Raw genomic sequence first — 57,336 nt, 5'->3', positions numbered from 1 at the left:
GTATCATCGCGCTCGAAACCGCGATCGCGCGCGCGCACGTCCCGCGTGAACAGAGCGAGGATTTCACGCGTTCCGCCACGCTGTGGTCGCGGGCCGATTTCGCCGAATACGCGCCCGGGATCGATTGGGATGCGTTCTTCGGCGCGGCATCGCTCGGCGAACAGGACCGCTTTGCCGCCTATCACGCCGACGGGATCGCCGGGCTTTCCGCGCTCGTCGCGGGGGAGCCGCTCGACGTATGGAAGGACTGGCTGCGCTTTCACCGGCTGAGCCAGTATGCCGACGTGCTGCCATCGCCGGTGGGCCGGGCGCATTTCGATTTCTACGGGCGAGTTCTTGGCGGGCTCGACACGCGGCCGGATCGCGAAACGCTCGCGATCGAGGCGCTGGGCGAAAATTTCGGCGATGCGCTGGGCCGCCTTTACGTGGACCGCAATTTCTCCGCCAATCAGCGCCGCGATATCGAGATCATGGTCGAACGGGTCAAACGCGCCTTTGCGCAAAGGGTCGGTGCGCTCGACTGGCTCGACCCCGCGACCCGGCGCGAGGCGTTGAAGAAGGTCGCCGGAATCGAGGTCGAGATCGGCTACCCTGATCGTTACGACCGGTATGACGGGCTGCAACTGGCGGGCAAATCCGCCTACGGCATGACCGTCGCGGCGGAGCGGGCGGCCTATCGCCGCGCCCTGGCGAAGATCGGCAAGCCGCTCGACCGCAGCGAATGGTGGCTGTCGCCGCACGTGGTCAACGCGCTCAATCTGCCGGTTCAGAATGCGCTGAACTTTCCGGCGGGCATATTGCAGCGTCCGTTCTACGATCCGGAGGCCGACCCCGCCGCCAATTATGGCGCGATCGGTGCGATCATCGGCCATGAAATCAGCCATAGTTTCGACAATAACGGCGCGGCCTTCGATGCCGATGGCCGCATGCGCAACTGGTGGGGGGCGGCGGATGCGGAGGAGTTTCGCCGCAGGGGGCAGGACCTCGCCGAGCAATATTCGCGCTATCGCCCGTTCGCGGATGCGGCGGTCGACGGGCAGCTTACGCTGGGCGAGAATATAGCGGACCTTGCCGGGCTCGCGGCGGCATATGATGCGTATCGCGCGTCCTTGCGGGGTAAGGAACCCCCGGTGATCGAGGGCTTTACCGGGGATCAGCGGTTCTTCATCGCCTATGCGCAGGCCTGGGCGACGAAAACCCGCGATGCCAGATTGCGAGCGCAGCTTGCCACCGATGGCCATGCGCCGGGCCGGTATCGCGCGGCGACCGTGCGCAATCTCGATGCGTGGTATCGCGCGTTCGACGTGGAGGAGGGCGACGCGCTCTATCTCGCCCCCGAGGACCGCATCACGATCTGGTAACGCGGCAGGGCCTCAGGCGTCGCCGTTCTCGACGTCTTCGTGCGCTTTTTTCTCAAGCGCTTCGGCGCGCTCGATCTCGCGCTTCTTCTTCGGGTTGAGCAGGTACTGCCACACGCCCCAGCCATTGACGAAAAACATCGCGACATTCTGCAACGCGATCGGCGTGTTGTTGCCGAGCATTCCGGCCGCGATCCACGCCACCGATACGATCGTGAACAGGACGAAGGCCCATCCGGTCACCCGTCGGCCCAGATCGGACGCGATAAGCGCGGCGGCCGCAATCGTGCCGAGCGCGCCGAACCATTCCAGTATCGTGGTGATCAAGGCGTCTTGTCCGTCATGGGGTCAATGACGCCTCGTTCGTCGTGCGGTTCCGATTATCCGGTGAAACGGGTGCGAAGATCGTATAGCGCGATGGCGGCGCGGGCGGCCTCCCCGCCCTTATTCTTTTGTGCAGGGTCGGCGCGGACGAGCGCCTGTTCATCGTTTTCCACGGTCAGTATGCCATTACCCACCGCGATCCCGTCGATGGTCAACGCCATGATCGCACGTGCGCTTTCGCCCGCGACGATCTCGAAATGATAGGTTTCGCCGCGAATCACGACGCCGATCGCGACAAAGCCATCGTAGCCGCCGCCCTCGACCGCGAGCGCGATCGCGCCGGGTATCTCCAGCGCGCCCGGAACGGTGAGTACCTCGACCTCGTGCCCCGCCTGTTCGAGAACCTGACGCGCACCGCTGATCAGCATGTCGTTATATTCGTCGTAGAATCGCGCTTCGACGATGAGGAATCGTGCCATTGTCTGTGTCCAGTCTTGTTCAGGCGTCGGGGATCGGGCGTTCGCCGACCACGGTCAGGCCGTACCCTTCGAGCGCGACGAGCGAATGGTGCGAATTCGTGAGCAGGATCATCTCGTGCACGCCCAACTCGGTCAGAATTTGTGCGCCGACGCCATAATCACGCAATTCGTCCATATCGTCCGCCTTGGGCGCATCGCGCAAAGCGATCCGGCGGGACAGCATATCGGGCGATTTGCGATTGATGACGACGATCACGCCCGCGCCTTCCTCGGCAATGGCCTGCATCGCGCGTTGCAAGAGGCCGGCGCGCGGCGTGTCGTCCGCAAAAAGATCGGGAAACAGGTCGAGCGCATGCATCCGGACGAGCGTCGGGCTGTCCTTGGCCAGATGCCCGAAACTTAGCGCCAGCGTTTCCTCGCCCGTCGCCTTGTTGAAGAACGCCATCACCGTCCAGTCTCCGCCCCACTTGCTGCGGAATCGGGACTCGGCGCGCTTCTCCACCAAATGATCGTTTTCGCGGCGATAGGCGATAAGGTCGCGGATCGTGCCGATCTTGAGATTGTGGGTGCGGGCGAATTCGACGAGGTCGTCCATCCGCGCCATCGTGCCGTCGTCCTTCATGATTTCGCAGATGACGCCCGACGGGTTCAGCCCCGCGAGCCGCGCGATATCGACCGCGGCCTCGGTATGGCCCGCGCGCACGAGCACGCCGCCGTCCCGCGCGATGAGGGGGAAGACATGCCCGGGGGTCACGATGTCATCCGCCGTTTTCGCGGAATCGATCGCCACGCTGATCGTGCGGGCGCGGTCGGCGGCGCTGATCCCGGTGGTGACGCCTTCGCGTGCTTCGATGGAGGTGGTGAACGCCGTTTCGTGGCGCGTGCGATTGTTCCGGCTCATCAGTTCAAGGCCGAGCTGTTCGACGCGATTCTTCGCCAGCGCGAGGCAGATCAGGCCGCGCCCGTGCGACGCCATGAAATTGATCGCCTGCGGAGTGGCCATTTGCGCGGGGATGACCAGATCGCCCTCGTTCTCGCGATCTTCGTCGTCTACGAGTACGAACATCCTACCGTTGCGGGCTTCGTCGATAATTTCTTCCGGGCTGGCGAGGACGGGACGATCGTCGTTGGAATCGAGGAAGCTTTCGAGCTTTGCCAGCGTGTCCGATGTGGGGTTCCAGTTCGCCTCGTTGCAATCGCGCAGCGAATTGGCGTGCAATCCGGCCGCTCTTGCAAGGGCGGCACGTGACATGCTGCCGGTGGAAACGATCTGGCGAACGCGGTCCTTGACCGAAGGATGGGCTGTATTTTGCATGGCCGGCGCAATATCACAGCGAAATGTGATTGCAAGCCACAAAGCATCATTGGAATGTTACAAAAACGGGGCCTTGCCTGTGACAAGACCCCGTTCAACGATCGAAGATGGCGTCAGAACCAATATTCGCCGAAAAACCATTCCCAGATGCCACCGCCACGTTCTTCCTGATAATCCATAAAAACCTCCATTGCTTGGACAATCATATTAACCGCACATGGACGAAAAAAAAAGCGATTTTATCCTACCAGCCGGATATTTTTGCGGGCAATCTCGATCAGTTCGTGTGATGGCAGGGGATATCCATACAAATATCCCTGTCCGACTTTACAATCATGGGATGCCATGATCGCCTGATCCTCCACCGTTTCGATTCCCTCCGCCACGAAGGACATGTTCGAAAGTCGGGTCGTCTGCGCGAGGGCAATGATGATCATTCGCGCGCGCTCGTTCGTTTTGGCCAGCCGCACGAAGGTCTGATCCAGCTTCACCTCGTCGCAGGGAAGATGGACGAGCAGGCTCAGATTGGCTTCGCCCGTACCGAAATCGTCGAGGGAAACTTTGAAACCGGCCTCGCGCAGTTCGGTAAGATGGCGCGCAGCGAGTTCGAGATTTTCGATACGCGCGGTTTCCGTGATCTCAAGCATGATGCGGGATGCGGAGCCGCCGCCAGCCATCACGTTGTCCTGAACGAACTGCACGAAATTATCGTCGCAAACGAGCGTTGCGGACACGTTGACCGATATGCGGAGATCCCGTTCGGGAAGCAGGCTCGCCGTTCGCGCAGCCATCCGGAACGTATGCGCGGTAAGCGGTTTCAGACGACCCGCCTTTTCAATCTGCGGAATAAATTCGAAAGGGCTGATCTCGCCGCGTTCGGGATGCTTCCACCGAACCAGCGCCTCCGCACCGACGATCTGCCCGTTTTCGATCATCACCTGCGGCTGATATACGAGATAGATGTGTCCGTTCACGATCGCATGATCGAGCGAGGTGTGAAGCGAGAGCCGCCAGTTGGCGTCCGTACTTTCCCTCTCGCTCACCAGGGCGATATGCGACATGCGGGTCGACGCGAGTTCCGCCGCGACCAGCGTGGCACTGATCGCCTGTTGTGCGCTGTCGATCGGGACGTCCTGTATCCCGAAGGAGCAGGTAAAGTCGAAAGTGCGATTTTCGACGAGGATCGGCGCCCCCGTCAGCCCGATGAGATCCGCCATCCGCCCACGGGCATCCCGCGTGCCGTCCAGCCAGGCGAAATTGCCCGCGCCGTCGGAAAAGATTTCGCGGAAACGGTCCGCCGCGAGCCGTTCGGCGATCTGTTGCATGAATTCGCCGTGAAATTCCGGCTCGAGACTGCTCAGCACTTCCTCGAACCGGTTGACCCGGGCTACGATCACCATGCCATCCTCACGTTCGAGCTTTTCTGCGAGCGCACTGAAATTTCGAAGCCCGGAAAGATGATCGGTCTTGGCCGCCTGCGCCTTGAGCAGGCTGGTGATGCGCAGGATGGCAAACAGCACCAGGAACACGACAGTCGCGCCCGATTCCACAATCCGGTCGAGAAGAAGCCCGAAAAATGGAATGGCGAGACAGGCCGCAACCGCAACGGCATAAAGCGTGCGGCGGATCGCTGGCGGGTAATATACCGCCGCAAATACGATGGCGACGATGATGGCGAGCGCGAAGAGCCAGCCCACAGCGACCGGCACACCCTGCAAAAGGCTTTCAGCCGCGAAAAACGCGAGCTGTATACGCGGGACCATGTCGCCCGGAATCGGGACCACGCCCTGATCGAGAAGCGAACCCGACGATGCCGAGCCGACGAGTACGCGCTTTCCGGTCAGCGGCAGATTGCTCCTGCTCAAGACGCGGGCCGGAAAAATAGTGATTTCCGAATTGGCGTAGCGGTAATCGATGAAATAATAGTCGTTCAGATCGACGAAGCCGGCCACCGCGGCGGGGAAGCCCGGCATTTCGCGATTGCCGACATCGAACGAGGTCAGCGATTCCCAGGCAAAGCCGAGCGCCGTGGCGTGATAGCGATCGACGGTGGCAACCGCGCCATCAAGCTGCGAGGAGCGCGACAGGCTCGGCAGGCCGCGGGTACTTCCGACTCCTTCGACCCAGCCGATCGCCACAGGAACGTCCGTCGCATCGATCGCCGCGCCCAGTTCGGCAATACCGCGATCGTCCGCCGAATAGTTACCCTGCAGATAGATGCCTCTCGGCCTGTGCCGCGACAATTGGCGGACGACCTCCGCCTGCCGTTGTGCGACGCTGAGCGTGGGATCCGCCGACTGGTCGACATCGACGATGACGATCTGGCCGGAAACCGGCTTGTCTTCCAAGCGGTAGAGGGCGATCCAGATCATCTCCTCGATCGGATCGGCCGCGCCGACCAGCGCAAGCAAACCGGCCGCAACAGCGGCCGCGGCCAGCTGATACAGGCGGGACAGCGATGCTGTCATGGGTCAGATCTCGCTCGCAGGGCTATGCATCTGGAAAACGGGTATCACAACTTTGTTTAACAACAGTGCAACCCGCTCTACGGCATGCGCCGGCGGGCGCAGGATATGCCATCTCGATCAGTCGGTCGAATTCGAACTTCCGGACGATCCGGCGCGGTCCTCGCCCGGTTCGTCCGCGTTCGCTTCTTCGTCATCGTCGGTTTCCGGAATCGCGATGTGAATGTCCACGCGCCGGTTCCGCGCGCGATTGGCCTCGTTCGCCGTACCGTCGAGATTGGCATTGGGGGCAACCGGACGCATCTCGCCAAGCGCGATGATCTCGATCCGGTCTGCGTCGATGCCATTGTCCTCCAGCATGGCAGCGACGGCCTCGGCCCGTTGGCGGGAGGCGCGCAGATTGGCCTCGTCATAACCGGCCGAATCGGTATGCCCGCGCAGGGTGATGGCACCGCCCGCCTTCATCTGCGCCGTGCCGAGCAGCTCCTCGATTTCCGCGCGCGCCGCATCGGACAGCCGCGTGCCGCCTTCGCCGAACGATATCGTCGCCTCCAGCGGTTCGAGCGCGGGCTCCTCGATCACGTCTTCGGACAGGTCGCTGCGCAGGATGGACGCAGGGCTGGAATTGGGATCGGGAAGGCCGTTGTCCATCGTCGCGGACGGGGCAGGCGACGGCGTCTCGCTATCCGGCTCGTTGCATGCCCCGACCAGGACGAGCGCACCCAGCGCGAGGACGGTTGCGATCGGCTTGGATGTCATTCGCGTTTTCATGTCGCTTCCCCCAACGGGCCTTCCTGCGGCCCGGCCTGTTTTGCCCCGGTTTCGGCATCGGCCTTGGCCTGTATCTTCGCCCGCTTTTCCTTTTTGGCTTGCACCTTCTCGGTCACCGGGTCCTCGGGCGGGGAATAGGATATCACGGTGTCGCCGGCGGCAGGAGTGGGGCGGGTGGCATGGGTAAAGAACCGAATCCCGCCGCCCTTGCGCACGAGCAGGAGGAAGTCGGCATCGGCCGGAAGCGCGGCCTGCGCCTCCTCGAACCCGAAACGTTCGGACAGGCGCGTCTTGCGAAATTCCCAGCCCTGCTGCTGCCGGCGGTAGATTTCGTCCATGTCGACGCCGGATTCGAACAGGCTGCGGCCCCGGATCGACGGGGGCAGGGCGCGCGGGTCGTCATGCCCTCCCGCCTCGCCAAGCTGATACACCGCGTCGCGCCCGATTTCCGGCGCGAACTCGTTGCAGACAAGCGCGTTATACGCCTCGTTTTCCGTCGCGGCGACCAGCACGCCGAATTGCGAAAGGTCGAGCGAATGTTCCGTCGATTCGGCCAGAATTTCGCCGTGATAGGTCTGTACCCCCTGCTGCCGCGCCTTTGACAGACGCCACCAGCTGGTATCGGCGATGAGCACAGGAACCTCGATGTCCGACATTTCCTTTGCGAGCGCGATGGACCACGGCGTTGCGCCGACCATCAATATGCCCGGTGTGGTCGAGCCGGTGACCTTGAGCCAGCGCGACACGATACCGACGGTAAAGCCATGCGCCACGATCGTCGCCACCACGACGGCGAACGACAGGCTGATGAGGATGGACCCGTCGCCATAGCCCAGATCCGAAAGACGCAGGGCGAACAGGCCTGAAATCGCGACGGCCACGATGCCGCGCGGCGCGATCCACGCCAGGAACAGGCGCTCGTTCCACGGCACCTTGGAGAAGGCGAGGCTGATCAGGATCGTCGCCGGACGGACGAGGAACAATATCGCCAGCAGGAACAATACGAACCGCCATTCCAGCAAGGCCAGCGATTCCCGTTCGAGCGAGGCGGACAAGAGGACGAAGATGCCCGACACCATGATGACCGCGATGTTCTGCTTGAACGGGTGAATGTCGCGCAGCGAATCCACCTTCATATTGGCAAGCGCGATGCCCATGATCGTGACGGCAACGAGGCCGGTCTCCTGCTGTATCGTGTTGGAGGCAACGAACAGGGCGACCACCACCACGAGCAGGACCGGCGCCTTCAGATATTCGGGCACCATGCCGCGCGGGAAGCTCCACGCGATGACCCACGCCGCGGCATAGCCGAGGACGGCGGCGGCGATCGCGGCGAATACCAGTTGTGGCACCACGTCGAAAATGGTCGCGCCATTGGCCGATGCGCGGAAATATTCGTATGCGATCACCGCGCACATCGCGCCGAAGGGATCGTTGACGATCGCCTCCCATTTGAGGATCGCCGCCGGCCTTTGCGCCACGCTCGATTGTCGAAGGAGGGGCAGGACGACCGTCGGCCCGGTCACCACCAGAATGCCGGCGAACAGGATCGATACCGGCCAGACCAGCCCGGCGATGTAATAGCAGGCGAGCGAGCCTGCGAACCATGCGATCGGCACGCCCAGAACGACGAGCCGCCAGACCGCGCCGCCCGTTTTCTTCAGTTCCTTGAAATTGAGGCTCAGCCCGCCTTCGAACAGGATGAGCGCGACGCCGATGGCAACGGCCGGTTCCAGCAATTCGCCAAAGGCGTGATGCGGGTCCATGATGCCGAAAACGGGGCCGACGGCGAACCCGGCCACCATCATCAGCACGATGGCCGGCCACCCGGTTCGCCACGCAACCCATTGCGCCCCGATACCCAGGACGCCGACGAGGGCGATTACGAGAGCTTGTTCTTCCATGTAGGCCCGTTGCTGCCACAGCGGCCGGGCAGGGGCAAATGAAAGCTGTGCAATGCCCCCGGATTTCGCGGGGGATACAGGGCGCATGGAACCGCGGGCCCGGCGCGGGGGTTAGGCTGTTGACGACGGGCGCGGTGGCGATTGCCGCCCGATGATGCATGGTGCAGCATCGGATGATCGCGCGATACCGAATATGTACGAGACAGGGGACGGCCATGCCGACAGCATCTTCACCATATGATTTGCCAAGCGGCGGGTGGATCGCCTCCGCGAAACAGGCCTGGGCCCGGGGCGGTGACGATAATATCAGCCTGATCGCGGCGGGCGTGGCGTTTTATGGATTTCTCGCGATGGTTCCCCTCATGGCGGCGACGGTCCTCACCTACGGGCTGATCGCCGATCCGCAGACGGTCGCGGTGCAGATGCAGTCGCTCGCACAGGATCTGCCCGGAAGCGCGGCCGAACTCGTGCAGGATCAGCTTTCCGCCGTGGTCGAAAGCTCGTCCTCGAAGAAGGGGCTGGGGCTGATCCTCGCCCTGCTGGTGGCATTGTTCAGTGCGCGCAAGGGCGCAGGGGCGCTCATCATCGCGCTCAACATCGCGTATGAGTGCAAGGAAAGCCGCAGCTTCATCGGAAAGAACCTGACCGCCATCGGCGTGACCGTGGGCGGGGCGCTGATCGCGCTGTTGTCGGTGGGTGCGATCGCGGCGCTCGGCTTTCTCGATGGAATGCTCGATGCGGCGCCCGCGGTCTTTGCGCCGCTGGGCAAGATCCTGGTCTATGTCGTGCTGGCGGCTGCGATCACCGGCGGGGCGGCGCTCCTGTTCCGCTATGGCCCGGCTTGCGAGACGGCGGCGTTCAAATGGCTGACGCCCGGCTCGTTGCTGGCCGCGGTGGGGATCGTCGTCGCGACCTTGCTGTTCGGCTATTACGTGTCGAACTTCGGTAATTACAATGCGACCTATGGATCGCTCGGCGCGGTGATCGTATTGCTGACATGGATGTGGGCGTCGGCCTATATCCTCCTGCTCGGCGCGGAAATGAACGCCGCCCTGATCGCGAGCAATGCCACTGCGCCCGAATTGTGAGCAAAACGCCCGCAGCTGATTGCCGGGGGCGCGCAATCCTTATAGCAGTCACCGCACCGTGATGGCCCGAACCTCGCTCCTCTCCTGTCGATGACAACGCTTGTCGGACATGAAACGCCATGGCGCCAATGGCGCGCCGCGGTGGCAGACGAACGGTTGCACCATGCGTGGTTGCTGACCGGCATGGCGGGGATCGGCAAGGCGCAGTTCGCGATTCATGCCGCTGCTGCTCTGGTGGAGGTCGACGGCACGCCGCAGCCCCCTGCGACATCGCATCCCGATATCCTCATCCTGACCCGTCCGCCGGCCAGCAAGGAGGATGAAAAAAAGATGGAGGAGGGCAAGCCCTTCGCCACGAAGCGCAGCATCAATGTCGAGCAGGTGCGCGCGATGCAGCGGCGGTTGAACACGCGGCCAACACTCGGGCCGAGGCGTGCGATCATCATCGATTCGATTGACGACCTGGAAAAGTCGGCGGTGAACGCGCTGCTCAAAAGCCTAGAGGAGCCGCCGGCCGGGACGATATTCCTGCTCGTCTCACATCGGCCGGGTGGGCTTTTGCCCACGGTGCGTTCGCGCTGTCGGATCCTGCGGTTTGCCGCGCTCGACGATGCGCAGATGCACCGGGTTGTGGCCGACGCGGCGCCCGACGTCTCGCCCGACATTCGCGAGGCTGCGATTGCCGCGGCGCACGGGTCGCCCGGCGCAGCGCTTGGCTTCATCGCAAAGGACATGGCGCCGATCCGCCACGAGCTGATCGGGATTGCCGCGCATGGGGATGCCGATTTCGCGCGGCGCGGCGCACTTGCCAAGGCGATCGGAACGCGGCCCGACCGCGACCGGCTGGTGGCGAGTGTCGATCTTGCCCGCACGATCTGCGCCGCGAGACTTCCCGATGCGGGGAAGGGGGAACAGGCCCGGCTCATCACCGCGCATGCGGCGCTGACCCGGTTGGGCGCGGAGATCCCCTATGCGAATTTCGACCCCGGACTGACCGTGGTGGAAATCGGCGGGTTGCTGGCGGATATTGCGATGCCTAAAGGGGAGGGCAACTGATCGCCGCATCTCGCGGCCCTTCGCACGTTCAATGAAAGAGACGCGCCACCCATGGCCGAGCCGTATTACATCACCACCGCCATCCATTATCCCAATGGCAAGCCGCATATCGGTCACGCTTACGAAACCATCGCCGCCGATGTCGCGGCCCGTTTTCAACGGCTGCGCGGGCGGGACGTGCGGTTTCAGACCGGCACGGACGAACATGGCCTGAAAATGATGCAGAAGGCGCGCGATCTCGACGTGACGCCGCGCGCGTTGAGTGATGAAATGTCCTCTCATTTCAAGCATCTGTTCGACGTGCTTGATATCAGCTATGATCGTTTCATCCGCACCACGGAGGATGCGCACCATGCCGCCAGCCAGGCGCTCTGGTCCGCCATGGCCGAGCGCGGCGACCTCTATCGCGATCGCTACGAAGGCTGGTATTCGATCCGCGACGAGGCGTATTACGATGAAAGCGAGCTGACCGAAGGGGAGGGCGGCGAAAAACTCTCGCCTCAGGGCACCCCCGTCGAATGGACGGTGGAGGAAAGCTGGTTCTTCCGCCTTTCGAAGTATCAGCAGCCTTTGCTCGACCTGTACCGCGAAAACCCTGATTTCATCCGCCCCGAAAGCCGCCGCAACGAGGTCATGCGCTTTGTCGAGGGCGGGCTGCGCGACCTGTCCGTTTCCCGGAGCAGCTTCGACTGGGGCGTGAAGGTGCCGGGAAGCGAAGACCACGTGATGTATGTCTGGGTCGATGCGCTGACCAACTATCTGACGGGGCTGGGCTATCCCGATACGGGCGGCGATTTTGCGCGTTTCTGGCCTGCCGACGTGCATCTCATCGGCAAGGATATCGTGCGTTTTCATGCCGTTTACTGGCCGGCTTTCCTGTTGAGTGCGAATCTGCCCGTGCCGCGGCAGGTGTTCGGCCATGGGTTCCTCCTGAACCGTGGGCAGAAGGAATCGAAATCGCTCGGCAATGTGACCGATCCGGTCGGCCTTGTTGAAACATATGGCGCGGATGTGCTGCGCTACTTCCTGATGCGGGAAATCGCGTTCGGCCAGGACGGAAGCTACTCGGCAGAGGCGATCGTCACGCGCGCGAATGCCGAACTCGCCAACAGCTTCGGCAATCTGGCGCAGCGTGTCTCCTCCTTCATTGCGAAGAATTGCGAGGGCGGCTTCGACGTCGATGGCGAGGCGCAGGACGCCGACCGTGCGCTCGCCGGGAAAGTCCGCGAGGCGTGCCTGCGCGAATTGCCCGCCCATTTCGAGGCGCTGGCCTTTTCGCAAGGGATCGAAGCGTGGATGCAGGCGGTTTTCGCCTGTAACCAATATGTCGACGAGCAGGCGCCGTGGACCTTGCGGAAGACCGATCCGGTGCGGATGCGCCGCGTGCTCGCCACGCTTGTCGGGTGTATCCGCGACCTTGCCATCGCGATACAGCCGGTCGTGCCGGGGTCGGCCGCGCGCATTCTCGACATCGTGGCAGCGCCGGATGACGCGCGCGATTTCGCCGCGATGGAACGCGCGCCGCTGCTGTGCGAGACGGTCAAGATCGTCGATCCGCAGCCGATCTTCCCCCGCCTGCAACTGGGGGAAGGGGACGCGTAATGCTGATCGATTCGCATTGTCACCTCAATTACGAAGGCTTGATCGAGCGACAGGGCGAAATCTTGTCGGCGGCGCGGGCGCGGGGCGTTCGCGGGTTCCTGAATATCTCGACCCGGCAGTCGGAATGGGATGCGGTGGTCGCCACGGCACAGCGCGAGGACGATGTGTGGGCGAGTGTGGGCATACACCCGCACGAAGCGGACAAGCATCGCGACCTTGGCCGCACGGCTCTCATGGAGGCGAGCGCGCATCCCCGCGTCATCGGCATCGGCGAAACCGGCCTCGATTATTATTACGACAAGTCCGACCGCGAGGCGCAACGCGAATTGTTCGTCATGCATATTGGCGTCGCGCGCGATACCGGCCTGCCGATTATCATTCATACCCGCGATGCGGAGGCCGACACGCTCTCCATCCTGTGCGAGGAAATGGAGAAGGGCGCCTTTCCCGCGCTCATCCATTGCTTTACCGCGTCGCGCGAATTTGGCGATGCGGTGCTGAACCTCGGGCTCACGATCTCCATTTCCGGGATCGTGACGTTCAAGAATGCAAAGGACCTGCAGGCAGTCGCGCGTGATATTCCGGACGGCCGGCTGCTGGTCGAAACGGATTCGCCGTTTCTCGCGCCGGTGCCCCATCGCGGAAAGACATGTGAGCCGGCCTTCGTCGGCGATACGCTGGCGTTTCTCGCCGCGCTGCGCGGCGTGTCTGTGGATACTCTTGCGGCGCAAACCGGACGCAATTTCTTCGCACTGTTTCAAAAGGCGCAGGCATGAAACTGATCATTCTCGGTTCCGGCACATCGACCGGCGTGCCGCGCATCGGGAACGATTGGGGCGTGTGCGATCCCGACAATCCGCGCAACCGGCGATCCCGCGTGTCGATCGTGATCGAATCCGACGATGGTGCGCGCGTGCTCATCGATACCTCGCCGGATCTACGCAATCAGCTTCTGGCCAATGACATCGATGGGATCGACGCGGTGTTCTGGACGCACGATCATGCCGACCATTGTCATGGGATCGATGATCTTCGCGTGCTGCGCTACGGTCGGGCGGGGCCGATACCGGCCTATGCGGCGGAGGAAACGGTACGGCGCCTTCGCCAGCGGTTCGGATATGTCTTTGCCGGGCAGCATGGCTACCCCACCATATGCCAGATCGAGACTCTGGACCGTTTGCGCCTCGTTCACGGCATGCGGCTGGGCTGGACCGTGATGCCGCACGGGCCTGCCAGAAGCACGGCGTATCGTTTTGATAATGGCGATAAATCAATCGGTTATGCGACAGATTTCAGTGAAATTCGAACCGAAATGGTGACGCTTTTCCGCGATGTCGAATTGCTGGTCGTGGATTGTCTGCGGCGTGATCCGCATCCGACCCATGCGCATCTTGGTATGGCGCTCGAACTTGCGGAACGATGTGGGGCACGCCGTGTCATCCTGACGCATCTGGACAAAAGCATGGATTACGATGCCTTGGCCGCGGAAACGCCGGATCATGTCGAGCCTGCGTTCGACGGGTTGACGGTGACGCTGTGACTGCGCTTGCGATCGTGTCGGTGGTGAGCCTGCTGGGCTGGCTCGTTCTGGCGTTGAGTGCGCTGAAATCGCACGAGGTGCCGAAGACCAAGCTGCTGCAAATGGCGTTGCTTTGGGTCGGGCTGTTCGCCTTGGCCGCGTTCGCGTTCGGTGGCATGCGCTAGCAGAACTCTCTTTATTTAACATAATATGTATTATCGGTTTGGAGGAAAGGGTTTGGAAAACGCCGCCTCGGCACTTCTCGATCTGTTGACGGTGATGGCCAAGCTGCGCGATCCGGAGAGTGGCTGCGCCTGGGATCTCGCACAGGATTTCGAAAGCATCGCCCCCTACACGATCGAGGAAGCTTACGAGGTCGCCGATGCCATCGCGCGGCGCGACATGGGCGATCTGTCCGACGAACTCGGTGATTTGCTTCTTCAAGTCATATTCCACGCACGCATGGCAGAGGAAGAAAATCTGTTCGACTTCGCGCAGGTCGCGAGTGGCATCGCGGCCAAGATGCGGCGGCGCCATCCCCACATCTTCGCCGACGACAGCACACAGGTCAGCGCCAACCGAAACTGGGAAACGGTCAAGGCCGAGGAACGTGCGGCCAAGGCCCAATCGGGGGCTCTCGATGGTGTGGCGCTGGGCCTGCCGGCGTTGATGCGGGCCGAAAAATTGCAGAAACGCGCCGCGCGCGTCGGGTTCGACTGGCCCGACGATCGCGGCGCCGCGGCAAAACTAGCCGAGGAAATTCAGGAATTCGACGCCGCGCAAACCGATGCGGAGCGCGTGGAGGAGGCGGGCGACCTGCTGTTTTCGGCCGTCAACCTCTTGCGCAAACGCGGCATAGACCCCGAAGAGGCCTTGCGCGCCGCCAACCGCAAGTTCGAGCGGCGCTTCACCAACATGGAGCAACGCGCTGCCCATGAAGGCCGCGCATTCGACACGCTCGACCTCCACGCGCAGGAGCAGCTTTGGCAAGCAGCGAAGCGCGATGAAAAGAATGAGGCCGAGCGTTAAGTCATTCTTCTAAAGACTTGAAAAACGGCCATATTCGATCGGTCCCAAGCGCACCGTCATCGCGGTTTGCGGGCCATCGTCGCCCTCACCCGCCGCGGCTTCGGACAGAACCTCGCCATGTGCATGGAGCCAGGCGATCCGCTGCCCGTCCTTGGTCGGCAACAGAAACTCGTACACGCGCGCATCCTGCGTAAGTCGTTCCGCGATCGCCCGCTCGAGCCTGTCGACACCCTCACCGGTCAGCGCCGAAATCGGGATGATCGGCGTGTCGTCTTCACGGCCGGCAATCTCGCTCAGCTGCTCCTGCCGATCGGGGGAAAGCCTGTCCCACTTGTTCCAAGCCTCGATCACCGGAATCTGCAGGCCATCCCCCTCCTCCGCGTTGATGTCGAGGTCGTGCAGAATCTGTTCGACCTGCTGCTTCTGTTCCTCGGCGGCGTCGCTCGACATGTCGCGCACGTGGACGATGACATCGGCGCCCGTCACCTCCTCCAGCGTGGCGCGGAAGGCGGCGACAAGCTGTGTCGGCAGGTCGGAGATGAAACCGACCGTGTCCGAAAGGATGATCTTCTCCACCGCAGGCAGCGACACCGCCCGCATCGTCGGGTCGAGCGTTGCGAAAAGCAGGTCCTCGGCCATGACCGAAGCGCCGGTCATGCGATTGAAAAGCGTCGATTTTCCGGCATTCGTATAGCCGACCAGCGCCACCACGGGCCAGGGCGCCCTTCCCCGCCGCGCCCGGTGCAAGGCGCGGGTCCGGCGTACCTGCTCCAGATCGCGGCGCAGGCGGGCCATGCGATCGCGGATCATCCGGCGATCCGCCTCGATCTGCGTTTCGCCCGGCCCGCCGAGGAAGCCATAGCCGCCGCGCTGCCGTTCGAGGTGGGTCCAGCTGCGCACGAGCCGCCCCGCCTGATAATCGAGATGGGCAAGCTCCACCTGAAGACGGCCTTCGGCCGTCGCCGCGCGCTCGCCAAAAATCTCGAGGATGAGCCCGGTGCGGTCGATGACCTTGCGCTTGAGTTTCTCTTCGAGATTGCGCTGCTGTATCGCGGACAGGGCGCCGTCGACGATGACGAGCTCGGCCTCCTCCATCGTGCAGGCGGTATCGATCCGCTCGATCTGACCGGCGCCGAAAAGGGTCGCGGGGCGCACCTCGCGGATGGGGATGACGAAACTGTCGACCACCTCGATCCCGATGGCAAGCGCCAGCCCCCGCCCCTCCTCGAGGCGGGCCTCCGGGTCGGCGATATGGGCGGTGCGGATGTCGGGCATGACCACGACGGCGCGCGCGCCGCGGGTCACTTCGCCGGTAATGTCGTCGCTCAAGATGTCGGCCTAAGCATCGTCGCCATCTTCGTCCCAGTCGCCGCTCAGATCCACGTGGCTGACCGGCTGCACTGTCGACACCGCGTGTTTGTAGGCAAGCTGCACATAGCCTTCGCGTTCGAGCAGCATGCAGAACAGGTCATAGGCCGCGATGCGCCCCTGCAACATGACGCCATTGATGAGGAACATGGTCACATGGACCCCCGCCTCGCGCACGGAGGTCAGGAAAACGTCCTGCAACTGGCGCTTGCCGCGGACGGCGTCGTCCATTTCGAACTGTTCGGCGTCCATCGGCACGGTGGGCATGATGGTGGAAATGGCGTGCTTGTAGACAAGCTGCGACTGTCCGTCGCGGCGCAGCAGGATCGAGAAATTGTCGAACCAGGTGACGATCCCCTGAAGCTTCACGCCCTTGACCAGGAACATGGTCACCGGGGTCTTGCTGCGACGGAGCTGGTTCAGGAAAAGATCCTGAAGATTCTGGCTGCCCTTGGCGGCGCTTTTCTTCGCGGGCTTGGGCGGCGCGGGGGGCGCAGGCGGTGCGGGGGGCGGTGTCTTGATGCTCAATGTCTTGCCGGCCATGATCTTTTCCTTTTTCTTGGCGTGCGGGATTGCCCCCGCCGCAGTCTGGCCGGATGGAACCGGCCGAATCATTGCGTGTTGCGCAGGTGCGAATCTCTTTCACGCTGCGCCGCACCAATTCTATTTGGCCAAAGCCCCGAAGCGCAAGTGGTTCCCCGAAACGCTATTCCTGATCGTCGCGTCGTTCATTGATGCCGAGCGTCTTGAGCTTGCGGTGGAGAGCGGAGCGTTCCATCCCGATAAAGCTCGCCGTGCGGGAGATATTGCCCGAAAAGCGCCGGATTTGGATTCGCAGATATTCGCGCTCGAACTGTTCGCGGGCCTCGCGCAGGGGGATGCCCATCATCGCGGTCAGCCCGGCGCTGTCCTCGCCATTGTCGCTGGTGAGCTCGGCGGGGAGCATGTCGGCCTCCACCCGCGTGAATTTCTCGCGCGGGGTCAGGATGACCGTCCGCTCGATCACATTGCGCAGCTGCCGGACATTTCCGGGCCAGTCGTAGCTTTGCAGCACCGCCATCGCGTCGTCGCTCACCTCCGGCGGGGTCAGACCCTGCTGATTGGCGTAGCGGGTGAAGAAATGCGTGACGAGCACGGGAATGTCCCGCCGCCGCTCGCTCAGCCCCGGCACCGCGACCGGCACGACGTTGAGCCGGTAGTAGAGATCCTCCCGAAATCGGCGTTCGGCGATCGCCTGCTCAAGATCGGTCGAGGTCGAGGATGCGACCCGCACGTCGACGCGCAATTGCCGGTTGCCACCCACGCGCGCGAAGGATTGATCGGTCAGCACGCGCAGGATCCGCGCCTGCGAGGATTCGGGCATGTCCGCCACCTCGTCGAGGTAGAGCGTGCCCCCGTCCGCCGTCTCCAGCAGTCCCGTGCGCACGAGGCGCCCGTTCGATTCCTCGCCGAAAAGCTCCTGCTCGAACCGTTCGGGGGTGATGCGGGCGGAATTGACGGTGACGAAGGGCTTGTCCGCGCGATTGCTCCATTGATGCAGCAGGCGGGCGGCAACTTCCTTGCCCGCACCCGCGGGGCCGGTGATGAGCACGCGGCTGCCGGTATTGGCGACGCGTTTCAACGTGGCGCGCACGTTGTTGATCGCGCTGCTGTTGCCGTTGAACTCGGCAAAGCCCGCCTCGTCATCCTGTTTCAGGCGCATGTTTTCGCGGCGGAGGCTCTCTGTCTCGGTCGCGCGGGCGACCATGAGCAGGAGCCGCTCGGATTCGAAGGGTTTCTCGATGAAATCGACCGCGCCGCGCGACACCGCGGCCACGGCGGTCTCGATATTGCCATGACCGGAAAAGATGATGACCGGAAGGTCGGGTTCGCGCGCCTTGATCGCGTCGAGCACCTCCAGCCCGTCCATCGGCGAGCCGTGCAGCCACACGTCGAGCAGCACCAGCGAGGGGCGGCGTTCGTCGATCGCGGCGAGCGCGGCGCGGCTGTCGCCGGCGGTGCGGCATTCGTAACCTTCGTCCGAAAGCACGCCCGCGACCAGTTCGCGAATATCGCGTTCGTCGTCGACGATGAGAATATCGAGAGCCATTCAGCGTCCTTGCATGTCTTCAGTTGCGGCTTGCACCGTTCGCCCCAATGTCGTTCGGACCCATATCATTCGGTATTGTCCCGTTCGTCCGCTGCCGCAGCCCCGGCAAGCGGTTCGCGCGCAAAGCGAAGCCGGACCCGCGTGCCCCCCTCCGACCCGGCTTCGAAAGCGATGTTTCCCCCGTGTTCGCCCACGATCTTCTGCACGATGGCGAGACCAAGGCCCGTGCCCTTTTCCCGCGTCGTCATGTAGGGCTCGACGATATTGCCGCTGTCCTGCGGCAGGCCGACGCCATTGTCGGCGACGATCACCGTCACCCCCGCACTGTCGGCGGCGATCGACACCTCTATCAAACCTCGATAGCCGGAGCCATCTTCCTGACGTGTTTCAACGGCTTCTGCCGCGTTTTTAAGAACATTCGTCATGGCCTGGCCGACCTGGTGCCGGTCGCATTCGATGACCGTGTCGCCATCGCTCGCGATATAGCGATAGGCGATTTCCGGGTGCGCCACTTCCTGAAGGAAGAGCGACTGCCGGATCAGCTCGCTGATGTCCTCGTTCCGGAAATTCGGCTTGGGCATGCGGGCGAAGGAGGAAAACTCGTCCACCATCTTGCGCAAATCGCCGACCTGCCGGATGATCGTCGCCATCAACTCGTCGAACAATTCTGTGTCCTGCTCGACCTGCCTGCGGAAACGCCGGCCAAGACGTTCCGTCGCCAGCTGTATCGGCGTGAGCGGGTTCTTGATTTCATGCGCGATGCGGCGGGCCACGTCCGACCAAGCCGCGCGCCTCTGGTCGAGCAATTGCCGCGTGATATCCTCGAAGGTGAGTACGTGGCCATGCTGCGTCTCGGCCAGCTTGACCGCGAAGGTGCGCGTGTCGCCGCCGCGCGGATACTGAACGATGCCCCCGCCCCGCCCCTGCGCGACCAGCGCATGCAATTGCGGCGCGATGTCGAGGAGCGACTGCCCGATGGCGGAGGTTTCGTCCTGGCTGCCGAGCATGGTCTGCGCCGACCCGTTGATGAGCAGGATGCGCCCGTCGCGATCGACCGACACGATACCGGCGGTCGCCGAATCGAGCACGGCTTCTGTAAACGCGCGCCGCTCGTCGAGCTGCGCATTGGCGCCGATCAACGCATGGGTCTGCTGCTCGATCTGCTCCGTCATGCGGTTGAAGGCGCGGTTGAGCTGTCCGATCTCGTCGCTCCCCGTGCGACCGGCGACGCGCATCGCGAAATTGCCGGCACCCACCGTACGCGTCGCGGCGAGAAGTTCGGCAAGCGGCGCGACCTGCCGATCCGCAAAGCGCAGCGCGAACCACACCGCGAGCCCGACCAGCATCAGCGATACGATGAGCAGGGCCATATTGAACTGCAATTGGAGCAGGCGTGCGCGGCCCGTAATCTGATCGTAGTTTTCCAGCACGCTTTGCGCCCGCTGCCACTGCATGAGCGACCGGGCATCGGAATCGCGGGCGGTGTAAAGATAGATCCCCGCACTGAGATCGAGGGGCGTCACCGCCTCGAGCCGCTCCGCCGTGGAGCTGACCACGACGGTTTCGCCCGCGATCAGGCGTTCGAACACCTCTGGATCGATCGCGCCGGGGTCGGTCGATTCGTCGGGATCGACGATGGCCGCGGTGCGCACCACGCCGTCCTCCCCCCGTTCCAGAATGGCGGATTTGTCGAGTTCACGCAGGATGACCTGCCGCGTGAATGCCTCCGCGAATTCAGGATTGGTGAGCGAAACCTGCGACAGGTAGAACCGGATATCGTCGGCCATCGCGACGCTCTTGTCGCCGACATCGCGGAAATTTTCCTCGTAATATCCGCGCGCCAGCTGGTTCGCATCCTCCAGCATGCCGCGCGACCGTTCCGAAAACCAGAATTCGACCCCCGATTGAAACAGCACCGAGGCGAACACCACGACGAGCAAAGTCGGAACCGCAGCGAGGAGCGAGAAGAAGAACACGAGCCGCACGTGCAGCTGTCCGGTGCTGCCCATCTGTCGCAACGCCCGGCGCAGGGCGAGCCGCCGCCCCATGAGCACGAGCAGCCCCATCCCCGGCACCAGCGTCGCGACGAGCAGCGTCGTCGTCGTCACCGTCGGCAGCAATTCGCCGGGCGTGTCGCTCCCGTCGAGCGTGGACCACCCGCTCACCACCACGGCGATCAACGCCACCGACGCCGCGATTTCGAGCAGCGCGAACCCGTTCGCCCGGTGCCAGAAAAGTGCGACCTGCCGCCGCCCGCGCGCCCAGAAGGACGCACCATGCGGCGCCGCCTTTCCGACGTCGGACTGCGTATTGTCGAGAGTCATGTCGGGCGTGGCATCCATCGTGGCCGGGATACAACACTGCTGTGGCTGAATGGCAAGTGACTTATGGTTGCAAAATTTGCCGCGAAGACGTGCCGGGCGCACCCCGCCCTGACAGCCCATCGACATCGATGCCCAGCTCGTTCACCCGCTTGCGCAGGGTGTTGCGATTGATGCCGAGCATTTCCGCCGCGCGGAGCTGATTTCCACCGGTCGTGCGCAAGGCGTGTTCGAACAAGGGCTTCTCGAATGCGGCCAGCGCCGAGGCGTAGATGTCGCCATTGGCCGGCTCGTGCGCCGCCATCCAGCGGCCCAGCGCCGCCTCGAAACCGTGATCGCCGTGTTCGCCCGCGTCGATCGCGCCCTGCGGCGGTGGTACGGGTGCAGGACCGCCCGTTTCGTCGAGCAGCGCGCGAACCGCACCGACATCGATCGTTTCCTCGCGCGAAAACAGGACCAGGCGATAGATGAAATTCTTCAATTCGCGAACGTTGCCGCGCCAGTATTGCTGCGAAAGGAGCGTCGCGGCCGCATCGGAAAGCCGGTGCCGCGGAAGCCCGTCCTGCGCCGCGCCATTGAGGAAATGCGTGGCGAGCGCCGCCACGTCCGCGCCCCGCTCGCGCAGGGGGGGCAACTTCATCGGCACCACGTTCAGGCGATAGAACAGATCCTCACGAAACTTCCCCGCCTGGATCAGCGGGCCGAGATCGCGATTGGTGGCCGCGATGATCCGCGCGTCGATCGCTACCTCCTCGCGCCCGCCGACGCGCAGGATCGTCCCTGATTGCAGCGCGCGCAGCAGTCGTGTCTGCGCCTGCATCGGCATGTCGCCGATCTCGTCGAGGAAAAGCGTGCCGCCGCGCGCCTGCTCGAACTTGCCGGCATGACGGGCCACCGCCCCGGTAAAGGCGCCCTTTTCATGGCCGAACAGCTCGGATTCGATGAGTTCAGCCGGAATGGCGGCCGTGTTCACCGCGACAAACGGGTTGCCGCGCCGCGAGCCGAGCTGATGGATGGTTTCGGCCACGACTTCCTTTCCCGTGCCCGATTCGCCGAGGATCAGGACAGTGAGGTCGTTGCGCAAGACGCGGGTGATCATGCGGAACACGGCCTGCATCGGGGGCGACCGGCCGATGAGCGGCAATTGCGTCGTTTCGCCATCGGTGCCGGCATCGTGCGCCGCCTGGGCTTGCGCCCCGGCCCGCTCGCTGATCGCCTGAAGCGCGGCGCGCACCAGATCGTCGAGGTCGAAGGGTTTTGGGAAATATTCGAACGCACCCGTATCGGTCGCCCGCACCGCGGTATCGAGCGTATTCTGCGCCGAGAGGATGATGACCGGCATGTCGGGATGGCAGGCGCGAACCTCGCCGAGCGTCGCAATCCCGTCGCCATCTTTCAGGATCACATCGGTCAGCAGGATTGCGAAACGCCCGTCGCGCAGCGCCTCGTCGCGTGCGGCAATCGTCTCGCATCGCACGACGCGCAGGCCCTCGGCCTCCAGCGCCGCGGAAATGACGATAGCAATGGAATTGTCATCCTCGACCAGAAGAACCGGATCGGTCATGGCGTCGTTCTTTCGGGCTGTTCCGACAGGGTGTGCGAAAGCGTGCCGGCAACGGGCAGGTGGATCCGGAAATGGGTCAGGCCCCGTGCCTCGTCCCGGTCGTGCGTGATGCGCCCGTGCATGTCCCGGACCATCTTGCGGACCAGCGCCAGGCCGAGCCCCTGCCCATGTTGTTTCGCGCTGACGAAAGGTTCGAAGATATGCGCGCGCAGGGCCGGATCGATCCGGGGGCCGTTGTTGCTGACCCGGATTTCGATGGGCAGGCGGATCGGCGCATCGCCGCCCCTGGGGTGAAGCTTGATCCCGCTGGCGAACTTGGTGCGCAGCATGATGACCGGATCCTTTTCCCCGCGCGAGGCGTCGGCCGCATTGCTCATCAGGTTGAGCAGGATCTGCACGAGCGCATTGACGCTGGCCATCACTTCGGGAAGCGAGGGGTCGTAATCCTCGACGATGCGAATATGGGGCTCCGACATTTCGAGCACCGCGCGCGCCCGGCGCACCGCCAGATGCAGGTTGATCGGTTCGGACGGGTCTGAACTCTTGCGACTAAGCGATTGCATCTGATCGATAAGTGCGGCGATGCGGTCGACCTCGCTCGCGATGAGGCCGGTCAGCTCGCGTCCCTCCTCGCCGAGCCTTCGCGCGATGAGCTGCGCCGCGCCGCGGATGCCGGCAAGCGGGTTCTTGATTTCATGGGCGAGGATTTCGGGCGCACGCAGCATGCTGTCGTCGCCGTCCGGTCCCGCCGCCCCTTCGAGCGCCTCGACCTCCACCGGGCGGATCAGCGTGAGAACGCGCCACCCTGTCCACCCGAACACCGGGGCGAGCGAGACGTGTACCGGCCCGGCGACGTGTCCGCCGACCGTCGCGCTCACATCGCGCGCATTTACGCGCACTTCGCTGTCGGCCATCATTTCGATGAGGCGCGGTTCGACAAAGGTGATCGCATCGGACAATGCCCGCCCGACGAGCCGCCCTTCCCCCTGCCCCAGCAGGATTTCGCCCGCCGTATTGACCCTGTGAATGGTCAGGTCGGATCGCAGGAGAATGACGGCGTGCGGAAGGCTGGCGAGGATCCGGTCCGCGCCGGGATCGGGCGCGTGGTTCACGCCGCTTCTTGGGCAAGTTCGTCGTCGAACTTCGTTTCGTAGAAGGCGCGCAGGGCGGCCATGACCGCATCGGGATCGTCGATGAAATTGACGCGATTGCGAAATTCGGCAGAGCCTTGGAGACCCTTTGTATACCAGCCCAGATGCTTGCGCGCCATCTTGACCCCGGTATCGCTCCCATAATGGTCGAGCATGCTTTGATAATGCTCTGAAATCAGGGCGAATTGTTCGGGTAGGGTCGGATCGGGCCGCACGTCGCGCCCGGCGAGCCAGTCCATGATCTGACCGAGCAGCCATGGCTTGCCATAGGCGCCGCGCCCGACCATCACGCCATCGGCGCCGCTTTGCGAGAGGGCCATCGCGGCCTCCTCGATGCCGTTGATGTCGCCATTGGCAATCACAGGGATCGTGACCGCGTCCTTCACCTTGCGGATGAAGGCCCAGTCCGCGCTGCCCTTGTACATCTGGTTGCGGGTGCGGCCGTGCACGGTGATCATTTTCGCGCCGAGATCCTGCGCGATGCGGGCCAGTTCGGGTGCGTTGAGCGCGTTGTGATCCCAGCCCATCCGCATCTTCACAGTCACCGGAACGTCCACCGCCTTCACCGTCGCCTCGATCAGCGAAGCGGCCAGCGGCACGTCCCGCATCAGCGCGGAGCCCGCATCGCCGTTCACGACCTTCTTCACCGGGCAACCCATGTTGATGTCGATGATGGCGGCGCCGCGATCCGCATTCAGCTTCGCCGCCTCCGCCATTTCCGCAGGATTGCAGCCGGCAAGCTGAAGCGAGACCGGCTCCTCGACCGGGGCCCATGCGGACTTTTGCAGGGATTGCCGCGTTTCGCGAATCATCGCGGGGCTCGCGATCATTTCCGTCACGTTCAGCCCCGAACCAAAGCGCCGCACGAGCGTGCGAAACGGACGATCGGTCACGCCGGTCATCGGCGCCAGGATCACCGGTTCCGCAATCGTGACGGGGCCGATGGCAATGGGGGCGAGCTTGGGGGGCTGTGGATGGGTCATGAAAAGTGCCTATTATTTAAGCACGGCGCATAGTCGATTGCCGCCAGCGCGGCAAGGTTGTAGCGCGCCTGCCATGCGCAGCGAAGAACAGCGAACATTTGCCGCCGTCATCGTCGCGGGCGGGAGCGGGACGCGCGCGGGCCTTCCGGTGGCGAAGCAATATGCGGCCATCGGCGGGACCACGATGCTCGGTCTCGCCGTCTCGCGGATGCGGGAGGCGGGCGCCGATCCCATCGTGGTCGTCGTCCCGGCGGGCGAGGAAACCACCGCGCGCGCCGCGATCGGTGCGTGTGACGGCCTGCTCTTCGCCGCCGGTGGTCGCACGCGGCAGGAATCGGTGCACGCCGGCCTCGAACGGCTGTACGAGCTGGCGCCGTCGCGCGTGCTCATCCACGATGCCGCCCGGCCCGATCTGCCGTGCGAAGTCGTGACGCGCCTTCTGCGTGCGCTCGACGATGCGGCGGGGGCCATTCCGGTGTTGCCCGTCGCGGACAGCATGATCAGCGCCGAGGGCGACATGCGCGGTGCCATGCTCGACCGCGCAACGCTGCGCCGGGTGCAGACGCCGCAGGCCTTTCACTTCGCGGAAATCATCGCCGCGCACCGCAGCTGGTCGGGGGACGCGGTTGCCGGCGACGATGCGGAGGTGCTGGCCAGGACCGGGTGCGCCGTCGCGCTCGTCGATGGGGACACCCGGCTGCGCAAGCTGACCTGGCGCGACGATTTTCCGGAGGCGAACATGGACCGAACCGCCGAAACCATCCCCACCTTCCGCATGGGGAACGGTTATGACGTGCACAGGCTGGTTCCCGGCGACGGGCTCTGGCTGTGCGGTGTGCATGTGCGCCACGATCGGGCGTTGTCGGGGCACAGCGATGCCGACGTGGCGCTGCACGCGCTCACCGATGCGATTCTGGGCGCGGTGGCGGCGGGCGACATTGGACAGCATTTCCCCCCTTCCGACCCGCAATGGCGCGGTGCTGCCTCGCACCTGTTCCTGACCCACGCGGTCGGGCTGGCGCGGGAATGCGGCTATCGCCTTGCGAATGCGGATCTGACCCTTATCTGCGAACGACCGAAGATCGGCCCGCACCGCGATGCGATGCGCGCCCGGCTCGCCGAACTTGTGGGCGCGGAGATCGGCGCCATATCGGTAAAGGCCACGACGACCGAACGGCTGGGCTTCACCGGGCGCGGCGAAGGGATCGCGGCGCAGGCCAGCGTTCTTGTGACGCGCTGCTGAAAGGACGATACGATGGATAGCATGCTTTCCCCCGACATTACCGAGCTTGCCCGCCGGGTGGTGGAGGAAAATATCCGCATCGGCCGGACCGTCGCGCTTGCGGAAAGTTGCACCGGCGGGCTCGTCGGGGCCGCGCTTACCGAAATTGCGGGGTCGAGCAAGGTGCTCGAACGCGGCTTCATCACCTATTCGAACGATTCGAAGATGGAACAGCTACAGGTGCCGAGCGATCTTATCGAAACCTTCGGCGCGGTCTCGGTGGCCGTCGCCTGGTCCATGGCGCAGGGTGCGCTGGCGGCCTCCCGTGCCGACGTCGCGGTGTCGATAACGGGCATCGCCGGGCCGGAAGGCGGGAGCGAGATGAAGCCGGTTGGTACGGTCGTATTCGCCCGCGCGATCCGCGGACAGGCGGATGATGAACCCACGGCGGAGCTGAAACGTTTCGACTGCCGGACCCGCGCCGACGTCCGGCATCAGGCCACGCTGTGCGCGCTCGAGCTGCTGTTGCCGTAAAGTTCTTCGGCGCGTTTTTCGAACGCGCCCACCATCTTGCGAAATGCGCGGTCGAGATATGTGCCGGCGAGCGCCTCGAAAATCGGGTTCTTGAACGCGAAATCCACGCTGAAATCGATGCGGCAGCTGTCGGGGCCGGTCGGCTCGAAATGCCACAGGTTTTCAAGGTGGCTGAGCGGCCCCTCGATATATTCGACCTTGATGTCGTGCGGCGCATTGCGTGTCACGCGCGAGGTGAACTTTTCGCGCAGCGCCTTGAACCCCACCATCATGTCCGCGATCATCACCGTGCCGTCGTCGGACCGCACCCGCGTCGCCACGACCCATGGCAGGAATTGCGGATAGCTTTTCACATCCGCCACCAGCGCAAACATGCGGTCGGCGCTGTAGGGCAGCTCTTTGGATTCTCGAATACTGGGCATCGGTCGTTCAGCGTGCCTTGCGACCCGGGATTTTCGCCGGCGTCGTCGCGGCCTTGGCGAGCTTCGCCTCGCGCGCGGCGCGCATCTCGGCAAAATCGTCGCCGGCGTGATAGCTCGACCGCGTCAACGGGCTCGACGCGACCTGCAGGAAGCCCTTCGCCCGCGCGATTGCGCCCAGTGCGTCGAACTGCTGCGGCTTGACGAAATCGACGACCTTCGCATGTTTCGGCGTCGGTTGCAGATATTGCCCCATGGTGAGGAAATCGATGTCGGCGCTGCGCATGTCGTCCATGACCTGATGCACCTCGAGCCGTTCCTCGCCCAGTCCCAGCATGATGCCCGACTTGGTGAAGATCGACGGGTTGCGGTCCTTCACCTCCTCGAGCAGGCGGAGCGAATTGTAATAGCGCGCACCGGGCCGGATCGTGGGATAGAGCCGCGGCACGGTTTCCAGATTGTGGTTGAACACGTCCGGGCCGGCCTCGACGATGGCGGCGATCGCGGCCTTCATCTTGCCGCGGAAATCGGGGGTCAGGATTTCGATCGTGGTGTCGGGCGCGGTGCGGCGCAGCGCCTCGATCACTTTCACGAACTGCCCCGCGCCGCCGTCGGGCAGGTCATCCCGGTCGACCGAGGTGATAACGATATGTTCAAGGCCGAGCGCGGCGGCGGCATCGGCGGTATGCTGCGGCTCGCTCGCATCGACCATGCGCGGCATGCCGGTCTTTACGTTACAGAACGCGCACGCCCGCGTGCACACATCGCCGAGGATCATCACGGTGGCGTGTTTTTTCGTCCAGCATTCGCCGATATTGGGACAGGCCGCTTCCTCGCACACGGTGTTGAGCTTGAGATCGCGCATGAGCTTGCGCGTTTCGGCATAGCCCTTGCTCGTGGGCGCCTTCACCCGGATCCAGTCGGGCTTGCGCCGGCGTTCGAGCTGCTGCGGCGAGAGGTCGGAATTTGCTGCGATGTCGTCCATGTCCGCCCACATAGTCGTCCCGCTTGCCACGCGCAATGCTACACGGCAAAGCTATTGCCATGACCGAATCGACCCATCACTCCGACGCCCTGGCCCACCTCAACGAAGGCTATCGCCGCTTCCGTGAAAAGAACTGGCACCCGCAGCATGAACGCTGGCGCACGTTGAGCGAGGGTCAGTCGCCCAAGGTGATGATCATCGCCTGCTCCGACAGCCGGGTCGATCCGGCGCAGGTGTTCGACGTCGATCCCGGCGAAATCTTCGTGGTGCGCAATGTCGCCGCGATGGTCCCTCCGTTCGAGACCACGCCCGGACAGCATGGCGTGTCCGCCGCACTGGAATTCGCGGTGCAGGTTTTGGAAGTCGAGGAAGTCGTGGTGATGGGCCACGGCATGTGCGGCGGTTGCAAGGCCGCGCTGAGCCAGTCGATGCAGGGGGCCGAACCCGGCAAGGGCGGTTTCGTCGCCGACTGGATCCGGCTTCTCGACGAAGCGCGCGACGAGGTCGCCGCACGTTGCGGCACCGAAGGCCGCATGGCGGAACGCGAAATGGAACTGGCCGGTGTGCGGGTCAGCCTCGCCAATCTGCGCACCTTCCCCTTTGTGCAGGAACGTGAGGGCGAGATCCGCGACGGCAAGCCGCGCCTGCGCCTGCGCGGTGCATTCTTTGCCATCTCGGACGGCATCCTGCACTGGCTCGACGAAGAGAGCGACGAGTTCAAACCCAGCTTCTGATGCAAGACGAAGCATCGGGTGACGCGACGGCGCCGGCGCCGCGTCACCCTTATCAGATCCGCGATTACCGGCTTTTCTGGATCTGCCGGTTTTCCGGCGTGATCGCCACGCTGTCGATGGTGGTCGTCCTCGGCTGGCAGGTGTACGACATCGCCCGGTCCGATTACGGGATGAGCCGGTCCGTCGCGGCGTTTCAACTCGGCATTCTGGGCCTGGTGCAGTTCGTGCCGCTCTTCGTGCTCACGCCCGTCGCGGGGCTTGCCGCGGATCGGTTCGACCGGCGCCGGGTCGCGGCCCTGTCGATGGGAATCGACATGCTGGTCGCGGCCGGACTGGGGCTGGCGACGTGGTTGGAGGTTCTCTCGCTGCCGCTGCTGTTCGCGCTCGCCGCGCTGCACGGGGTGGCGCGCATATTCCTGGGGCCGGCGCTCAATTCTCTGGCGCCGAATATCGTGCCGGCGGCCATGATCCCGCGCGCGATCGCGATGAATTCGATCGCCTGGCAATTCGCATCGGTGCTGGGCCCCGCGGCGGGCGGGCTGCTCTATGCCATATTTCCCTCCCTCCCCTATATCGTGTCGGTGGGGCTTCTGGCGCTTGGCGCGGCGCTCGTGTTGATGATCAAACCGTTGCGGAAGCCGGATGTCGACCGGACGGTCCACCCCTGGCGGCAGGTGCGCGACGGGTTGCGTTTCGTCTGGCATGACAGGTTTCTGCTGGGCGCGATATCGCTCGACCTGTTTGCGGTGCTGCTGGGCGGGGTGACGGCGCTTCTGCCCGTGTTCGCGCGCGATATCCTTCGCGTCGGGCCGGAGGGGCTGGGCTGGATGCGGGCGGCGCCTGCGCTCGGGGCGGGCGTGGTTGCGCTCTGGCTATCGGTTCGGCCGATGGAGCGGAACGTTGGCGTGAAGATGCTCTGGGCCGTGGGCGCGTACGGCCTTGCCACCGCGATCTTCGGGTTCAGCCGCTCTCTGGCTTTTAGCCTCGTCCTGCTTGTCGCGCTGGGCGCGGCGGACATGATCTCGGTTTTCGTGCGCAACTCGCTCGTGCAGCTCAACACACCCGATGCCATGCGCGGGCGGGTCTCGTCGATTTCCGGACTGGCCATATCGGCCTCGAACGAGCTGGGCGAATTGCAGTCCGGCGTCGCCGCGGCGTTCCTCGGCGCGACGGGGGCGGTGATCTTCGGCGGGGCGGGCGCGGTGCTGGTCACGCTGATCTGGGCGATGGCTTTCCCGGAACTAAAGAACGCGCGGACCTTTGCTCCTGCATATCGCGAATAAAAAGCATACCATCCTGAAAGGAGCCGCCATGAAGGCCAACAGCGTCCTCGAAACCATCGGCAATACCCCGCATATCCGCCTGTCGCGGCTTTTCCCCGATCACGAGGTCTGGGTGAAATCCGAACGCGCCAACCCCGGCGGATCGATCAAGGATCGCATCGCGCTCGCCATGGTCGAGGCGGCGGAGGCCGAGGGCACGTTGAAGCCGGGGGGCACCATCATCGAACCCACGTCGGGCAACACCGGCGTCGGCCTTGCCATGGTCGCGGCGGTCAAGGGCTACAAGTTGGTGCTCGTCATGCCGGAATCGATGTCGATCGAGCGGCGCCGTCTGATGCTGGCCTATGGGGCGAGCTTCGACCTCACCGCGAAGGAGGGCGGCATGAAAGGTGCCATCGAACGCGCCCGCGAGCTGGTGGAGGAAACCGAAGGCGCATGGATGCCGCAGCAGTTCGACAATCCCGCCAATGTCGATGTGCACGTTCGCACCACGTCGCAGGAAATCCTGACCGATTTTGCCGACACGCCGATCGATGCGATGATCACGGGCGTGGGAACGGGCGGCCATATCACCGGCTGTGCCGAGGAGTTGAAGAAGCATTGGCCCAATATGAAGACCTATGCCGTCGAGCCTGCGCTTTCCCCCGTGATTTCGGGCGGACAGCCCGGCCCCCACCCGTTGCAGGGGATCGGTGCCGGCTTCATTCCGAACAATCTGCACACCCGCGCGATCGACGGCGCGATCCAGGTGGACGCGGACACGGCAAAGGACATGGCGCGCCAGTGCGCCAGCGTAGAAGGGTTGCTCGTCGGTCTGAGTTCGGGCGCCACGCTCGCCGCCATTGCCAAGAAGCTGCCCGAAATGGATGCGGGCACGCGCGTTCTCGGTTTCAATTACGACACGGGCGAGCGTTATCTGTCCGTCCCCGACTTTCTGCCGACCGAGGCATAAGCCTGGCGGCCCGGTTCACACCGCGACGGGTTCCAGCCCGTCGTCGGTCACCCGGCGATAGAAACAGCTCCGCGCGTTGGTGTGGCATGCCGGCCCCGCCGCATCGACGCGCAGCACCAGGCAATCCTGATCGCAATCGACGAGCATGTCGACAAGGCGAAGCGTATGGCCGGACGTCTCGCCCTTCTTCCACAGCGATTTGCGCGAACGCGACCAGAAATGCGCAAAGCCCGTCTCCCGCGTGAGCCGCAGCGCCTCTGCATTCATATGCGCCACCATCAGCACCGCGTTATCGCTCGCATCGACACACACCGCGGTAATCAGGCCATCGGCATTGAAACGCGGTTCAAATCGCGGGGTCGTCTCGATCGAGGGCATGGATGGCTCCGTATTCTGCGTCATGGGCGGTGAAGTCGCACTGTTGCGTAGTGGCCACAGTGAAGACTCATATTCCTGTGCCTGTGCGCCTGCCCCCTTTTCAAATGTGTTGCAACCACACAAGATGACCATGGCTTGAGGGAGCCAGTCCGCTTCGGCGGGTTCAGGGAAAATGGCAGGTTCGGGGGGATCTGCCAGGGTGAAGATCTTGTGACAGGCTCGGGATAAAATCCCTCGAAGCCGGAATGAGATCATCGTCACGTAAACGCCCGGAGCCGTTTCGGTTCCGGGCGTTTTTCGTGGGTTCACCCCTCGCCCGATCGTGTCCGCGCATAACAGGCCACATGGACCGCCCCGGCCCCCGCGGCTTTCAAGACCCTGACGCATTCACCGGTCGTCGCGCCGGTGGTGTACACGTCGTCGACCAGGATCACCGCGCGATTCGCAAGCGATGCGGCGTGGCGCGGGCTCGCCCGGATCGAGCCTGCGACCATGGCGCGGCGCTGTGCCGCGTCCATCCCGCCGAGCGGCGTCGTGCGCCGCACCCGTTCCAGCGCATCGGGCACGAGCGAGAGCGTTTTGCCCCGCGCGATCGCACGACCGAGGAGCGCAGCCTGATTATAACCGCGTTTCCACAGGCGCCAGCGATGCAGCGGCACCGGCACGATGATCGTATCGCGCGAAAAATCGGGCAGACGCGCCGCGATCTGACGCCCCAGCATATCGGCAAGCGCCATCCGCCCCCCATATTTGAGCGAAAGGATGAGATCCTTCGAAACGGGACCGTAAAACGTCGCCGCGGTCATCCCGTCATGTTCGGGCGGGTCGTGCAGGCATGCGGCGCATTGGGCCTCATTGCCGAGGGTGTTTTCCGAAAATGGGTATTGGCACGTCGCGCAGGCTGGCGAACCGGGCCGTTCCACCATCCCGAAACAGTCCGGGCAAAGCGCATCGACCGTCCCAAACCCGCCGCCATCGACCGGATCGCCGCATGCCGGGCAGCGTGGAGGATACGCAAAATCAATGATCGGGGCGATGATCTGGTGCAGCGACATGCGCCCCATCCTGCCCGCCGCGACGCCATTGGGCAAGCTTGTCAGAACCGCGCCAAGCGGGCAGGACGCACCCATGACCGACAACGCCCCTCCCCGCATCTTCGCGCCATCACGCCGCATCGCTGCCCGCCAACGCATGGCCCGGCTTGGCCAGAATGGCCCCGTCGCACAGGCGATCGCGCGCGAGATGGCGGCAGACGCGATCGACAGGATCGGTTTCGTCCGCGGCGATTTCGGCAAGGCTCTCGTCATCGGCGACACGACGGGCAACCTCTCCGATGATCTTGCCGCGCGGGGCACACAGATCACGCGCGCCGACCCGGCGCCGGGCCTCGCCGATATGCACCTCGACGAGGAACGCCCCCTTCCCGGCGGGCCCTATGATCTTATCGTGTCGCTTGGGCTGCTCGATACGGTGAATGATCTGCCCGGCGCGCTGATCCTGATGCGGCGGGCGTTGCATGCGGGCGGGTTGATGATCGGGAGTTTTCTTGGCGCGGGGAGCCTGCCGGTCTTGCGCGAGGCGATGGTCGCGGCCGACGCCGACCGCCCGGCCCCGCGCATCCATCCGCAGGTGGACGTACGCGCCGCGGGGCAATTGATGAACCGCTTGGGCTTCGAAAGCCCGGTTGTCGATGGCTGGCACTTCGAGGTTGCGTTCGATTCGCTCGATCAGCTGGTTGGCGATCTCCGGGCGCAGGCCGCGGGCAATGTCCTGCGCAATGCGGGGCCGCCGCTGGGGAAGGCAGCGTTGCTACGGGCCCGGGATGCGTTCGCCGAACATGCCGACGACAGCGGCAAGATCCGCGAACGGTTCGAGATCGTGACGCTAAGCGGATGGAGCGCGGCACCGCAGGCCGGGGCGCGCTCCCCCACGCCGCAATAGGTCAGCTCAGCGCCGCCTGCGCCGCCGCAAGCCGCGCGATCGGCACGCGATAGGGCGAGGCCGACACGTAATCGAGCCGCTGCTTCTCGCAAAACGCGATGGAGGCAGGGTCGCCGCCGTGTTCGCCGCAAATGCCGAGCTTGATACCGGCACGCTGCGCCCGCCCGCGTTCGGCGGCGAGTTCGACAAGCTGCCCCACCCCTTCGATATCGAGGCTGACGAAAGGATCGCGCGGGTAGATGCCCCGGTCGACATAGGGGCCAAGGAAGCGCGAGGCATCGTCCCGCGACACGCCCAGCGTCGTCTGCGTCAGATCGTTGGTGCCGAAGGAGAAGAATTCACCCTCCTTCGCGATTTCGCCCGCCATCAGGGCGGCCCGCGGCAATTCGATCATCGTGCCGACGAGGTAGTCGATGGTCTGGCCTTTTTCCTCGAACACGGTTTTGGCCACGCGGTCGGTCAGCGTTTTGAGGATCTGCAATTCGCGCCGCGTCGCGACCAGCGGGATCATGATTTCGGGCAATGGCGCCTCGCCGCTATCCTCCGCAACGGCAAGCGCCGCCTCGAATATGGCGCGGACCTGCATCTCGTAGATTTCGGGAAACGTAATGCCGAGCCTGCAACCGCGGTGGCCCAGCATCGGGTTCGCCTCGTGCAATTCGCCCGCACGCCGCTTGAGGTGATCGGCGCCATATCCGGTCGCATTCGCCAGATCGTCGAATTCCTCGTCCCGCGTGGGCAGAAATTCGTGCAGCGGCGGATCGAGCAGGCGGATCGTCACGGGTAGCCCCGCCATCTCGGTAAAGATGGAGACGAAATCGCTGCGCTGTTCGGGGAGCAGCTGGTCGAGCGCCTTGCGCCGTCCGGCCTCGTCCTCGGCCAGGATCATCTGCCGCACGAGGCTGATCCTCGCGGCGTCGAAGAACATGTGCTCGGTCCGGCAAAGGCCGATGCCCTCGGCGCCGAACTGCCGCGCCATGCGGCAGTCCTCCGGCGTTTCGGCATTCGCGCGCACCTTCATGCGGCGCATCGTGTCGGCCCACTCCATCAAGGTGGCGAAATCGCCGACCAGCTCCGGCTCGATCGTCGGGACCGCGCCCTTCATCACCTGCCCGTTCGCCCCGTCGAGCGTGATGATATCGCCTTCCTTCAATTCCTCGCCATTGATGCGGGCGACCTTCGTCTGACGGTCGATGGACAGCGCCGACGCGCCCGATACGCACGGGCGGCCCATGCCGCGCGCCACGACGGCCGCGTGGCTGGTCATGCCGCCGCGCGCGGTCAGGATGCCCTTGGCCGCGTGCATCCCGTGAATATCCTCCGGGCTGGTTTCCACGCGGACGAGCACGACATCCTCGCCGCGGCTCGCCATGGTTTCCGCCGTATCGGCATCGAACACCACCTTGCCCGATGCCGCGCCCGGCGACGCGGGCAACCCGGTGGTCAGCACGTCGCGCGGCGCGTCGGGGTCGAGCGTGGGGTGCAGAAGCTGATCGAGCGCCATCGGATCGATGCGGCGCACGGCATCGGACTGATCGATCAGCCCCTCGTTCACCATGTCGACCGCCATCTTCAACGCGGCGCGCGCGGTCCGCTTGCCGGTGCGGGTCTGCAACATCCACAGCTTGCCCTGCTGCACCGTGAATTCGATGTCCTGCATGTCGCGATAATGGTTTTCGAGCAGCGCGAACACGCGTTCCAGCTCGCCATAGGCATCGGGCATCGCCTCCTCCATCGAGGGGAGCGTGGCGCCCGCGCTCTCGCGCGCCGATTTCGTCAGATATTGCGGCGTGCGAATGCCGGCGACGACATCCTCCCCCTGCGCATTGACGAGCCATTCGCCGTAATAATTGCGTTCGCCGGTGGCGGGGTCGCGGGTGAAGGCAACGCCGGTGGCGCTGGTGTCGCCCATGTTGCCGAACACCATGGCCTGCACGTTGACGGCGGTGCCCCATTCGGACGATATGCCATTGATCCGGCGATAGATTTTGGCGCGCTCCGCATCCCAGCTTCCGAACACGGCGGCAATGGCGCCCCACAATTGTTCGTGCACATCCATCGGGAACGGCCGGCCCAGCTCGCGCTCGGCAATCGCCTTGTATTGCGAGACGAGCGCTTTCCAGTCTTCGGCTGCCATCTCGATATCGTTGAGAAAGCCCTTGTCTTCCTTCGCGATTTCGAGCGCTTCCTCGAACAGGCCATGGTCGAGGCCGAGCACGACGTCGGAATACATCTGGATGAAGCGGCGGTAGCTGTCCCAGGCGAATCGCTCGTCACCCGAAATCGCGGCCAGCCCGACGACCGTTTCGTCGTTGAGTCCGAGATTGAGGACCGTGTCCATCATCCCCGGCATCGAAACGCGCGCGCCCGACCGCACCGAAACGAGCAGCGGATCCTGCGCATCGCCGAAGGATTTTTCGACCGTCCGCTCGATATGATTCAGCGCGTCTGCGACATTGGCCCGCAATTCGTCGGAAAAATTCGCACCCTCGGCCAGGTATTTGATGCACATCTCGGTCGTGATGGTGAAACCGGGCGGAACCGGCAGGCCGATGGATGCCATCTCCGCGAGATTCGCGCCCTTGCCGCCGGTGATCGTCTTGTCCCGCGCGCGCGGATCATCGGAAACGGCGCCCCCACCAAAGGTGTAGACATATTGCGTCATATAGCCTGTGCCCCCAAAATTATCGTTCCGCGACCGCGAACATTTTCGCATCTCGCGTTCAATCGTTGTCCGATTGTGACCCTTGCACCTTACTATCCCTCAATCCGCGAAAAGTCTGCAACCTTGTGCACCGCAGCACGAAACCTGTCCAGAAGGGTCAATCGTGCCTGCCGCTTTGCCGGATCGTCGTCATTCACCGTCACGCTGTCGAAGAACGCGTCGATCGGCGCCCGCAGCGAGGCCAGCGCATCCATCGCGCTTTCGAAATCTTCGTGCGCGATGGCGGTCTCGGCCTTCGGTTCGGCGGTGTCGAGCGCATCGGCAAGCGCCTGCTCCGCCGGCTCACGCTCGTAGGACGGCTCCTGCTTTTCGCGGGCGCGTTCGGCGACGATCGGGCCGAGATCGGGATCGTCGACCAGCGCCAGCGGATCTTCCTCCCCCGTTCGCGCGGTGCGGTTTTCGGGAGCCTCGAACCCTTCCTTCTTCAGGATGTTCGCGGCGCGCTTGTAGGCGGCGAGCAGGTTTTGCCCATCCTCGCTACCCATATATGTTTGCAATGCGTTCACGCGAGATAGAAGTCGTACAAGGTCGTCTTCGTTCCCGAGCGAGAAGACGGCGTCGATCAGATCGTGGCGAACGCCGGCCTCGCGCTGCTGCACCTTCAATCGGTCGGCGAAGAAATCGAGCAGCTCGCCCGACGCAATGCCGAGCCGAAGCCCGTTTTCCGTCACGATCCTGACCACGCCGAGTGCGGCCCGCCGCAAGGCGAAGGGATCCTTCGAACCGGTCGGCTTCTCGTCAATCTCGAAAAAGCTGCGCAGATTATCGAGCTTATCCGCCAGCGCGACCGCCACCGTCACCGGCGCCGTGGGCACCTCGTCCCCCTGCCCCGCCGGCTTGTAATGATCGCGGATGGCATCGGCGACGCGGTCGTTCAAACCTTCGGCGCGGGCGTAATATCCGCCCATAAGACCCTGTAATTCCGGGAATTCGCCGACCATTTCGGTAACCAGGTCGGCCTTGGCCAGCCGCGCGGCCTGCTCCGCCTCGTCCGGGTCGGCATCCTTCACGATACCCTCGGTCACGAGCCAGCGGGCGAGCGTCGCCACCCGCTCCACCTTGTCCGCGACGGTGCCGAGTTTTTCGTGGAAGGTGATGCGCCCCAGCCCCTCGGCATGTTCGGCGAGCGTCTTTTTCCGATCCTGATCCCAGAAGAAACGTGCGTCCGACAGCCGCGCGGCCAGAACCTTGCGATTGCCGTCGGTGATCGCGGCGCCATTGTCGGCCGCCTCGATATTCGCGGTGCACACGAATGCATTGGCGAGCGTGCCGCCCTCCTCGCACACGAAATATTTCTGATTCGTGCGGGCGGTGAGCTGAATGACCTCGGGCGGCACCGCGAGGAATTCCGCGTCGAACCGGCCGAGCAACGGCACCGGCCATTCGGTCAGTCCAGCATTCTCGACGACCAGCCCCTCATCCTCGACCAGCGTGAGGCCCGCGTCCGATGCGGCCTGCTGCGCGCGTTGGCGGATGATTGCCTCGCGTTCCTCGTGGTCGACGATGACGTGGCATGCGCGAAGCTTGCCCGCATAATCGTCCGCGCCGCCGATGGTGATGGGGCCGTCGTGATGGAAACGATGACCCTTGGTGGCAAAACCGCTGGCGATGCCCTCGACGTCACACGGCACCAGATCCTCGCCCAGAATGGCGACGATTCCCGACAACGGCCGGACACAGCGCAGGCTTTCGGTGGAAAGCGACGCCGCGCCCCAGCGCATGGATTTGGGCCAGGGAAACGCGCGGATGATCGCCGGAATCGCCTCGGCCAGCACGTCGGCGACGGCCCGGCCCGGAATGTCGCGCACCGCGAACCAGGTCTTGCGGCCTTTCACCTCACGCAGTTCGAGATCGTCGCGGCTCACGCCATTCTTGCGGCAGAACCCGTCGATGGCGGCATCGGGCGCGCCCTCGGGCGGACCTTTCGCCTCTTCGGAGACGGCCTGCGTTTCGACCGGCAAGTCCCGCGCGATCAGCGCGAGACGCCGCGGCGTGGACCACACGGTCACCGCGCCATGGGAGACACCGGCGCCGTCCATTTCGGCGCGAAACAAACGTTCGAGGTCGCGGCGGGCGCCGGCCTGCATCCGGGCGGGAATTTCCTCGCACCTGAGTTCGAGCAGAAAATCACTCATGCGCTCCACTCCGGATAGGCTTCGGCCCAGCGGTCGGCGTTCTTCTCCATATGCGCCTCGCACGAGCCGCGGGCGAGATCGCGGACCTGCGCCATGTAGCTGGCGCGTTCCTGTACGCTGATCACGCCGCGGGCCTGCAACAGGTTGAAGATATGGCTCGCCTCGATCGCCTGTTCATAGGCGGGAATGGGGAGTTTCGCGTCGAGGCAATTGCGGCATTCGGCCACCGCCTTGCGGAACAGGTCGAACAGCGCATCGGTGTCGGCAACCTCGAAGTTCCAGGTCGACATCTGCCGTTCATTGTCGAGGAACACGTCGCCATAGGTCGTGCCGCGCCCGTCAAAACCGAGGTCGTAGACGTTATCGACCCCCTGAATATACATGGCCAGCCGTTCGAGCCCATAGGTCAGCTCACCCGCGACGGGTTTGCAGTCATAGCCACCCATCTGCTGAAAATAGGTGAACTGCGTGACTTCCATCCCGTCGCACCACACTTCCCAGCCCAGACCCCAGGCGCCCAGTGTCGGGCTTTCCCAGTCATCCTCGACAAAGCGGATATCGTGCTTGAGCGGGTCGATGCCGATCGCGCGCAGGCTTTCCAGATAGAGCTCCTGCAGATTGGCGGGGCTGGGTTTCAGGATCACCTGATACTGGTAATAATGCTGCAATCGGTTCGGGTTCTCGCCGTAACGTCCGTCCGTCGGGCGGCGGCACGGCTGCACGAAAGCGGCGTTCCACGGCTCCGGCCCCAGCGCGCGCAGCGTGGTGGCGGTGTGGAACGTGCCCGCCCCCATCCGCATGTCGTAGGGTTGCAGGATCAGGCAGCCATTCGCGCTCCAGTAATCGTGGAGCGTGAGGATCATGTCCTGAAAGCTGGTCTTGGGGTCTCGTTCGGGCGTCTTCATGGTGCCGCCGCAATGGCGAAGCGGTCCCGCAGCGTCAACAATTTCGGACCGGTCCGCCTCTTGAATTTAATGCCCGCACCGGCAATCTGACACGACGAAGGCGGGGTCGAGGGGGCGCTGCTTTTCAAACCGGGATGATATTTCATGCGAATGCCACGTTTCCTCCGCCCGCTTGTCGCCATTCTGCCGCCGCTGCTCGCCGGCTGTGCGACCGCGTCCGCCGAACCGGCCGGCATCGCCCCGGCGCAAGGCGTGGAGGCCGCAGAGGCCGCCCCGCTCGACCGGCAGAACGCCACCCCGGCCCTTTGGAAACTGTCGGACGAGGATACGACGATCTACCTGTTCGGCACGATGCATGTCCTGAAGCCGGACCTCGCATGGTTCGACGGGCCGGTCGCCGACGCTTTTGCCAATAGCGACGAGGTGATGCTGGAGATCGTGCAGCCGAGCGAGGCCGAAGCCGCCGAGGCCGTCGGCGGCGCTGCCATGTTGCCCGAGGGTCAGACACTGTCCGCGATGCTGACCCCGCCGCAGCGCGAGAAGCTTGCCGCCGCCGCGCAAGGCATCGGCATGCCGATGGCCGCGATCGACCGGATGCAGCCGTGGTTCGCCGCCACGATGATGACGATGGCCTATGGTCAGAAGCTGGGCTATTCGCCCGCCTCGGGCGGCGAGCAGGTGTTGAGCCAGGCGGCCGCGGAGAATGGCAAGCCGGTATCGGGTCTCGAAACCTTCCGCCAGCAGATCGGCTTTTTCGATAGCATGTCATCCGACGCGCAGATCGCGTTCCTGATGGCGACGATCGACGCGCCCGACACGATGGCCGCGGATCTTGAACGGATGGAGCGCGCATGGGCGATGGGCGACATCGTCGATACCGCCGCGCTGCTCAACGAAGGGTTCGAGGATAACCCGCAAGTGAAGACGCTCCTCCTCGACCGCCGCAATGCCGACTGGGCACGGCAGATCGACGCGCGCATGGACCGGCCCGGCACCGTGTTCATCGCGGTGGGCGCCGGTCACCTCGCGGGTGAGAACAGCGTGCAGGACGCACTGGCGAAGCGCGGGCTCACCGTCGAGCGGATCGCGTATTGACGATTCCCGCGACGGGGCGGTGGCGGGCGTGGCTATGCGCGCTGCTGCTGTGCACTCTGTCATCGACGCTCGCGGCGTGCGGGGGGCCTCGGGTCGAGGCGGACCCCGCGCTCTGGCGGATCGAGGATGAGGCCGGGCGGACGGCGGGGTGGCTGTTCGGGACCGTGCATGCCCTGCCCTCCGGTGTCGACTGGCGCCGCGAAGGGCTGAATCGTGTCATCGCGGATGCTGGCATGCTGGTGGTGGAGGTGCGCGCGCTCGACGATACGGCGGCCATCGCGGGCGCCATGGCGGCGCTCGGCAGGACCGAGGGCCTGCCCCCGCTGTCCCGCCGGATCCCTGCGCAAGACCGCCCTGCCCTCGCCGCGCTTTACGATCGGGCGGATATCGAACCGGGCGCCTTTCGCGATGTCGAGACCTGGGCCGCGGCCCTGTCCGTGTCGTCCGCATTGTCGCGGGAGGCCGGCAACGATAGCGGCGCGGGCACCGATCGCGCGCTGCTCGAGGCGTTCGACGGGCGGCCGGTCGCCGGGCTCGAAACCGCGGGCGAGCAACTCGCCATCTTCGACCGGCTCGACGAGGATGCACAGCTCGCCCTGCTGCGGAGCATGTGGGAGGCGCCCGAGGATGACGGCGCGATGCTCGATGCATGGATGCGCGGCGACGCGGCGATGCTCACCCGCATATTGGAGCAGGGCCTTGCCGCGAATCCGGACCTGCGCGCGGCCTTGCTGGTCAATCGGAACCGGCGCTGGATCGCGCAGATCGAACCGTTGCTGTCGGATGGGCGCAGGCCGCTGATCGCGGTGGGCGCGGGGCATATGGGCGGGGCCGACGGGTTGATCGCGATGCTCCGCGCGCGCGGATGGCGGGTCGTGCGCGCGGATTGACAGGGGCGGCCGATCCCGCGCGGCGCTTGCATTTGGCGCGCAGAGCCGCTACGCGCCCGCCTTCGCATCGGCACATGGTCATCCCTGGAGGCGCGTGCCGCGCGAGTTGAACCAACAAGCTTTATACAAAGGTCTAGGATTATGAGCGATCAGCTTACCCTGGCGGCCGAAAAGCGCGAACGGGCAGGCAAGGGAGCCTCCCGTGCCCTGCGCCGCGAAGGTCGCGTTCCCGCCGTCGTCTACGGTGGCAAGGAAGAACCGCAGCCCATCCACGTCGAGGAACGTGCGCTGGTGAAACTGCTGGACACCGGCCACTTCATGAACTCGATCGTGATGGTCGAAATCGACGGCAAGAAGCTGCGCACCCTGCCCAAGGACGTCGCCCTTCACCCGGTTCGCGATACGCCGACCCACGTCGATTTCTTCCGCCTTGCGAAGGATGCGAAGGTCGACGTGAACGTGCCCGTCGTCTTCGTGAACGAGGAAGCGGCCCCCGGTCTCAAGCGTGGCGGCGTGCTCAACGTCGTGCGGCACGAGCTGGAGCTGGTCTGCGACGCCGACCACATCCCCGATCAGATCGAGATCGACGTGACCGGCCTCGAAATCGGCGATTCGATCCACATCAGCCACGTGAAGCTGCCCAAGGGTTCGGAAAGCGCGATCACCGACCGCGACTTCACCATCGCGACCGTGGTGGCGCCTTCAGCTCTCAAGAAGGCCGACGGCGAAGAAGGTTCGGATCAGACCGGCGCCGGCATGGAAGCGGGCGAAACCGCCGCGACCGAGCAGGGCCCGGACGACGATGCCGCCAAGGAACAGGAAGAAAAGAGCGCCTGAACGCGTTCTCGCTTTCTGGCGATACGAAACGCCGGCCGTGCCACGGGCAAGGCCGGCGTTTTGCTTTCGGCCCCGGCTGGGATAGGGAAACGCCATGCAATTATGGACAGGCCTTGGCAATCCGGGCGCCAAATACGCGCTCAACCGGCACAATGTCGGCTTCATGGCGCTCGACACCATTGCCGACATGCATGACTTCGGCCCGGTGCAGAAGAAATTCTCCGGCTGGTTGCAGGAAGGCCGCATCGGCGCGCAGCGTGTCCTCCTCCTGAAACCCGCGACCTACATGAACGAAAGCGGGCGTTCGGTCGCCGAGGCGATGCGGTTCTACAAGCTGGAGTTGGACGCGCTCACCGTCTTTCACGACGAGCTCGATCTCGACCCAATGCGCGTGAAGGTGAAGCAGGGCGGCGGCACGGCGGGCCATAACGGGCTGCGCAGTATCGACAGCCATCTCGGCCGCGAATTTGCCCGGGTGCGGCTCGGCATCGGTCATCCGGGGTCGAAAGACCGCGTTACCGGCCATGTCCTCGGCAATTATGCCAAGGCGGAGATGGACGATCTTGCCGCTATGCTCGGCGCCGTCGCGGCGGAGGCCGAATGGCTGGCGAAGGGCGATGGCGAGCGGTTCATGAACGACGTCGCCATGCGGCTGAACGGCTGAGGCATCACGAACGCGGTATCGGCCGCAATATCTGTTTTCTGGCCATGCCCCGCCGATCCGGCTATGGGCGCGGCTCAATCTATGACCGGAGTTTTCGATGGGTTTTCGTTGCGGCATCGTCGGCCTTCCCAATGTGGGCAAATCGACCCTTTTCAACGCGCTGACCGAAACGCAGGCGGCGCAGGCGGCGAACTATCCGTTCTGCACCATCGAACCCAATGTCGGCCAGGTCGGCGTGCCCGATGAACGGCTCGACAAGATTGCGGGGATCGCGGGGTCCGCGAAGACCATCCCGACGCAGCTTGCCTTCGTGGACATCGCCGGGCTGGTGAAGGGCGCGTCCAAGGGCGAAGGTCTGGGTAACCAGTTCCTCGGCAACATCCGGGAGGTGGACGCGATCGTGCACGTCCTGCGCTGTTTCGAAGATGACGATATTCAGCATGTCGCCAACAAGGTCGACCCGCTCGCCGATGCCGAGGTGGTCGAGACCGAATTGCTGATGGCCGACCTCGAAAGCCTGGAAAAGCGCGTGCCCGCCGCCGAAAAACGCGCAAAGACCGGCGACAAGGAGATGAAGATCGCGGCCAGCGTGCTGGGTCAGGCGCTCGAACTCCTGCGCGAAGGCAAGCCCGCCCGCCTGACCGAACCGAAGGACGAGGAAGAGGCCCGCGTGTTCGCGCAGGCGCAATTGCTGACCGCCAAACCCGTGCTTTACGTCTGCAACGTGGCCGAGGACGAGGCCGCGACCGGCAATGCGATGGCGGAAAAAGTGTTCGCCAAGGCCGAGGCCGAGGGCGCGCAGGCCGTCGTCGTCTCCGCCGCGATCGAGGCCGAGCTGGTCGGTATGGAAGGCGAGGAACGCGCCGAATATCTGGCTGAGCTGGGGCTGGAGGAAACCGGGCTCGCCCGCGTGATCCGCGCAGGGTACCAGCTGCTCGGCCTGCAGACGTTCTTTACCGCGGGGCCGAAGGAAACGCGGGCGTGGACCGTGGCCAAGGGCGCAAAGGCACCGCAGGCCGCCGGCGAGATCCACACCGATTTCGAGCGCGGCTTCATCCGGGCCGAAACCATCGCCTACGACGATTACGTGACGCTGGGCGGTGAAAGCGCGGCGCGCGAGGCGGGCAAGCTGCGTCAGGAGGGCAAGGAATATGTCGTCAACGATGGCGACGTGATGCTGTTCAAGTTCAACGTGTGAACCACCCGGAAAATCAATTGCTTCCACAACATAATTAACATTGGATTGGCCAGCGGGCACCATTTCGGGCCACCACCGTTGTCACACCATCAGAAGGGGAACTGACAATGGTAGACAAGTCCGAAAAATTTCGCTGGCTCGTGCGTCTCGGCTTCGCCGCGCGCGGCGTGGTCTATATTCTCATCGGCTATCTGTTCCTGTCCACCACCGGACAGAGCCAGGCCGATGATGGCGCGAGAGGCGCGTTCGATTATCTGCAGGACATTCCGTTCGGCACGCCGATCCTGTACCTGTGCGCGCTCGGCCTTCTGGGCTATGCGCTGTACCGGCTGAGCAGCCCGCTGTTCGACATCGAACATTACGGCAGCGACAAGAAGGGCATCGCCCACCGTGTCGGCCATGGCGCGAGCGGCATCGCGCATCTCGTGCTCGCCTATACCGCGTTTCAGTTCGCGCAGGGCAACAAGCAGTCGTCGGGCGGCACCAGCGGCGCCGAGGAGGCGACCGGCACCGTCCTGTCGATGGGGTTCGGCCCCGCGATCATCGGCATCGTGGGCCTCGGCTTTCTGATTGCCGGCCTCATGCAGGGCAAGAAGGCGATCACCGGCGATTTCATGAACCGCATTGCGGGCCGGGCGCCCGATTTCACCAAATATCTCGGCCATGCGGGCTATGCCGCGCGTGCCGTGGTGTTCGTGGTCATCGGCTGGTCGCTGATGCAGTCTGCCTGGTTCGACAGCTCTTCGCAGGTGAAGTCGCTGGGCGCTGCGGTTGCGTCGCTTCGCGATGACGGCGTCTGGTTTACGCTGGTCGCGATCGGCCTGCTGCTGTTCGGCGTGTTCAGCCTCGTGATGGCGCGCTATCGCACCGTGCCCGACCTCGGCCCCGATGGGCTGAAGCCGGCCTACCGCCTCTGATCCGTCGCGATCCTTTGACGCATCGCCCCGTGCCCGCCGATCGGCAGGCATGGGGCGGCGCGGCAAAGCGATCACCGGGCGCGGGCGTTGCGAAACAAAGCGAAACACGATGCTCTATTTCGAAGATATGCATGTTGGTGAGGAGGAGCGCTTCGGCTCCTATCGCGTGCAAAGGGACGAGGCCGTCGCCTTTGCCTCGCAATTCGACCCGCAACCGTTTCACCTTTCGGAGGAAGCGGCGCGCGATTCCATGTTCGGGCGCATCGCGGCGAGTGGCTGGCACACCGCGGCGATCAGCATGCGCATGATCGTCGATCATTATCGCGAAACCGGGCGCGCCATGATCGCGGGAATGGGTGTGGACGACCTTCGCTGGACCCGCCCTGTCTATCCCGGCGATACGCTGCGTTGTGAAACGAAAATCGTCGATACGCGTGACAGCAAGTCGATGCGCGATGCCGGCTTGGTCACCATCGCGGTGCAGCTATTCAATCAGGACGACATTCTGGTATGCCGCTATCGTTCCGCGGCGCTGTTCAGACGCAGACCACGGGACGCGGGCCCCGGTTCCTCAGCTCCCGCATTGTAAGGTGCCGGTTTCTTCGTAAACCGGCCGGTTTTTTCCGTCGAGGACCGCGATCGAACCGCTCCAGCTCACCCTCGCTATACCGTCCTGCGGCCCCTCTCCTTCGGGCTGCGCGATGCGGATGGCATATTCGCGGCCATCATATTGCGCCCATGTGCCAAGCGGCATGCTGGCCGACCCCTTGTCCGCGGCGAAGCTGACGATTTCGCCGTCCAGCTTCATATAGGCGCGGTCCGGCATCGCCATCATCATCACCGCCATGCCGTTGCCCTGTGCAAAGGCGCAGGATACGCCGAACAGGTTGTTGTCCTCGACATCGGAATAGCTGATCCGCTCGGGCGCGATCGGCATGACCGGCGGCGTATCGTGGGTCGCGCGGATTCTCGCGACATCGGCATCGTCCTGCGCCGGGTCGGACGATGCGCCATCGCCGCACGCGACAAGGAGCGCGGCAAGCAAAACGGTTGCCGCGGTGCGCGGGAAATGGTGCCGTGGGGTCTTCATCGCGGTATTCTCCCTCATTTCCGTCCGAACAGCTTTTCCACGTCCGCCATCGACAGCTTGACCCATGTCGGCCGGCCGTGATTGCACTGTCCCGATCGCGGCGTCCGCTCCATTTCGCGTAGCAGCGCGTTCATCTCCGCGACGTTGAGCCGCCGCCCCGCCCGCACCGAACCATGGCACGCCATCGTCGCCAGCACGAGATCGAGCCTTTCCTCAAGCAGGAGCGCGTCGCCGTTCACCGCGATATCATCGGCAATATCCTGCAACAGCTTCGCCGGATCGCCGCCGCGAATGGCGCCTGGCATGGCGCGCACCAGCATCGCATCCGGCCCGAACCGCTCCACCACGAGGCCCAGCGTGCCCAGCTTTTCGGCGGCGCCTTCGATACGGTCGCAATCGGTTTCGTCGAGTTCCACGACCTGCGGGATGAGTAGCGCCTGCGAACGGCGCGCGCCCTCCTCCGCACCGGCGGCCCGCAATCGTTCGAGCACGAGCCGTTCGTGGGCGGCATGCTGATCGACGAGGACGAGCCCGTCCTCTGCCTCCGCGACGATATAGGTTTCGGCGACCTGTCCGCGGGCGATGCCCATGGGAAAACGGGCGGCGTCCTGCGGCGCTTCGTCGGCGGGTTCGGCGCGGCCCTGCGGCTCGAACACGGGGGCGGCGATGTCGCGGGCGGGACCGTGGGATCGCGTGTCCGCCGTGGGGAAGGCCCCGAAAGTGGCCACGCTTTCCTGCACCGTAAATGCGCTTCGTTTCGCGGAATCGGTTTGCGCAGGCAGGTCAGCCTGCCACGGCTCGCTTTGCCATGCGCGCATCGCGGTTTGCGACGGGGCCTGTGCGCTACGCCGGTCGCCGGTGTCGAGCGCCTGGCGAAGGCCGCTCACGATCATGCCGCGAATGGCCTGCGGATCGCGAAAGCGCACCTCGGTCTTTGCCGGGTGCACGTTCACGTCGACCAGATGCGCCGGCATGTCGAGAAACAGCGCGAGCACCGCGTGCCGGTCACGCGCCAGCATGTCGGCATAGGCACCGCGCACCGCGCCAGTCAGCAGGCGATCCTTCACCGGGCGGCCATTCACGAACAGATACTGATGATCGGCGACGCCGCGATTATAGGTCGGCAGGCCGGCCAGCCCGGTCAGCCGCACTGGCTCGTCCACCTGTCCGCGCGTAAAGTCGATGGCGACCGCATTGTCGGCAAGCTCCCGCGCGATAAGGCGGCTGACCCGCGTGGGCAGATCCTCGTCCGGCTGCACCGCGAAAATGCGGCGCCCCTCATTGCTCAGCGTGAAGCCGATTTCCGGACGCGCCATGGCGAGGCGGCGCATGATGTCGTGACAGGCGCCATATTCGCTGCGCGCGCTGCGCAGGAACTTGCGGCGGGCGGGGACCTTGGCAAACACGTCCTCGACCCGGATGCGGGTGCCGGGGGGCAGCGCGGCGGGCTCGTCCGCGATGGTTTCGCCATGATCGACCACGCGGCGCCACCCCTGCGACGCGGCGCGCGGCCTGCTTTCGATGGTCAGGCGCGCGACACTGGCGATGGATGGCAGGGCCTCCCCGCGAAAGCCGAGAGTCGCGACCTCCTCGATCGCCTCGTCCGGCAATTTCGACGTGGCATGCCGTTCGAGCGCGAGCGCGATGTCGTCGGGCGCCATGCCGATGCCGTCGTCGGTCACCTCGATCCCCGTCAGCCCGCCCTGCTCCAGCGTGACGGTAATCTGCCGCGCGCCCGCGTCGATGGCGTTCTCCACCAGCTCTTTAAGCGCGGCGGCCGGGCGTTCGACCACCTCCCCCGCGGCGATGCGATTGATCAGGCTTTCGGGAAGGCGACGGATGCGGGCCATAATCCGCATCGTCGTAGCGCCAACTGTTGTGAATATCGAGTTGGCCCCTGTGGAAAAAGCTTCGCGGGAAGGTTAAAAAGATTTTCCCTTACCGCCCCAGTATCGTCTAGGGCGATGCGCGAGTCCACGATTGCGGTCGCCCTTCGGCCATGCGATGGACCCGGCTGGCGCAGCAGTAGATTTCACGGAAACGATTTTCACTATGGCTTCATTCTTTTCCCGCCTTTTTCAATTCGGTTCGCAGAACATGGCGATCGATCTCGGCACGGCGAACACGCTGGTCTATGTCGAGGGGCGCGGCATCGTGCTGAACGAACCGTCGGTCGTGGCGATCGAAACGATGAACGGCATCAAGAAGGTGAAAGCCGTCGGCGACGACGCCAAGATGATGATGGGCAAGACGCCCGACACGATCGAGGCGATCCGCCCGCTTCGCGATGGCGTCATCGCCGATATCGAAGTTGCCGAGCAGATGATCAAATATTTCATCAAGAAGGTGCATTCCAAGCGTAACATCCTGAAATACCCCGAAATCGTCATTTGCGTGCCGAGCGGTTCGACCTCGGTCGAGCGGCGCGCCATCCGCGACGCGGCGTCGAATGCGGGGGCGAGCCAGGTCTATCTCATTCTCGAACCGATGGCCGCGGCGATCGGCGCCGGCATGCCCGTCACCGAGCCGGTCGGCTCGATGGTCGTCGACATCGGCGGCGGCACGACGGAGGTTGCGGTCCTGTCGCTGCGCGGGCTCGCCTACACCACCAGCGTGCGCGTCGGCGGCGACAAGATGGACGAGGCGATCGTCTCCTATGTCCGCCGGCATCACAACCTGCTCATCGGCGAGTCGACGGCGGAGCGGATCAAGAAGAGCTATGCCACCGCCATCATTCCCGAAGACGGCGAAGGCGCGAAGATCCACATTCGTGGCCGCGATCTCGTGAACGGCGTGCCCAAGGAAATCACGATCAACCAGGCGAATATCGCCGAGGCCTTGTCCGAACCGATCGGCGCCATTGTCGAGGCGGTGCGCATCGCGCTCGAAAACACGGCGCCCGAACTCGCCGCGGACATCGTCGATCAAGGCATCGTGCTGACCGGCGGCGGCGCGCTGATCGCGGGGCTGGACGAATATCTGCGCGAGGAAACGGGCCTGCCGGTGACCGTGGCCGAAGATCCGCTGTCCTGCGTGGCGCTGGGCACCGGTCGCGCCCTGGAAGAGGCCGTGTATCGCGGCGTGCTCGAGACGGCCTGAACCGGGGCGTCGCACGCATTAATTAGGAGGGAGCGGACAGATGGCGCCGCCGATGGATCGGCGTCCGGGATTTTCCAAAAGGGCGCAGTTCTCAATTTTCACGAGCTATGTCGCGGCCGTGGTGGGCGGGATGCTGGGTCTTGTCCTGCTGGTCGTATCCCTGTTCCACCCCTCCGCCTTTGCCTTTGCCCGGACCGCGGCCACCGATGTTGCCGAACCTGTCGGGCAGGCATCGGCCATCGGACGCTCCAACGGCAAGTCGGTGATCGACGTGGTCGCCGGCTATATCGAGGCAGGGAGCAAGAACGCTGCCCTGCGCGAGGAACTGCGCGTCGCCCGCAGCCGCCTCGCCGAGGCCGAAGCGATCGAGGAGGAGAACCGCCGGCTGAAGCGCGTGTTGAACATGCGCGAAACCGATGGCCGCGCCGTCGCCGCCTCCCGCCTCATCGGGTCGACCGCCACGAGCAGCCGCCGCTTCGCCCTCGTCGGCGCGGGACAGCGTGACGGCGTCATGGTCGGGCAGCCGGTCCGGTCGCCAACGGGCCTCGTCGGCCGCGTGCTGGAGGTGGGTTCGCGCACCGCGCGCATCCTGCTCATCACCGATAGCGAGAGCGTCGTGCCGGTGCGCCGTACCCGCGGAAACGTCGCCGGATTCGCGCAGGGTCAGGCCGACGGAACGCTCATCGTCCGGCTGATCGAAATGGGGATCAATCCGCTGAAAAAAGGCGACGTGCTCGTCACTTCGGGGTCGGGCGGGCTGTACCGGCCCAACGTGCCCGTCGCGGTGGTCAAGGAGGTGACGCGAGACGGTGCGGTCGCGCGCATCATTTCGGACCCGGCGGCGACCGAATTCGTCACGATACAGCCGATCTGGCAACCGGTGACGGACCTGCCGCCGCCGCGCCCCGCACCCGGCGAATGAGCCTCGCCGGCGACCGGCTGCCCGGATCGGGCCTTTTTTCGCGGCGCATCAATCGTGCGCCGTCGCGCATTCTTGCGACCATCGTCCCCTGGATCAGCGTGGCGATGCTCTCGCTCGTCCCGCTCTCGCCGATCATTGCATCGGCTCCGGTGGTGCCGCCGCTCGCCTTCATGCTGCTGGTAAGCTGGCAATTGTTGCGGCCGGGCCTGTTGCCGGTATGGGCCGGGTTTCCGCTCGGCCTGATCGACGATCTGTACAGCGGACAGCCATTTGGCAGTGCTATATTCCTGTGGTCCGTCACAATGATCGTGCTGGACATGGTCGACGACTGGGCGCGGTGGCGCGGGTTCTGGCAGGACTGGATGGTGGCAAGTCTCGCCTTCGCTTCCTATCTCTGTCTGACCATGGCCATCGCCGCGCTCGCCGGTGGTCCGTTCGACCCGTCGCTTATCGTTCCGCAATTGCTGTTGTCGCTCATCATGTTCCCGCTTTTCACCCGCATCGTTGCCGTTCTCGACATGCTTCGCCGCGCCCGCGTGAAGGTGGTCGGCTGATGGCGTTCGGCTTTGGCAAGCGGGTCGCAAAACCGGAGCAGAGGGTCAGCGCGGGCGAACTCAACAATCGCTTCGACCGGCGGACGTTCTTCATCGGCGCGGTTCAGGGCGGCATCGGCCTTTTGCTGGCCGGGCGCATGACCTATCTCGCCGTCGCGCAGAACGAGAAATACGAGCTGGCCTCGGAGAGCAACCGGGTCGATCTCACGCTCATCCCGCCGCGCCGGGGGTGGATTCTCGACCGCGACGGTGTGCCGCTTGCCTCCAACCGGGCGGATTTTCGCGTCGATCTCATTCCCGACCGCATCGTCGACGTGGATCAGACGTTGCAGGTGCTGGGCGATGTGCTGGCGCTCACCCCCGCGGGCATTACCGATCTTCGCGACAAGATCGAATCGACCAGCGGTTTTCGCCCGGTAGAGGTCGCGACCGGCGTCGATTGGGAGCAGTTCGCGGCGTTGTCGGTTCGGCTGCCCGATCTTCCCGGTGTCGTGCCGCAGCGCGGATTTTCGCGCTATTACCCAACCGGCCCCGCCGTCGGCCACCTGCTTGGCTATGTCGGCACGGTGTCGGCGGAGGAGTACGAGGAGGAGCCGGAACCGCTGCTCATCACGCCCGGTTTCAAGATCGGCAAGGACGGCGTCGAGAAATATTTCGAGCATACGCTGCGCGGCGAACCGGGCGCCCGCCGGGCCGAGGTCACCGCGAGCGGCAAGATCGTCCGCGATCTCGACATGCGCGAGGATGTGCAGGGCGACCCGGTGCAGCTCACCATCGACGGCCCGTTGCAGGATTACGCGGCGCGGCGGCTCGGTCCCGAATCCGGGTCTGTCGTCGTCATGGATCTGAAGAACGGCGACATTCTTGCCGCGTCGTCCATGCCCAGTTTTGACCCCAACAGCTTTTCCGACGGGATCGGCCGCATCGAGTGGAAAATGCTCTCCGAAGACGACCATGTTCCCTTGCGAAACAAGGTGTTGAGCGGGCTTTATCCACCCGGTTCTACGGTTAAGCCCTTCGTGTCGCTGGCCTTCCTCGAAGGCGGGCTCGACCCTGAGGAATCGGTGGTGTGCAATGGCGGGCTGCGCGTGGGCAATCGCGTGTTCCGCTGCTGGAACCGGCGCGGCCATGGGCGCACCAATATGGCGAAGGGCATTTATCAGAGCTGCGACGTCTATTTCTACTATTTCGCGCAGCGTATCGGCATGGAGCGGATCGCGAACATGGCCCGGCGCCTAGGGCTCGGCTATCAATATCCCCTCCCCGTCGCGAGCCAGTCATACGGCACGGTGCCCGATCCGGAATGGAAGCTGAAGAAATACGACAAGGAATGGCAGGCGTTCGACACGGTGAATGCCACCATCGGGCAGGGTTACATGCTGGTAAACCCGTTGCAGCAGGCGGTGATGACCTCCCGCATCGCCAGCGGATTGCGGATACAGCCGCGCCTGCTCCTCGAAAACGCGCCGCGGCCTGCGCCCTCGCTCAACCTGCCCGAAGAACATCTTCAGGTCGTAAGACAGGCGATGCGCGACGTGGTGAATGGCCCCGGCACGGCGGGACGCGCGCGCCTGCCCATTGACGGGATCGAGCTTGCGGGAAAGACCGGCACGGCGCAGGTCGTCTCGCTCGCCTATGGACGCGGGGGCCGCGACGTGCCGTGGAAATATCGCGACCACGGGCATTTCATCTGCTTCGCGCCGGCGGACAAGCCGCGCTATGCCTGTGCCGTGGCGATCGAACACGGCGCCGGTTCGTCCTCCGCCTATCCGGTGGCGCGCGATGTCATGACCTTCCTGTTCGATGCGAACAAAGCGCTCGAAGTGCTTCATAACTATGAAAAAGAATGGGGCGGCACGGCGCAAGAACGGCTCTCGCGCAAATATGCCGCCTATGAACAGGCCTATGGCGGCGCGGCGCCAAAGCCGGAACAGGGCGAGATTCAGGACGCGGTCGAGGAAGGCCGCCGCCCCGCACCCAGCCCCAGCCCGGTCGACGCCGCCGGTGCCCCCCGCCCCCCCGAGGGCGACGCCCCTGACCCCGGCGTGGACGGCGCCGCCGGCGACGGCGATACGCCCGACACCGGGACGACGGATTGATGGCACGCGCGTCGGTCCCCGCCTTTATCGCACGCGAACCGTGGGGGGTGATCCTTCCGCTCACCGTGCTCGTCCTGTTCGGCGCGGCGGTCCTTTATTCCGCGGCGGGCGGGAATTTGTGGCCCTGGTCGCTGCTCCATGTCGTTCGGTTCGGTGTGTTTCTGACGATGGCATTCGTCATTTCGCGCTTTTCGATGGACTTTATCAAGGCAATCGCCGTGCCGGTCTATATCCTGCTCGTGCTGTTGTTGATGGCGGTGGAGGCGATGGGCTTTGTCGGTGGTGGCAGTCAGCGCTGGCTCAACCTCGGCTTCATGACGTTGCAGCCTTCGGAGCTGATGAAGCCGGGCATCGTCCTGATCCTTGCGCGCCTTTATGATCTCCTGCCGGGCGGGCATGTGCAGAATTTCAAATCGCTGCTTCCTCCTGCCGTTCTCATCGGGCTTCCGGTGGGGCTCGTGCTGTTGCAACCCGATCTTGGGACCAGCCTCGCGATCATGTTCGGGGCGGTGGTCGTGATGTTTCTCGCCGGGCTGCCGATGGCATGGTTCATAAGCGTCGGCGTGGCCGGAATGGCGGCGATCCCGGCGCTCTTCTTCTTTGCCCTGCACCCGTATCAGCAAAAGCGCGTCCTGACCTTCCTCGACCCCGAGAGCGATCCGCTGGGCGCGGGATACCACATCACGCAGTCGCAGATCGCGATCGGATCGGGGGGATTCTTCGGCAAGGGGTTCGGCAATGGTACGCAGAGCCACCTGAACTATCTGCCCGAACCGCACACCGATTTCGTGTTCGCGACGATGGCCGAGGAATGGGGCATGGCCGGCGGATTCTTTGTCATTTTCGTGTTCGGCCTGCTGTTGCGCTGGGGCTTGAAAGTGGCAATCGCGGCGCCGGACCGCTTTTCCCGCCTTCTGGCCGCGGGGATGACGGCGACGATCTTCTTCTACACCGCGGTCAACCTGATGATGGTGATGGGACTCGCGCCGGTGGTCGGCATTCCCCTGCCTTTCATGAGCCATGGCGGTTCCTCGATGATGACGATCATGATCTGTGTGGGCCTGATCATGGCGGTGAACCGGTGGAGCCAGCGCCGCGTCAGCAATTTCGACTAGATAAGCGAAAAACCCCCTTTTCACCGTCGCGACAATGTGTATATGGGGCGCTCCCGCAGCGGATCGGACCTTCCGGCCCGCGCGCGGCCTGCCTGCAAAGCGGCAGAGTGGACGCATAGCTCAGTTGGTAGAGCAGCTGACTCTTAATCAGCGGGTCCTAGGTTCGAGCCCTAGTGCGTCCACCATTTTCATTCCTGCGGAGTTCATTGGGACAAGTTGCCTTTTCGCAACCTCCCCGGCTTATTGTGCCGCGCGTAGCGGCTTGGCCTTCTCGCTGTCCCGCGCATCGAAAAAGACGTTGCGCGTCTCGTCGAGGCTCAGCCACGCTTCTATATCGCGCGCTGGCATGGGTCGGCTCAACAAAAATCCCTGAATGCTTTCGCACCCCTCTCGGCGAAGGATGGCGAGCTGCTCGTGATGCTCGACACCCTCCGCCAGCGTTTCCATTCCGAGTGCGCGCGCAAGGGTCGTGATGGCGCGAATGATCGCATGCCCGTTTCCGCCGCTTGCAAGATCGCTGACGAAACTGCGATCGATCTTCACCTTGTCGAAGGGGAAGGAGCGCAGATAGCTGAGTGAGGAATATCCCGTTCCAAAATCGTCGAGTGCGATCTGAACGCCGAGTTGGCGAAGCTCATGCAGCGTCGCAAGCGTCGTTTCAACATCGGCTATGAACACGCTCTCGGTAATTTCCAGTTCGAGCCGATGCGGCTCAATCCCGGATGCGGCGATGGATACCTTGATCCGTTCGATGAGGTTTGGCGCCGCAAACTGCCGTGGTGAAATATTGACCGCGACAGACAGATCGCCCGGCCAGTGTTTCGCCTGCCGACACGCCTCCTCGACGACCCAATCGCCGATGGGAAGGATGAGACCGGTTTCCTCGGCCAAGCCGATAAACTCGCCCGGCGCTACCATCCCACGGCTCGAATGATTCCAGCGGATCAACGCCTCGAAACCTTTCAGCCGGTCTTCCTTCAGGCTATAGAGCGGCTGAAAATAAAGCTCGAAGCCGCCCTGTACGACGGCTTCGCGAAGGTCGAGCTCCAGCTGGCGCCGTTGCCGCGCATGTTCGTCGAGCGAAGGTTCGAAAAAGTGCTGGCAGCCCCTTCCCTCCCTCTTCGCGCGGTCGAGCGCCAGGTCGGCATGTTTCATCAAGGTGACGCCATCGGAACCATCGCCCGGGGCGACCGCGATGCCAAGGCTCACCGTTACGGCCGTTTTGCGCCCTGCAATCCCTTGGGCAAAGCAGCTCTGAATTTTCCGGGCGAGCGCATCGAGATTCGTGCCCGGGGCAATGTCGTCGATCATGATCGCAAACTCGTCGCCGCCGAGACGCGCACTCGTTCCATTGGGCAAGTCCCGCTGGAGCGTCTTGGCAAGTTCGACGAGCATCGCATCTCCGGCGGGGTGCCCAAGCGTTGCGTTAACGGCCTTGAAATCGTCGAGATCGGCGCTCGCCACCATCACCTGGCGCTCCTTCCGCCGGCGGGAGAGCGCGAGCGTCAGCTGTTCTGCAAACAGCTTGCGATTGGGGAGATTGGTAAGCCCGTCGTGAAGTCCGACATGAACGATCTGCCTTTCGCGCTCCTCGATTGCCTCCATCATCTGATTGAAACTGGCCGCCAGCCGGCCGATCTCGTCGTTCGTCTCTACAGATAGCGCGACCCGCTCTCCTGCACCGATGATCCGGGTCGCCTCGTCCAGCTTGCGAAGCGGCGCGGTGATCGTCTTCGCCACGCGCCAGCTCAGCGCGACGACAAGCAGGAGCCCTGCCCCGGCGAGCGCGGCCAGCAGCCAGCGGATGGAAGAATATTGCGCAAGCGAACGGCTGAGCGGATATTGGAGGAGAAGTACCGGGTTCAGATCCTCCTCAAGCGTGCGCAGGTTCGACATGCGATAGAGGGTGCGACTGCTCCCGCTTCGTTCGAAAACCTCGCCCGGCGGTGCATTGGCCAATGCGCGCGGGAGGTTCGCTTTTCGTATGACCGAGGCATCGAGATCGATCGCGCCAAGATTGACGAGGCGCGACAGCTCCGCCTGATCGAGCGGCTGCGTCACGACCAGCCAGCCCACGAGATCCGGCACCTCGATCGGCGATGCGGCGGCAAGCGCCAGCTGCCCCCCTTGCGTGATCACGCCATAGCTCTGTCCATTATCGAGCGCGTTCCACAAGCGCGCCGGATCGGGCATGGCATCGCCGGTCGAACCGATGAGCGACGCGTCGTAGCCCACGACAAAGGCGGAACTGCTACCCGAACGCTCCCGCAGGCTGCCGAGCGCACTGGCCAGCGTGGGACGGTCGGCCGTGGCGACCGCCTCGCGAAATCCGAAATCGCGGGAGAGGATATCGCTCGAACTGCGCATCTGTCGGGCGCGCAGGGCGAGAATTTCCTCAAAAACACGGGCGTTTGTGGCAAGGTCGTTCGTCGCCGCGTTTTCCGCGAAACGATCGATGGCGCCGCCCACGATGGCGAGAATGACAGCGAGAACAGCGGCGAACAATGCGGCATAGAGGGCCGCCATGCGCAGCTTCAACGAACCGAAGCGGAAGAAATCCATACGCTCGATCGCGTTCACCGCAAGCGGACCCGGATCTTTCGGGAGAAGTCTCCGCTCATTGATATATTCATGCGCAATTCGCTGGCCGGCGCGCGCAAGCGCGGATGCCATACGGTCATGGCGGCATTTCCAGCGGGGATCCCCGAGATTTGCACGAAACCATTGCCGTCGGTTTTGGCGGCGAAAGGCGTTTCCACGACGCGAACATAACCGCGCATGTCATCGTGAATATTGCAGCCCAGTGCCGCCCCTCCGGCAATATCGAATTTCTGCGTACGCGTCTGATCGCGGCCGTAGAGATCAATTTCGAACCGGGCGATCCGCGAGAAGCTGTAGATGCTGTGTCGTACCCGATCGAGATTGGGAAAGGCGACCACGGCTCCCTTTGCGACGATCAGCGTACCCGGCGTGAATGTGAGGTCTTTTTGCGCCATGGCCGCGCGCCAGGCAAATCCGGTCGGCGGCCTGACCCCGCCTGCCGGCGTGATCTCGACCACAGCGTCACGCACCGGCATCCCGCGTTCGTCGACGATTTGCACCCGTGCGGAAACGTTTCCGGCAGCGATGATGGCCGTGGCCGGGAGCACAAGCGCGAGGCACGCGAGGAGGATGGCGACAAGTCTCTTCACCCCTCAGGCTGATAATGCCGAAAGCTTAATAAAGTGCTTGGGCCGACCCTGTGATTAGGGCGCTCTTAACGATGCGGCCGTAGAGAGCGGCGCATGAGCAAAGCCCGTTTCATTTTTCCGATTTTTCTCGCATCCGTGTCGGTCGCGATGCCTGCACGTGCACAGGATGCGGATATGCTCGCGCCGGACAATACCGATCCGGCAGTCCTGCGCGGTGGGAAGCTGTTGCTCACCAACGGCGTTACCACGGTCGAAGGCGCGAGCGGGGGCGGCATCGCCACCTGGGCCACGATTGGCGGGCTCGAAATGCGGGGGGACATCGGGCTCACCGGGCATGTCACGGTGGTGGAATTGCCCGATTTCGGATTTCAATCCCACGGTGTCGCGCTCGGCATCGCGAACCGGGTCGAACTGTCCTACACGCGTCAGAATTTCGACACGCGCGATGTTGGTACGGCACTTGGGCTGGGCGAGGGATTTTCCTTCAATCAGGATATTTTCGGGGCAAAGCTGCGGCTGTTCGGCGATCTGGTCTATGGCGATCCGCTGATGCCGCAAATCAGCATCGGAGCGCAACACAAGCGCAGCCGCGACGGCGCCATCGTTCGCGCGGTGGGCGCGCTGGACGCAAAAGGGACCGATCTTTTCATCGCTGCGTCGAAGCTTTTTCTTTCGCACAGCGTCCTGGCCTCGGCGACGGTGCGCCGCACCAGCGGAAATCAGGGCGGATTACTGGGCTTTGGAGGTCCGGATGCAAAGGATGCGCACCTGCAATTCGAAGGCTCTGTCGCCTATCAATTTTCGCGCCGGGCGGTCGTGGGCGCCGAATATCGAAGCAAACCGGACAATCTCGGGTTGGGCGAAGATGACTGGATGGACATTTTTGCCGCATATGCCGTGACCGACCATGTGACGATCACCGCTGCCTATTCCGACTTGGGATCCATCGCCACGTTCGAGGACCAGCGCGGCGCTTTTCTGTCGGCGCATGTCCGTCGTCAGAACATTTGGCACAAGTCGCGGCGTAAATTAGCGGAGTGCGGGCCTCGTCTCAGGGTTGATGTTA

51 protein-coding genes and 1 tRNA gene (1 of these 52 only partly in view) are annotated in these 57,336 nt (G+C 64.1%); 28 read left to right on the top strand and 24 right to left on the bottom strand.

Annotation, left to right across the window (positions count from 1 at the left end):
• A protein-coding gene (locus tag Q0897_RS10765; RefSeq protein WP_299309443.1) for a M13 family metallopeptidase crosses the window boundary here: on the top strand, positions 1-1,361 show its 3' portion. 721 nt of this gene lie to the left of the window's left edge; only the last 1,361 of its 2,082 coding nucleotides appear in the window; the start codon falls outside the window, past its left edge; its stop codon occupies positions 1,359-1,361.
• Positions 1,362-1,373: 12 nt separating this feature from the next.
• Here the strand turns inward: Q0897_RS10765 and Q0897_RS10760 are convergent, their stop codons facing one another.
• The 6 genes from Q0897_RS10760 to Q0897_RS10735 all read right to left on the bottom strand — a co-directional run bounded on the left by Q0897_RS10760 (position 1,374) and on the right by Q0897_RS10735 (position 8,616).
• The gene (locus tag Q0897_RS10760) at positions 1,374-1,685 is read right to left on the bottom strand and encodes a hypothetical protein (RefSeq protein WP_299309442.1); all 312 of its coding nucleotides are present in this window, start codon (positions 1,683-1,685) and stop codon (positions 1,374-1,376) included.
• A gap of 53 nt (positions 1,686-1,738) precedes the next feature.
• Positions 1,739-2,161 (bottom strand): 6,7-dimethyl-8-ribityllumazine synthase, encoded by a 423-nt coding sequence (gene ribH / locus Q0897_RS10755; RefSeq protein ID WP_202084754.1) that lies wholly within the window; start codon positions 2,159-2,161, stop codon positions 1,739-1,741.
• Between the two features lie 19 nt (positions 2,162-2,180).
• Positions 2,181-3,476: a 3,4-dihydroxy-2-butanone-4-phosphate synthase gene (ribB, locus tag Q0897_RS10750; RefSeq protein WP_299309440.1), complete on the bottom strand. Its 1,296-nt coding sequence runs from the start codon at positions 3,474-3,476 to the stop codon at positions 2,181-2,183.
• Positions 3,477-3,715: 239 nt separating this feature from the next.
• Positions 3,716-5,944 (bottom strand): EAL domain-containing protein, encoded by a 2,229-nt coding sequence (locus Q0897_RS10745; RefSeq protein ID WP_299309438.1) that lies wholly within the window; start codon positions 5,942-5,944, stop codon positions 3,716-3,718.
• A gap of 117 nt (positions 5,945-6,061) precedes the next feature.
• Positions 6,062-6,700 carry an OmpA family protein gene (locus Q0897_RS10740; protein WP_299309437.1) on the bottom strand — a complete coding sequence of 213 codons (639 nt, stop codon included), beginning with the start codon at positions 6,698-6,700 and terminating at the stop codon, positions 6,062-6,064.
• 8 nt (positions 6,701-6,708) lie between these two features.
• Positions 6,709-8,616, bottom strand: coding sequence for a sodium:proton antiporter (locus tag Q0897_RS10735; RefSeq protein WP_299309435.1), 1,908 nt, complete (start codon positions 8,614-8,616; stop codon positions 6,709-6,711).
• Positions 8,617-8,831: 215 nt separating this feature from the next.
• On the opposite strand from Q0897_RS10735, the gene Q0897_RS10730 reads away from it, so the two are divergent.
• The 7 genes from Q0897_RS10730 (at position 8,832) to mazG (ending at position 14,910) form a co-directional block, all read left to right on the top strand.
• Positions 8,832-9,704 carry a YihY/virulence factor BrkB family protein gene (locus Q0897_RS10730; RefSeq protein ID WP_299309433.1) on the top strand — a complete coding sequence of 291 codons (873 nt, stop codon included), beginning with the start codon at positions 8,832-8,834 and terminating at the stop codon, positions 9,702-9,704.
• 90 nt (positions 9,705-9,794) lie between these two features.
• Positions 9,795-10,760, top strand: coding sequence for a DNA polymerase III subunit delta' (locus Q0897_RS10725; RefSeq protein ID WP_299309432.1), 966 nt, complete (start codon positions 9,795-9,797; stop codon positions 10,758-10,760).
• A 51-nt stretch (positions 10,761-10,811) separates the two neighbouring features.
• Positions 10,812-12,362, top strand: a complete 1,551-nt coding sequence (gene metG / locus Q0897_RS10720) for a methionine--tRNA ligase (protein WP_299309430.1) — start codon at positions 10,812-10,814, stop codon at positions 12,360-12,362.
• Positions 12,362-13,138, top strand: a complete 777-nt coding sequence (locus Q0897_RS10715) for a TatD family hydrolase (RefSeq protein ID WP_299309429.1) — start codon at positions 12,362-12,364, stop codon at positions 13,136-13,138. The genes metG and Q0897_RS10715 overlap by 1 nt, the downstream gene beginning before the upstream one ends.
• Positions 13,135-13,902 (top strand): MBL fold metallo-hydrolase, encoded by a 768-nt coding sequence (locus Q0897_RS10710; protein ID WP_299309427.1) that lies wholly within the window; start codon positions 13,135-13,137, stop codon positions 13,900-13,902. The genes Q0897_RS10715 and Q0897_RS10710 overlap by 4 nt, the downstream gene beginning before the upstream one ends.
• Complete coding sequence (locus Q0897_RS10705) at positions 13,899-14,066, top strand: hypothetical protein (RefSeq protein WP_299309426.1); 168 nt, start codon at positions 13,899-13,901, stop codon at positions 14,064-14,066. Before Q0897_RS10710 ends, Q0897_RS10705 begins: the two co-directional genes overlap by 4 nt.
• 52 nt (positions 14,067-14,118) lie before the next feature.
• Complete coding sequence (mazG, locus tag Q0897_RS10700) at positions 14,119-14,910, top strand: nucleoside triphosphate pyrophosphohydrolase (RefSeq protein WP_299309424.1); 792 nt, start codon at positions 14,119-14,121, stop codon at positions 14,908-14,910.
• Between the two features lie 9 nt (positions 14,911-14,919).
• On the opposite strand, the gene hflX is transcribed toward mazG, so the two are convergent.
• The 7 genes from hflX to dusB form a co-directional block, all read right to left on the bottom strand.
• Positions 14,920-16,239 (bottom strand): GTPase HflX, encoded by a 1,320-nt coding sequence (gene hflX / locus Q0897_RS10695; RefSeq protein ID WP_299309423.1) that lies wholly within the window; start codon positions 16,237-16,239, stop codon positions 14,920-14,922.
• Between the two features lie 9 nt (positions 16,240-16,248).
• On the bottom strand, positions 16,249-16,821 hold the full coding sequence (gene hfq / locus Q0897_RS10690) for an RNA chaperone Hfq (protein ID WP_299309421.1): 573 nt from the start codon (positions 16,819-16,821) through the stop codon (positions 16,249-16,251).
• A 163-nt stretch (positions 16,822-16,984) separates the two neighbouring features.
• Positions 16,985-18,367, bottom strand: coding sequence for a sigma-54 dependent transcriptional regulator (locus Q0897_RS10685; RefSeq protein WP_299309420.1), 1,383 nt, complete (start codon positions 18,365-18,367; stop codon positions 16,985-16,987).
• Positions 18,368-18,432: 65 nt separating this feature from the next.
• Positions 18,433-20,709, bottom strand: coding sequence for an ATP-binding protein (locus Q0897_RS10680; RefSeq protein WP_299309419.1), 2,277 nt, complete (start codon positions 20,707-20,709; stop codon positions 18,433-18,435).
• A 43-nt stretch (positions 20,710-20,752) separates the two neighbouring features.
• Positions 20,753-22,252: a sigma-54 dependent transcriptional regulator gene (locus Q0897_RS10675; protein WP_299309418.1), complete on the bottom strand. Its 1,500-nt coding sequence runs from the start codon at positions 22,250-22,252 to the stop codon at positions 20,753-20,755.
• Positions 22,249-23,364 (bottom strand): ATP-binding protein, encoded by a 1,116-nt coding sequence (locus tag Q0897_RS10670; protein ID WP_299309416.1) that lies wholly within the window; start codon positions 23,362-23,364, stop codon positions 22,249-22,251. The genes Q0897_RS10675 and Q0897_RS10670 overlap by 4 nt, the downstream gene beginning before the upstream one ends.
• Positions 23,361-24,386, bottom strand: a complete 1,026-nt coding sequence (dusB, locus tag Q0897_RS10665; protein ID WP_299309415.1) for a tRNA dihydrouridine synthase DusB — start codon at positions 24,384-24,386, stop codon at positions 23,361-23,363. The genes Q0897_RS10670 and dusB overlap by 4 nt, the downstream gene beginning before the upstream one ends.
• Before the next feature lie 73 nt (positions 24,387-24,459).
• Between dusB and Q0897_RS10660 the strand changes: the two genes are divergently transcribed.
• Both Q0897_RS10660 and Q0897_RS10655 read left to right on the top strand, forming a co-directional pair.
• Positions 24,460-25,629 carry a bifunctional 2-C-methyl-D-erythritol 4-phosphate cytidylyltransferase/2-C-methyl-D-erythritol 2,4-cyclodiphosphate synthase gene (locus Q0897_RS10660; RefSeq protein ID WP_299309414.1) on the top strand — a complete coding sequence of 390 codons (1,170 nt, stop codon included), beginning with the start codon at positions 24,460-24,462 and terminating at the stop codon, positions 25,627-25,629.
• Between the two features lie 12 nt (positions 25,630-25,641).
• Complete coding sequence (locus Q0897_RS10655; protein ID WP_299309412.1) at positions 25,642-26,142, top strand: CinA family protein; 501 nt, start codon at positions 25,642-25,644, stop codon at positions 26,140-26,142.
• Here the strand turns inward: Q0897_RS10655 and Q0897_RS10650 are convergent.
• Positions 26,103-26,564, bottom strand: a complete 462-nt coding sequence (locus Q0897_RS10650; protein WP_202084719.1) for a type II toxin-antitoxin system RatA family toxin — start codon at positions 26,562-26,564, stop codon at positions 26,103-26,105. The two genes, Q0897_RS10655 and Q0897_RS10650, sit on opposite strands and share 40 nt — an antisense overlap.
• Positions 26,565-26,571: 7 nt before the next feature.
• Positions 26,572-27,546 carry a lipoyl synthase gene (gene lipA / locus Q0897_RS10645; protein WP_299309410.1) on the bottom strand — a complete coding sequence of 325 codons (975 nt, stop codon included), beginning with the start codon at positions 27,544-27,546 and terminating at the stop codon, positions 26,572-26,574.
• A 59-nt stretch (positions 27,547-27,605) separates the two neighbouring features.
• Between lipA and Q0897_RS10640 the strand changes: the two genes are divergently transcribed.
• From Q0897_RS10640 to cysK, 3 genes are read left to right on the top strand one after another with little or no spacing between them, the layout of a single operon-like run.
• Positions 27,606-28,280, top strand: a complete 675-nt coding sequence (locus Q0897_RS10640) for a carbonic anhydrase (protein WP_299309409.1) — start codon at positions 27,606-27,608, stop codon at positions 28,278-28,280.
• Positions 28,280-29,563 carry an MFS transporter gene (locus Q0897_RS10635; RefSeq protein WP_299309408.1) on the top strand — a complete coding sequence of 428 codons (1,284 nt, stop codon included), beginning with the start codon at positions 28,280-28,282 and terminating at the stop codon, positions 29,561-29,563. Before Q0897_RS10640 ends, Q0897_RS10635 begins: the two co-directional genes overlap by 1 nt.
• A gap of 28 nt (positions 29,564-29,591) precedes the next feature.
• Positions 29,592-30,515, top strand: a complete 924-nt coding sequence (gene cysK / locus Q0897_RS10630; RefSeq protein WP_299309406.1) for a cysteine synthase A — start codon at positions 29,592-29,594, stop codon at positions 30,513-30,515.
• 15 nt (positions 30,516-30,530) lie between these two features.
• Here cysK and hisI read toward each other — a convergent pair whose 3' ends face one another.
• Positions 30,531-30,917 carry a phosphoribosyl-AMP cyclohydrolase gene (gene hisI, locus Q0897_RS10625; protein WP_299309405.1) on the bottom strand — a complete coding sequence of 129 codons (387 nt, stop codon included), beginning with the start codon at positions 30,915-30,917 and terminating at the stop codon, positions 30,531-30,533.
• A gap of 281 nt (positions 30,918-31,198) precedes the next feature.
• Positions 31,199-31,948: a ComF family protein gene (locus tag Q0897_RS10620; protein ID WP_299309403.1), complete on the bottom strand. Its 750-nt coding sequence runs from the start codon at positions 31,946-31,948 to the stop codon at positions 31,199-31,201.
• A 73-nt stretch (positions 31,949-32,021) separates the two neighbouring features.
• Between Q0897_RS10620 and Q0897_RS10615 the strand changes: the two genes are divergently transcribed.
• Positions 32,022-32,834, top strand: a complete 813-nt coding sequence (locus Q0897_RS10615) for a methyltransferase domain-containing protein (RefSeq protein ID WP_299309402.1) — start codon at positions 32,022-32,024, stop codon at positions 32,832-32,834.
• A gap of 1 nt (position 32,835) precedes the next feature.
• On the opposite strand, the gene ppdK is transcribed toward Q0897_RS10615, so the two are convergent.
• The 3 genes from ppdK to Q0897_RS10600 form a co-directional block, all read right to left on the bottom strand.
• Positions 32,836-35,499, bottom strand: a complete 2,664-nt coding sequence (gene ppdK / locus Q0897_RS10610) for a pyruvate, phosphate dikinase (RefSeq protein WP_299309400.1) — start codon at positions 35,497-35,499, stop codon at positions 32,836-32,838.
• 92 nt (positions 35,500-35,591) lie between these two features.
• The gene (gene glyS / locus Q0897_RS10605; RefSeq protein ID WP_299309399.1) at positions 35,592-37,694 is read right to left on the bottom strand and encodes a glycine--tRNA ligase subunit beta; all 2,103 of its coding nucleotides are present in this window, start codon (positions 37,692-37,694) and stop codon (positions 35,592-35,594) included.
• Complete coding sequence (locus Q0897_RS10600; RefSeq protein WP_299309398.1) at positions 37,691-38,599, bottom strand: glycine--tRNA ligase subunit alpha; 909 nt, start codon at positions 38,597-38,599, stop codon at positions 37,691-37,693. The genes glyS and Q0897_RS10600 overlap by 4 nt, the downstream gene beginning before the upstream one ends.
• Positions 38,600-38,749: 150 nt before the next feature.
• Between Q0897_RS10600 and Q0897_RS10595 the strand changes: the two genes are divergently transcribed.
• The 7 genes from Q0897_RS10595 to Q0897_RS10565 all read left to right on the top strand — a co-directional run bounded on the left by Q0897_RS10595 (position 38,750) and on the right by Q0897_RS10565 (position 44,789).
• Entirely contained in the window at positions 38,750-39,694 is a 945-nt protein-coding gene (locus tag Q0897_RS10595) for a TraB/GumN family protein (RefSeq protein WP_299309397.1), read from the top strand.
• On the top strand, positions 39,691-40,584 hold the full coding sequence (locus tag Q0897_RS10590) for a TraB/GumN family protein (protein WP_299309396.1): 894 nt from the start codon (positions 39,691-39,693) through the stop codon (positions 40,582-40,584). Before Q0897_RS10595 ends, Q0897_RS10590 begins: the two co-directional genes overlap by 4 nt.
• A 141-nt stretch (positions 40,585-40,725) precedes the next feature.
• Positions 40,726-41,421: a 50S ribosomal protein L25/general stress protein Ctc gene (locus tag Q0897_RS10585; protein ID WP_202084695.1), complete on the top strand. Its 696-nt coding sequence runs from the start codon at positions 40,726-40,728 to the stop codon at positions 41,419-41,421.
• A 94-nt stretch (positions 41,422-41,515) separates the two neighbouring features.
• Positions 41,516-42,085, top strand: coding sequence for an aminoacyl-tRNA hydrolase (gene pth, locus Q0897_RS10580; RefSeq protein WP_299309394.1), 570 nt, complete (start codon positions 41,516-41,518; stop codon positions 42,083-42,085).
• A 97-nt stretch (positions 42,086-42,182) separates the two neighbouring features.
• The gene (ychF, locus tag Q0897_RS10575) at positions 42,183-43,283 is read left to right on the top strand and encodes a redox-regulated ATPase YchF (RefSeq protein WP_202084691.1); all 1,101 of its coding nucleotides are present in this window, start codon (positions 42,183-42,185) and stop codon (positions 43,281-43,283) included.
• Positions 43,284-43,390: 107 nt separating this feature from the next.
• Positions 43,391-44,200, top strand: a complete 810-nt coding sequence (locus Q0897_RS10570; protein ID WP_299309393.1) for a DUF1206 domain-containing protein — start codon at positions 43,391-43,393, stop codon at positions 44,198-44,200.
• Positions 44,201-44,249: 49 nt separating this feature from the next.
• Positions 44,250-44,789: a MaoC family dehydratase gene (locus Q0897_RS10565; RefSeq protein ID WP_366519923.1), complete on the top strand. Its 540-nt coding sequence runs from the start codon at positions 44,250-44,252 to the stop codon at positions 44,787-44,789.
• Here Q0897_RS10565 and Q0897_RS10560 read toward each other — a convergent pair.
• The gene (locus tag Q0897_RS10560) at positions 44,772-45,290 is read right to left on the bottom strand and encodes a hypothetical protein (protein ID WP_299309390.1); all 519 of its coding nucleotides are present in this window, start codon (positions 45,288-45,290) and stop codon (positions 44,772-44,774) included. The genes Q0897_RS10565 and Q0897_RS10560 overlap by 18 nt on opposite strands.
• A 14-nt stretch (positions 45,291-45,304) precedes the next feature.
• Positions 45,305-47,140 carry a DNA mismatch repair endonuclease MutL gene (gene mutL, locus Q0897_RS10555; RefSeq protein WP_299309388.1) on the bottom strand — a complete coding sequence of 612 codons (1,836 nt, stop codon included), beginning with the start codon at positions 47,138-47,140 and terminating at the stop codon, positions 45,305-45,307.
• A gap of 202 nt (positions 47,141-47,342) precedes the next feature.
• Here mutL and Q0897_RS10550 point away from each other — a divergent pair, with 202 nt between their 5' ends.
• The 6 genes from Q0897_RS10550 to Q0897_RS10525 all read left to right on the top strand — a co-directional run bounded on the left by Q0897_RS10550 (position 47,343) and on the right by Q0897_RS10525 (position 53,264).
• The gene (locus Q0897_RS10550) at positions 47,343-48,389 is read left to right on the top strand and encodes a rod shape-determining protein (protein WP_202084680.1); all 1,047 of its coding nucleotides are present in this window, start codon (positions 47,343-47,345) and stop codon (positions 48,387-48,389) included.
• A 40-nt stretch (positions 48,390-48,429) separates the two neighbouring features.
• Positions 48,430-49,311, top strand: a complete 882-nt coding sequence (gene mreC / locus Q0897_RS10545; RefSeq protein WP_299309386.1) for a rod shape-determining protein MreC — start codon at positions 48,430-48,432, stop codon at positions 49,309-49,311.
• Positions 49,308-49,865 (top strand): rod shape-determining protein MreD, encoded by a 558-nt coding sequence (mreD, locus tag Q0897_RS10540; RefSeq protein WP_299309385.1) that lies wholly within the window; start codon positions 49,308-49,310, stop codon positions 49,863-49,865. Before mreC ends, mreD begins: the two co-directional genes overlap by 4 nt.
• Positions 49,865-51,964 (top strand): penicillin-binding protein 2, encoded by a 2,100-nt coding sequence (gene mrdA / locus Q0897_RS10535; protein ID WP_299309384.1) that lies wholly within the window; start codon positions 49,865-49,867, stop codon positions 51,962-51,964. The genes mreD and mrdA overlap by 1 nt, the downstream gene beginning before the upstream one ends.
• Positions 51,964-53,079, top strand: coding sequence for a rod shape-determining protein RodA (gene rodA, locus Q0897_RS10530; protein WP_202084673.1), 1,116 nt, complete (start codon positions 51,964-51,966; stop codon positions 53,077-53,079). The genes mrdA and rodA overlap by 1 nt, the downstream gene beginning before the upstream one ends.
• 109 nt (positions 53,080-53,188) lie before the next feature.
• Positions 53,189-53,264: transfer RNA gene (locus Q0897_RS10525), tRNA-Lys, on the top strand.
• Positions 53,265-53,319: 55 nt separating this feature from the next.
• Here Q0897_RS10525 and Q0897_RS10520 read toward each other — a convergent pair.
• Both Q0897_RS10520 and Q0897_RS10515 read right to left on the bottom strand, forming a co-directional pair.
• The gene (locus tag Q0897_RS10520) at positions 53,320-55,659 is read right to left on the bottom strand and encodes an EAL domain-containing protein (protein WP_299309380.1); all 2,340 of its coding nucleotides are present in this window, start codon (positions 55,657-55,659) and stop codon (positions 53,320-53,322) included.
• The gene (locus Q0897_RS10515) at positions 55,656-56,138 is read right to left on the bottom strand and encodes a methylamine utilization protein (RefSeq protein ID WP_299309378.1); all 483 of its coding nucleotides are present in this window, start codon (positions 56,136-56,138) and stop codon (positions 55,656-55,658) included. The genes Q0897_RS10520 and Q0897_RS10515 overlap by 4 nt, the downstream gene beginning before the upstream one ends.
• A 225-nt stretch (positions 56,139-56,363) precedes the next feature.
• On the opposite strand from Q0897_RS10515, the gene Q0897_RS10510 reads away from it, so the two are divergent.
• A partial coding sequence (locus Q0897_RS10510; RefSeq protein WP_366519922.1) for a DUF3034 family protein occupies positions 56,364-57,336 on the top strand: 973 nt, incomplete at its 3' end.

Source organism: uncultured Croceicoccus sp., from assembly GCF_947496385.1.
In the GTDB taxonomy this organism is placed as follows: Bacteria; Pseudomonadota; Alphaproteobacteria; order Sphingomonadales; family Sphingomonadaceae; genus Croceicoccus.
This window is presented reverse-complemented; position numbering and strand designations above follow the sequence as displayed.

Coding starts and splice junctions, on each gene's coding strand:
- Q0897_RS10650 (WP_202084719.1), bottom strand. CDS start 26,564: ATGCCCAGTATTCGAGAATCCAAAGAGCTGCCCTACAGCGCCGACCGC.
- Q0897_RS10715 (WP_299309429.1), top strand. CDS start 12,362: ATGCTGATCGATTCGCATTGTCACCTCAATTACGAAGGCTTGATCGAG.
- Q0897_RS10745 (WP_299309438.1), bottom strand. CDS start 5,944: ATGACAGCATCGCTGTCCCGCCTGTATCAGCTGGCCGCGGCCGCTGTT.
- ppdK (WP_299309400.1), bottom strand. CDS start 35,499: ATGACGCAATATGTCTACACCTTTGGTGGGGGCGCCGTTTCCGATGAT.
- Q0897_RS10655 (WP_299309412.1), top strand. CDS start 25,642: ATGGATAGCATGCTTTCCCCCGACATTACCGAGCTTGCCCGCCGGGTG.
- Q0897_RS10615 (WP_299309402.1), top strand. CDS start 32,022: ATGACCGACAACGCCCCTCCCCGCATCTTCGCGCCATCACGCCGCATC.
- Q0897_RS10635 (WP_299309408.1), top strand. CDS start 28,280: ATGCAAGACGAAGCATCGGGTGACGCGACGGCGCCGGCGCCGCGTCAC.
- ychF (WP_202084691.1), top strand. CDS start 42,183: ATGGGTTTTCGTTGCGGCATCGTCGGCCTTCCCAATGTGGGCAAATCG.
- Q0897_RS10570 (WP_299309393.1), top strand. CDS start 43,391: ATGGTAGACAAGTCCGAAAAATTTCGCTGGCTCGTGCGTCTCGGCTTC.
- Q0897_RS10585 (WP_202084695.1), top strand. CDS start 40,726: ATGAGCGATCAGCTTACCCTGGCGGCCGAAAAGCGCGAACGGGCAGGC.
- hisI (WP_299309405.1), bottom strand. CDS start 30,917: ATGACGCAGAATACGGAGCCATCCATGCCCTCGATCGAGACGACCCCG.
- cysK (WP_299309406.1), top strand. CDS start 29,592: ATGAAGGCCAACAGCGTCCTCGAAACCATCGGCAATACCCCGCATATC.
- Q0897_RS10640 (WP_299309409.1), top strand. CDS start 27,606: ATGACCGAATCGACCCATCACTCCGACGCCCTGGCCCACCTCAACGAA.
- Q0897_RS10740 (WP_299309437.1), bottom strand. CDS start 6,700: ATGACATCCAAGCCGATCGCAACCGTCCTCGCGCTGGGTGCGCTCGTC.
- metG (WP_299309430.1), top strand. CDS start 10,812: ATGGCCGAGCCGTATTACATCACCACCGCCATCCATTATCCCAATGGC.
- Q0897_RS10620 (WP_299309403.1), bottom strand. CDS start 31,948: ATGTCGCTGCACCAGATCATCGCCCCGATCATTGATTTTGCGTATCCT.
- Q0897_RS10675 (WP_299309418.1), bottom strand. CDS start 22,252: ATGACCGATCCGGTTCTTCTGGTCGAGGATGACAATTCCATTGCTATC.
- Q0897_RS10595 (WP_299309397.1), top strand. CDS start 38,750: ATGCCACGTTTCCTCCGCCCGCTTGTCGCCATTCTGCCGCCGCTGCTC.
- ribH (WP_202084754.1), bottom strand. CDS start 2,161: ATGGCACGATTCCTCATCGTCGAAGCGCGATTCTACGACGAATATAAC.
- ribB (WP_299309440.1), bottom strand. CDS start 3,476: ATGCAAAATACAGCCCATCCTTCGGTCAAGGACCGCGTTCGCCAGATC.
- Q0897_RS10565 (WP_366519923.1), top strand. CDS start 44,250: ATGGGGCGGCGCGGCAAAGCGATCACCGGGCGCGGGCGTTGCGAAACA.
- rodA (WP_202084673.1), top strand. CDS start 51,964: ATGGCACGCGCGTCGGTCCCCGCCTTTATCGCACGCGAACCGTGGGGG.
- mreC (WP_299309386.1), top strand. CDS start 48,430: ATGGCGCCGCCGATGGATCGGCGTCCGGGATTTTCCAAAAGGGCGCAG.
- Q0897_RS10550 (WP_202084680.1), top strand. CDS start 47,343: ATGGCTTCATTCTTTTCCCGCCTTTTTCAATTCGGTTCGCAGAACATG.
- Q0897_RS10725 (WP_299309432.1), top strand. CDS start 9,795: ATGACAACGCTTGTCGGACATGAAACGCCATGGCGCCAATGGCGCGCC.
- mutL (WP_299309388.1), bottom strand. CDS start 47,140: ATGGCCCGCATCCGTCGCCTTCCCGAAAGCCTGATCAATCGCATCGCC.
- dusB (WP_299309415.1), bottom strand. CDS start 24,386: ATGACCCATCCACAGCCCCCCAAGCTCGCCCCCATTGCCATCGGCCCC.
- lipA (WP_299309410.1), bottom strand. CDS start 27,546: ATGGACGACATCGCAGCAAATTCCGACCTCTCGCCGCAGCAGCTCGAA.
- Q0897_RS10600 (WP_299309398.1), bottom strand. CDS start 38,599: ATGAAGACGCCCGAACGAGACCCCAAGACCAGCTTTCAGGACATGATC.
- Q0897_RS10685 (WP_299309420.1), bottom strand. CDS start 18,367: ATGGCTCTCGATATTCTCATCGTCGACGACGAACGCGATATTCGCGAA.
- Q0897_RS10710 (WP_299309427.1), top strand. CDS start 13,135: ATGAAACTGATCATTCTCGGTTCCGGCACATCGACCGGCGTGCCGCGC.
- Q0897_RS10660 (WP_299309414.1), top strand. CDS start 24,460: ATGCGCAGCGAAGAACAGCGAACATTTGCCGCCGTCATCGTCGCGGGC.
- glyS (WP_299309399.1), bottom strand. CDS start 37,694: ATGAGTGATTTTCTGCTCGAACTCAGGTGCGAGGAAATTCCCGCCCGG.
- mreD (WP_299309385.1), top strand. CDS start 49,308: ATGAGCCTCGCCGGCGACCGGCTGCCCGGATCGGGCCTTTTTTCGCGG.
- Q0897_RS10680 (WP_299309419.1), bottom strand. CDS start 20,709: ATGGATGCCACGCCCGACATGACTCTCGACAATACGCAGTCCGACGTC.
- mrdA (WP_299309384.1), top strand. CDS start 49,865: ATGGCGTTCGGCTTTGGCAAGCGGGTCGCAAAACCGGAGCAGAGGGTC.
- hfq (WP_299309421.1), bottom strand. CDS start 16,821: ATGGCCGGCAAGACATTGAGCATCAAGACACCGCCCCCCGCACCGCCT.
- pth (WP_299309394.1), top strand. CDS start 41,516: ATGCAATTATGGACAGGCCTTGGCAATCCGGGCGCCAAATACGCGCTC.
- Q0897_RS10735 (WP_299309435.1), bottom strand. CDS start 8,616: ATGGAAGAACAAGCTCTCGTAATCGCCCTCGTCGGCGTCCTGGGTATC.
- Q0897_RS10560 (WP_299309390.1), bottom strand. CDS start 45,290: ATGAAGACCCCACGGCACCATTTCCCGCGCACCGCGGCAACCGTTTTG.
- Q0897_RS10730 (WP_299309433.1), top strand. CDS start 8,832: ATGCCGACAGCATCTTCACCATATGATTTGCCAAGCGGCGGGTGGATC.